Below are 42626 nucleotides of genomic sequence, written 5' to 3' on the forward strand. Positions count from 1 at the left end.
CTGCTCGGGATCAGACACATCCACGCGGCAGGCTTGCGCGAGCCCGCCAATGTCGGCAGCGACCTTCTCTTCGGCGCCGCTGACATCCGCGACGGTCACCGCAGCGCCCTCGCGCGCGAACAATTCGGCCATGGCCTTGCCGATTCCCGATCCCGCGCCGGTAATGATGGCGATCTTTCCAGACAATTGTCCGCTCATATTTCCTCGCAATGTTTGAATGGGTTGAGAAGAGTCAGATTTTGCGGTCCATGCCGGCCCAATAGTGATCCCGGACGGCGCGGCGAAGGGTCTTGCCTGCCGTGCTGCGGGGCAGCTCGGGCCAGATATCGATCTGTTTCGGGGCCTTGATGCTTCCAAGTTTTTCCTTGCACAGTGCGAGGAGTTCCGCCGTGTCGATCGACATGCCATCTTTCACTTCGATCGCGGCGGTGACCATCTCGCCCCATTTTTCATCTGGAATGCCGACGACCACACAATCGAGAACAGCCGGATGACCGAGCACGGCCTGCTCGACTTCGCCGGGGAAGACGTTGAATCCCCCCGAGATGATCATGTCGCGCTTGCGATCGACGATATAGATATACCCGTCCGCGTCGCGGCGGCCGAGGTCGCCGCTAAATTGCCAGCCATTGCGGCGGATGGCCGCGGTTGCGGCCGGATCCTTGTAGAATTCGGTCATCTGCATGGCCGAGCGGAAGGCGATCTCGCCCATCTCGTCATCGGCCGCGACCTCGCCCGCTTCGGTTACGATCTCGGTTCGCGAAAATGGCCCCGATCGTCCGACCGACGCCAGGCGATGCTGAAGCGAGGGATCGGCCAGAATCTCCTCATGATCCTTTGGCGTGAGCACCGTGGTAAATTGAAGGCATTCGGTCTGGCCGTAGCTTTGAATCAGAATCGGCCCGAAGACATCGCAGGCCTCGCGCAGCTTATCGACCGACATCGGCGCGGCGCCATAGAGCAGGTAGCGGAGCGACGAGAGATCGAACTCCTTCAATCTCGGGTGCGCGAGCACCATGTAAATGAGCGTGGGGGGCAGATAGACGACCGAGACCCGGTGCTGCTGGATTGCCTCCAGAACCGCGAGCGGATCGGTCGACGAAAGCAATATCTGGGTGCCGCCACGCGGCAGGAGCGCATAGTGAAAGATAGCCGCGGCGTGGGTCAGCGGCGCGACGATGAGGTGGACCGGCGGCTCATCGAAATGAAACAGGGCATAAACGGAGGCGATAACGGCTTCAATCGACCGGTTCGTATGGATGGCGCCTTTGGGCTCGCCGGTGGTGCCCCCCGTACTCGATATCGCGACGGCGTCTTCCATCTCGCGGATGGGAAAAGCGACCGCCTCGCCCCCTTCCTCGGCGAACCAATCGGACAATGAGGGGAAGCCTTCCACCCTGGCGTCGATGCAAACGCACAGCTTGAGTTCGGACAGCGCTTCGCTGGCGGCAACCGCATGCTCGCGCAGCGAACTGTGAAAGAAGAGAACCCGCGTATCATATTTGCCGAGCTGCGCGAGATTGTCGGTGACCGAGTTGCGATAGTTGATCGGCACCCACAACATGCCCGCCTTGAATATCGCATATTGGCACGCGAGCACCATGCTGTGGTTGGGCGAGAGCAGCGCTACCGAACTGTCGATCGGGACGCCTGACCGCAGCAGCCCTTGGGCGATGCGTGTCATGCGATCTTCCATTTCGGCATAGGTCAACGAGCTGTCACCCTCGACGACCGCGGCCCGATTCCGGAAGCGCGCAGCCCCGCGTTCAAAGTGCTCGATAACCAACATTTTGCCGTTCTCCTCTCCTGCGTGTCCTGCCTCGCAGACGTCCCGCACACATATGCTGTTCCAACTATCTAGTCAATTATCTGACTTTAAATTCACCCTTGCCTATTAGTGTCCGTGCGTCAGAATCGAGGACGTCCCGCGGCCGGCGGCACCGGCCCGAGCCGCTCCGCAAGCGCAAGCTCCATCGGTTCAAGCGGGCTGTGCGGCGCGATGGCAACAGCGGCACTGATCTTCGGCATGGGAACCTCTCTACCTCAATGAGCGATCGCAGGCAGCCGGCGCCAGCCTAAGGGAGGCGCTCTTTCTGCGCCGCCTCATATTCGGCCGAAAATTTCCGGACCAGTTCGGCGAGCGGCGCGCTTTCGGTGACGTCATCCACACCATGTCCGCCGGCCCAGACATCCTTCCAGGCCTTGATCGTGTCGAGTTCGCGAGCGAGATCGAACTTCTGGTGATCGCCGCCGCCCACGAAACCCGACCGGTCGAGACTAAGGCGGAGCATGTTGGATGGAATGCCCGTGACCTCCGAGGTCAGGACGATGTCATCGCCGCCGCTCTCGATCAGTATGTCCCGATAGGCGTCCGGCGCGGCGCTCTCCGTCGCGGCGATGAAGCTCGTGCCGGCGGCAACCATGTCGGCACCCAGAACGCGCGCCGCGGCGAGCGAGCGACCGTTGGAGATGCCTCCCGCAAGAATGATCGGCCCATCGAAGAATTTCCGGACCTCCGACACAAAGGCGAAAGGGTTCAGCCATCCCGTATTGCCGCCCGCGCCCGCCGTCAGCAGGATCAGGCCGTCCACCCCCGCTTCGGCCGCGCGCCGTGCGTGCTTGACGCTCGCGGCATCCGATATGACGATACCGCCATATGCATGGACGCGCTCGATGATATCGACGGGGCTCCCTACCGAGGCGATGATCGCGGGCACCTTTGCATCCACGCAGATGTCGAGATCGTCGCCAAGACGAACATTTGTCTTATGCACGATGAGATTGACCGCCCAGGGCGCGGTCGCCTGCGCGTCGGCAAGCCGGGTCTTGATCTCGGCGACCCAGTCCGCAAAGATCGCCGGCGTCCGGGCGTTCAGCGCCGGGATCGAGCCCATAACCCCTGCCCGGCCCGCCTCGACGACCATGTCGACGGTGGAAACCAGGAACATCGGGGCCACGACGAGCGGCAAGCTGAGCTTTCCGCGCAGGTCGGCCGTCAACTCGCTATTGCCAAAACGCTGCATCGGTTCGATCTCCCTGAAAAATGACTTCATAGTCAGAATTCTATATTAGAGATACAATTTTGCAAGCGCAATTGCGTGATTTGCCGGCCATAGCCCCCCTCCTCGACCGCTCCGCCCCAGACTGACCGACCGACAATCCCTTGCTTATTAGCGGATGTCGCTCCTATAACCGCCATTGCAATCACAGTATCTGACGCTATGTTCGGACCGTAGATCGCGGGCGTCAATCACACACAATCTATAGCTCGCGGTCCCTGCGGGATTTTTCGGCAACTTTGCCGGAAGCGAACTGGAATTTTTGACCGGAACGTTGGTGGATCGTAGTGTTGAGATATCTGAAAGGGAACCTGTCTTGACCAAGTGGCGAAACGCATTCCGAACCAGCGAAGAGCTGCATCGCTTCAAGCGGTACGCGGTACTTCGCGAAGCGACGCGCATCATATCGCGCCGCGGGTTTCACAATACGTCGCTGGACGAAATTGCCGAAGGCCTCGGGATCTCCAAAGGCACTTTGTACAACTATGTGTCCGATAAGCAGGAAATATTGTTCGATTGTCACATGATCGCCCTCGACCTGGGCGATCAAGCGAGCAAGGTGGCCAACGAACTCGACGGGTCCGGCCTGGACAAGCTGCGGCTCCTGCTCCTCTGCTACATCGAGTGGATGTATGGTGAGGCGGGTATCGGCGGCATTACCTCGGACATCAATGCCCTGCGTCCGGATGATCGCGCCACCGTCGTCGTCCGGCGCGATAGAATCGACCAGGCCCTGCTCGACCTGATCGAGCTCGGCGTTCGCGATGGAAGTCTGGTCGCCGACGATCCGCATCTCGCCGTTTTCGTCATCATGGGCGCCGTGAACAGCATTTCATCATGGTATTCGCGAGGCGGCAGGCTGAATATCGAGGAAATCGCCGACGTCATCGTAGGGATGTTGACGCGATCGATAGCCACCGACACCTCGACCGCGAAGGTGCGCGTCGAAGTCCCGCCGCATCCGGAAGCAACCTTGACCTTCGCTCCCATGGCGTCGGCGCGCACCGGACGGACCGCGACGGCGAAAAAGTCCGCCAGTACGAAGGCAAAGCCGGCCGGCGCCTCCAGGAAAAAATCGCTCTAGGCGCAACGGGGGATAACGCCCCGCTTCCACGATGTCCCAATTCGCCCGCTCAGCCCTGCCCGGGCTCGGCGAACATTTGTCGCGTACTGAATACAAAGTCATATTATTGACTTATGAGTTCGACTCGGTTACGGGACGGCCCAACGCAGCAGTGCGTGGCGAAAAGAGCATAGTGGGTACGGCAGCTCGGGTTCACCCTCGCGACCTCGGACGCGAAAACGAGCCAGGCGATGCGCGCGAGCATGACGCGGCCACCTCACCGACTTGACTTCGCTAAACTGGTTTCGGTCGAGTTGTAGGATTCCAAATGGCTGTTAAAATTGCGGTACTGAAAGAAGCCGCGGGCGAAAATCGCGTGTCCGCGACGCCCGAGACAGCGAAGAAATTCGCAGCATTGGGCGCTTTGGTGGCGGTCGAGAACGGGGCCGGCGAAGGCGCCTCCGTTCCGGATTCCGACTATGAAGCGGCCGGCGCCACGGTCGGCGACCGTCAGTCGACCCTCACCGGCGCGGATATCATTCTCGGCGTGCAGGGACCCGATCCCGCCGCGATCGAGGTTGCCAAGCCGGGCGCCTGGATCGTGGCGAGCCTGAGCCCCTTTGCGGAAAGAGCGCGTGTCGACGCTTATGCAGCGCGCGGCTTCGAAGCGCTCGCAATGGAGCTCATGCCCCGCATCACACGGGCGCAGTCGATGGATATATTGTCGTCGCAGTCCAACCTCGCCGGCTATAAAGCCGTCGTGCTGGCCGCGTCCGAATATGGCCGCGCTTTTCCCATGATGATGACGGCCGCGGGCACTGTCTCCGCCGCGCGCGCCTTTGTGATGGGCGTCGGCGTCGCCGGGCTGCAGGCGATCGCCACCGCGCGCCGCTTGGGAGCACAGGTATCGGCGACAGATGTGCGTTCGGCGACAAAAGAACAGATCCAGTCGCTCGGCGCCAAGCCGATCTTCGTCGAGAATGTCGAAGGAATAGAAGGCGAAGGATCGGGCGGTTATGCCACCGAGATGTCCGGGGAATATCAGCGGGCCCAAGCGGAGTTGGTGTCCGGCCACATTGCCAAGCAGGATATCGTGATCACCACCGCGCTGATCCCGGGCCGCGCCGCCCCCCGATTAATTTCGGACGCCCAGCTTGCGACAATGCGCCGAGGGTCCGTGATCGTCGACTTGGCCGCGGAAGCCGGCGGCAATGTCGAGGGCGCAGTCGCGGGCGAGACGGTCGTCCGTCACGGCGTGAAAATCATCGGCGCGAGCAATGTCGCGGGCAGGCTCGCCGCGGACGCCTCGGCGCTCTTCTCGCGCAACCTGTACAATTTCCTGAGCGCCTTCTGGGACAAGGACAGCAACCGGCCGATCCTCGACGAGGAGATCGGCGATGCGATCCGGCTGACCAGGGACGGCAAGGTCGTCCACCCGCGGCTGCTCGGTTGATCACCGAAAAAGGGGGAGAATAACCATGGATTTCATCTCGATCCTCTCGATCTTCGTGCTGGCATGTTTCGTCGGCTATTATGTCGTCTGGTCGGTTACGCCGGCTCTGCACACGCCGTTGATGGCGGTAACGAACGCGATCTCGTCGGTGATCGTGGTGGGGGCACTGATAGCCGGCGCCGCTGGAGGGGATCAGGTTTCCACAGCCTTGGGGCTGGTGGCGGTCGTGCTCGCAAGCGTGAACATCTTCGGCGGCTTTGCGGTCACCGAGCGAATGCTCGCCATGTACAAAAAGAAGGACCGCAAGAACTGATGGCCGACCTGCACGAACTCGCCGCCACGCCCGCCTGGGCTGCGCTCGCCTATCTCGCTTCGGGCGTTTTGTTCATCCTCGCGTTGCGCGGTCTCTCGAGCCCCGGCACGTCGCGCCAAGGCAACCGCCTTGGCATGATCGGCATGTTGGTGGCGGTCGCAACCACATTGGTTCTGCATGGTACGGGGCTGATCCAGATTTCCATTGCGATCGCGATCGGCGGGGGTCTCGGATTCGTGGCCGCGCGCAAAATCGCGATGACCGATATGCCTCAGCTCGTCGCGGCCTTTCACTCACTGGTAGGGCTCGCCGCAGTGCTCGTCGGGGTCGCCGCCTTCCTCAATCCTCAGGCGTTCGGCATCCTCGATACGCAAACCGGCCATATCCACAATGTCAGCCGGATCGAGCTCGGACTGGGCGTCGCGATCGGCGCGATCACCTTCTCGGGGTCGGTCATCGCCTTTCTCAAGCTCAACGGCAATATGTCGGGCGCACCGATCATGCTACCGGCGCGGCATGTGATTAACCTCGGCACGCTCGCCGCGATTATTGGCCTCGTCGCCTATTTTGTCACGGACGACAGCCGCTGGGTCTTTTTCACCATCACCGCGCTCAGCTTCGTCATCGGGTTTTTGCTTATCATCCCGATCGGCGGAGCGGACATGCCCGTCGTCGTCTCGATGTTGAACAGCTATTCGGGCTGGGCGGCCGCGGCGATGGGCTTCACGCTTCACAACACGGCAATGATTATCACCGGCGCGCTGGTGGGCTCGTCGGGCGCCATTCTGAGCTACATCATGTGCAAAGCGATGAACCGCAGCTTCATCTCGGTTATCGCGGGCGGCTTCGGCGGCGAGGCGCCGGCCGCGGATGGCGGCGAGAGGGTCGAGCGCCCGTGGAAGCGCGGCTCGGCCGACGACGCCGCATTTCTGATGAGCCAGGCCGAACAGGTCATAATTGTCCCCGGCTACGGCATGGCGGTCAGTCAGGCACAACACGTACTGCGCGAGATGGGTGACCTGCTCAAGGCCGAAGGGGTGCGCGTCAAATATGCCATTCACCCCGTCGCGGGACGCATGCCCGGCCATATGAACGTGCTGCTTGCCGAGGCGAATGTCTCCTATGATGAGGTTTATGAGCTGGAAGACATAAATTCGGAATTCTCGCAGACCGACATCGCCTTCGTCATCGGCGCAAATGACGTAACCAATCCGGCCGCCAAGACCGACAAGACCTCGCCGATTTACGGTATGCCGATCCTCGACGTGGAAAAGGCGAAGACCGTGCTGTTTCTCAAACGTTCAATGGGTGGCGTGGGCTATGCCGGCGTCGACAATGATGTCTTCTATATGGACAACACCATGATGCTGCTTGGTGACGCAAAGAAGATGGTGGAGGAAATCGTCAAGTCGATGAAGTGATTATGGCGGGAATGGCTCCGGAGGGGCGAGGCACTTAGCGAAAAACCGGAGGACGCCGACGATCATTTGCGTCCCTTTCCGCGCCGAGCATCAAGCTTCGTCAGGGGGCCGGACGGACCCCATCAACAAACTGCCAGGGAAATGCCGCGCCGGCGCGCATCACGCGTCCGGCGTAAGGCGCCGGTAAATGTGGCGTTAGCACGAGCGATTCCGTTTCGGCCGCGCGCTCGACGAACAGGCGGCGGGACGTAGCGGCCTCCTGCCGATGTCCCCGGGGCTGAAACCCTCCACGCGGCTATTGCGCGCTTAAATCCGAGATCCGCCAGATCGAGGCTCTGGGCAAGGCAATCTACGATGCGAACCACCGCGTTTTCGCAACATGATGGTCGACACAGGCTGGCAGCAAAATTGCCTGTTCTCTGTCATGCCGCTTGATAAAGCCACCGATCGTTGCGCCCCCGATAACGTCGTTGCCGTCGATCTGCCTTTCAAACCGGCGTCACACCAGCCGCCGATCCGTTTTGCCGGACGAGTTAATTGACCATGCGCGAAAGCGCCCAGCGCCGGGACATCCGATCATCACGCCGGGTTTCACAAGGCGCCAGTCCGGGCAAAATCATGCTCGCGAGACCCAGCCCCTGAACGAAAATCCCGCGTAGAACAGAGCGACATCGGAAAAACCGGCCTCACGTAGAACAGCCTCCTCCTCGTCGGTCGAAAGGAGCGGCAGGAGTTCGGCCATCCTTGCACCCGACATGCGCGCTTGGGCGAAGTCCGCGCCCGATCCGCTCGCGAAGGCCGCCGATCGCCCCAGCCATGCAGAAGCGTCAGCGCCGCCGGGAAAGCTGTGATGCGCGACGATGAGCGGCGCGCCCGGCTTCAGGCGCCGACGGATTTCGCGCAATGTGCGCAGCCGCTCGTCTTTCGCCAGAAAGTGCAGCGTGAGCAGGCAGCAGGCGCCATCGAACGGCCCCGCCGGAGCGGCATCGATAAATCCCTGAATGAGATCGACGCGAGACTGGAGCGGTCCCAGTACATCGCACGCAAGATCGATCATCTCGGCCGACGGATCGACGCCGATGAAGCGCCAAGACGGCTGCGCCTCGGCAAACGCTTTCAGCTCAAGCCCACCGCCGGCGCCGACGACAAGGATGTCGGCTGTCTCGGGCGCGCATTCGGCCAGCAGGATCATCGCCATGCGATGAATATCGGCGAAGCCCGGCACCCTGCGCGGCGTATCCTCGATATAGCGGGCCACCATTCCCGGGTCCGTGAAAGGCTGCATCCAGTCCATCAGCCAAACACCAGCGCACGGTGGACCGACGTTCCCGCCGTTACTCCATCGGCAACCGCCCAACTCACGCTGTGCGGCGCGCGGGCGATGTCGCCTGCAGCGTACAGGCCCGGCACCGTAGTCATCTTGTCGGCGTCGGTCCGGATGATGGGACCCATCGGTCCGTCGTCGATCGCGGCGCCGAGCTGCGCGGCGATCGGACTGGCGAGGGAGGATTGCGGCGCGACGTACAGCGCCGCCAACGGAATTACGCGGCCATCTTCCAGAGCGAGCGCGGACAAGTCGCTCCCGTCTCCGACCAGGCGCTCGACCTTGCCTGACTCGACCGCCACGCCGTGCTTCGCGAGCAGGTCCGCATCGGTCGGTTCAGGTGTCATCCCATTAAGAAACAGCGTCGTCGGCCCCCATTCGGCGACGAGGCAAGCCTGATGTGCGGACATGGGCGTGCGGGCGAGCACGCCGAGCGGTCGATTGCTAAATTCGAAGCCGTGACAATAGGGACAATGCAGCACCGTCTTTCCCCAGCGTTCGTACAAGCCGGGGATCGGCTCAAGACCGTCGCGCAGCCCGAAGGCGAGAACCAGCTTGCGGGATGCAATCTGCTCGCCGGTCGACAGCGAGACGAGAAAGCCGTCGCCAGAAACGCGCGCTTCGGTCGCTTCCCCTGTCAGCAGGGTCGCGCCGGGATAGGCGTCGAGTTGCCCGCGCGCCCGGGCAAGGATGGATTGCGGATTGCTGCCATCGGACCCCAGAAAGCCATGCGAGGCCTCGGCGAAGCGATTGCGCGGCTGCCCCGCGTCGATGACGCAGACGCGGCGCCGCGCCCGCGCAAGGTAGGTGGCGGCGGCGAGCCCGGCGAAGGCGCCTCCGATGATGATGGCGTCATGCTGCATGGTCAGTCTCCAGTGCGATTGATCCGCCGCGTTTGGAAAGTCGCGCATGAAAGTCGGCGCTCAGCATGGCGAGGGAGATTTCGCCGAAGCGCCGAAGAAGAAGCATCTCAGCTTCGTCAAACGTCTGGCCGAGCGCGGCGTTGACCGCTTGCTCGACAAGGCAGCCCGGCTCATCGGTGCGATTGCCGATGGCCAGCAGTTCGGGTCGGCCTAGCGCTTCATAGATGTCGCGAAGTGTTACCGCGCTGAGATCGCAGGCGATCGTCCAGCCCCCGCCATGGCCTTTTTCGGACTGGACGTACCCCCGGTCGCGAAGACCCGCCATCAGCCGACGGATCACCACGGGATTGGTGTTCATCGCGCGCGCCAGCGTATCCGACGTACTCGGACCGGGCTGCTCCGCCATATGCAAAAGGACGTGGAGCACGCCCGACAATCGGCTATCTCTTCTCATGAAACTTCATATGTTGCGAGATGGCTGACTTATCAACCCCTGAGCTAAGAAGTTTTCGCGCAGCCTGATCCGCCAGTCCCGGCTTGTACCTCCCCGCGGGCCGCACCCGCTTCATTCGAAGTTCACGCACCCGCCGGCCACCGTCCCGCCGTCGATGACCAAGTCATGACCATTGACGTGAGCTGCGTCCGCGCTGGCAAGAAAAGCCGCCGCTTTGGCGACATCCAGGGCATTCCAGCGACGTGGCGGGGCATCTCAGAGGCCAACTTCGCCGTAAGCTTCCGCAACTTGCCCTCGGCATGCGCCGGGTCTAGCTGCGACGCCGCCTGAGAGCCGCCGAAGAAGATCGGCGTCGCAATCGCGCCTGGCGCAATCGAATTGACTGTGACCCCTTGTCGACCAAGCTCGACAGCGGCCAGTCTGGTCGCATGCGCCACGGCCGCCTTGGCGATGTCGTAAAGATATTCGCCCATGTGCGTGTGCGTGCGCAGACCGGCTACGCTCGTCGTGTTGATGACCCGTCCGAAGCGCTGCGAGCGCAATGCTTTAGGGCCCGCGCCAAGCGCAGGATCGGTCGCGTACCGTCCACCGCCCCGCCGCCGCGACACGCGCGTGTGCCTTCGTCGATGTTCGGTGGGCATCGGGCGGGATTCTTTGGTATCCTTTCACCTCCCGCAGCCTAGTGCAGACGATATGCCAATAGCACGGGAAGAACGCATATATAGCGAGGGCTGATGGGTGCTGGCCGGGACGATCCGTCGCAAGGGGCCGGTATATCATCGATACCGGCTCACCGATAACGCTGTCCGATCCCAGCGATACGACGCAGGCGAGCTACAAGCATTGCGATAATGAAGCAATTTGGGCGCGGCTATCGGCGCGCCGGGCTCGATATGGCGATCAATGCCTCGTGCGCTTCCCCAAAATGATCGACCAGCGGCACGGACGGGTCTTGCTTCCACGCCTGCAGGCCATGTGCGGTAACCGCCATCGCCGTGGCAGCGACAAGGTTCGCGGTGCCCGGCTCGATGTCACGACGTTGAAGCGCTTCGGATATTGCCAGCGTGATTGCGGCGGCCTTTGCGAGCTGGCGCTCCTGTAGCGCCGGGGTGCGCGAAATTACGGCATGCGCCGGTTCGGCAAATTTCAGATTCTCCTCGAACATGGGCGCGAGCGACTGGAAGGCCCATATCACTGCTTCGAGCGCGCCGAGATCCGGCGCGGCCTCCGAAATCTTGACGTCCAGTCTCTCCGCCAGTTCGTTTTCATTGAACAAGACTTCCCGCTTGTCGGGGAAATGGCGGAAAAAAGTGCGCTCGGTAACCCCTGCCCGTGCGGCAATCTCGGCAGCCGTGGTGACGTCATAGCCCTTCTCGTAAAACAGCGCGAGCGCCGCCTCCCGCATGCGGCGACGCACATCGCCCCGATCTTTTGGCACAGTCCGACCACTCCTATTGACAGTCACTGACATAAAACGATATGTCAGTTACTGACTCTACCATGTTCTACCGTCCATACAAGACGGCAGCTCCACACGAGGTGACCTTATGACCGATGCAAATATGAAATCGATCCGCTTTCATCAGCATGGCGAACCCGCCGACGTGCTGCGGCTGGAGGATGTAAGTGTTCCGTCGCCAGGTCCTGGGCATGTGGCGGTGCGAGTTCATGCCTGCGGGCTCAATCCGGCCGACTGGGCGATCTGCCGCGGAATGTCATATCGCGGCCTGCCGTGCGGAATAGGGCTCGATGTCTCCGGCGTCGTAACGGCGGTGGGTCACGGCGTCGATGATGTCGCTGTGGGTGACGAGGTGTTCGGGCCAGCAAACTTCATGGATTACCCGACCGCCGGCGCGTCGGAGTACGCGATCCTGTCCCACTGGGACGCGCTCCCCACCGGACTGTCACATGTCGATGCAGCAGCGCTCCCGATGGTGATCGAGACCGCCGCCCGTTACCTCGATTGGACGGGTCTTCGCGCCGGGCAAACCATTCTCGTCAATGGCGCGGGCACCATGGTCGGGTTCGCTGCAGTCCAGATGGCGATTGCCCGCGGCGCGCGCGTCATCGCGACCGCGGGCAAGACTTTCGCCGACGTTCTGCGGTCCTTCGGCGCGGTGGTTACGCCGCATGGCGAAGGGGTGATCGAGCGGGTGCGGGCGCTTGTCAGCGAGACGCCCGACATCGTCCTCGATGCGGCGCCGGCCAATTTGCGGCCCGACTTCGTCAGCGCACTTCCCGATCTTGTCGAGATCGCGGGTGGAGATCCGAACCATGTCATCACCATCGCGGACGCAGAAGGAGCGAAGCGAACGGGCGTGCGAACCGGTGCGGAAAGCATCGCTGCGGAAGGCGGTTTCAAGCTTCGCTGGGACGCTATCGGAACTTATGGGCAGATGGCCGCCGAGGGATCCTTCTCCATCCCGGTAGCGCAGACATTTGCCCTGGCAGACTGGCGCGAAGCGCTCGGGGTGAGCTTGGCCGGCGGCGCCCAAGGCAAGCTCATTCTCCTCCCTCGCGGCTGACAATTACCTCAAAGCTCTTGCCGCGGAGCGCGCCTCATGCGGGTGCGACCGCGCCTTGCGAATAACCGGAAACTCATCGGACCAGACGGGGCGCGTGGTGGCAGCAAAATCTCATAACATGTTGCTCGAAGGACCGATCGGGACCGCGCTGATGCGGCTTACTGTCCCTATTGTCGCCGGAAACCTGTTGCAGACGGGATATCAGCTGACGGACGCTTTCTGGGTTGGACGGCTTGGTGCCTCGTCGGTGGCCGCCGTGACGGTCAGTTTCCCCGTGACTTTTCTCGTCATCGCCCTCGGATCAGGCCTCGCGATGGCAGGGGCGGTATTGATCGCACAATATGCCGGAGCCGGCCGACAAGACATGGTTGACCATGTCGCCGGCCAGACGATGATGATGGTTCTTCTCACCTTCATCCTGCTCGGCGCCGCTGGATATCTGCTCGCGCCGCAAATCCTGACGGCTCTTGATGTCGCCGGGGATGTTCGCGCGGGCGCGCTCGATTTCATGCGGGTCTCTTTTGCCGGCATCGCCTTCATATTCTGCTACACCATGTTCCAGGCGCTTTTGCGCGGGGTCGGCCAAACCGGGCTACCGCTTCTGATCATGCTCGCCACCGTATTGCTGAACTTCATTCTCGACCCACTCTTCATCTTCGGATGGGGACCGATACCGGCCAGCGGGGTTGTCGGTGCCGCCATCGCGACGCTGATTACGCAGGCTCTCGCCTCGGTCGTCGGGATCGCCATCCTTCTCCGGGGGAGACACGGCATTCACCTCAAACTCAGGAATCTGCGCCCCGATATGGCTTATATTCGTAGAGCCTTCCTGCTCGGGTTTCCGGGATCGATCGATCTTTCGACACGCGCGCTCGGTCTCATGGCGATGTCGTTTCTGGTTGTACGCTTCGGAACACTACCGACGGCGGCTTATGGCGTGGGCTCGACGATCATGCAGATCGTAACCATTCCCGCCGCCGGACTGTCGATGGCACTGACCACTCTCGTCGGCCAGAATCTTGGAGCCGGCAACACCGAACGCGCGGACAAGATAGCGCGGCTCGGTATCCTCTACGGCTTCGCGGCGCTCTCGCTATTTGGCATCGTCGCATTCGCAGCTGCCCCGGCGATAATCGCCTTCTTCGTTCCATCCGATCGGCAAGTCATCGGCGGCGGCAGCGACTTTCTTCGGATAATGGCACTGACATGGGGCGGGATTGGCGTTCAATATTGTATCGTCGCGGTGCTTCGCGCTTCGGGACGAATGGGCCACGCGCTCGCCATAGCGCTCGTATCGCAATGGGTGATCCAGTTCCCGCTCGCATATTTCCTGTCAGTCCGGTGGGGCCTGGGCGCCGTGGGCATCTGGTGGTCTTTCCCCGCCAGCAATGTCGCTACCGCCCTGCTCGCCATCGCATGGTATCGGCGCGGAAGCTGGAAGCATGGTCATCTTGTCCTTGACCCACATCCGCAGACTGACGCCGCCGCGCCTACCCGGATCCCGGGGCTTCGAGACTGAGCAGCATGTCAGCGTTCTCAAGACCGAACCGACGCGGACCCAGCCTATGATCCGACCTCGTCGCAATATTTCCGGGACGGTGCGCAGAGCAAACTCAAAAGTCTTGCGGTTTCCCCGCATCCCCAGTGCCTCTGCGTTTTCCAAGAAATCAGCCTACCACTGCATCATGGGCCGGCGATGCGCGAGGTAGCGAGCGGAATTATATACGCCCCGCACGCCCTGCGGCTGGTGCGCCAGCTGCATCTCGATCCAGTCGGGCTCGAACAGGCCGGTTTCGTTCAGCACTGTGGCCTGTTCCCGATTGTATGAAAGCGCCAAAACGGCAGGCTGTATCAGGTGTTAACTCCCAAATCTTGGCAGCGATTGGCCGTTTTCGTCCGGGCGGCAAACCATGGCGCGATCCGACGGATTGCTTCCTCGACAAGATCGGTCGAGACGGCAAAGCTGAACCGCATATAACGTGCTCCGTCCACGGGATCGAAGTCGAGCCCCGGTGCGGTGGCAACGCCTGTATCGGCGAGAAGCTGTTTGCAGAATTCGAGGCTGTTGTCGGTCAGATGCTCGATATTCGCATAGAGGTAGAATGCCCCATCGGGCGGCGCGATCTGGCGGAGGCCCATCTCCGGCAGCGCGCTCATCATGATCTCGCGATTGCGGGCGTAGACGGCGATGTGCCCCTCGAGTTCATCGGCGCAGTCGAACGCCGCGAGGCCGGCATGCTGCGCAAGCGATGGCGGGGTGAGAAACAGATTTCCCATGCGGGCACGAACCGTATCCACCAGGGGTAACGGTGCGATCAGCCAGCCGAGACGCCAGCCAGCCATGCTGAAATATTTGGAGAAGCTGTTGATAATGATGGCGTCGTCGGCGAGTTCGAGGATCGAACCCGTGGCGCTCCCGTAGCTCAGACCATGGTAAATCTCGTCGGAAACGATACGGATGCCATGCTTACGGCACACGTCCACAATCGCCGCGAGTTCGTCAGGCGCGATGATTGTACCCGTGGGATTGGCTGGACTCGCCAGAATGATCCCCGCCGGCGCCGGATCGAGGGCTTCGAGCGCCGCCGCGGTGAGTTGGAAGCGCTCGGTCGGACCGCATCCGATTTCCTGCGCATTGAGGTAGAGGGCCTTCGCAGTGTTGCGATACGCCACATAGCCGGGGCGGGCGAAGGCCACGCGCTCACCGGGCTCGAAGAGCGAGGAAAGCGCGAGGACCAGCGCGGGTGACGCGCCGCAGGTCAGGATCACCTGCTCAGGCACGATCGCGACACCGTATTTTTCGAGATAATGGCGGGCGATCCGCTCCTTGAGCGGCGCGCTTTCCCAATAGCCCATGGCCTCGGAATCGAGCACCTCATGTGCCTTCGCGATGGCAGCCGAGGGCGCACCGGTCGACGGCTGGCCGAATTCCATATGAATGACGGAACGCCCAGCCGCCGCGAGTTCATGCGCCATCTTGCTGATCGCAATGGCGTGAAACGGTTCAATCTGGGCAACCATCGCTTATCCTTCCTATGCCAGGCAGTTCGACCGCCTCCGGCGTTCCTGTTTGCACATGCCGACTGCCGGCAACCCGAGCACTGCGTCCAACCCTGTGACGATGCCGGACGCGGCGGCGGCGACGCGCGCCGCCCGAATGCCGAACGAACATTCGATTGGTGGCGCATGATATATTTCCCGTATATCATTGTCCACTGAACAAATTTATTCGCAAATTTCGGTTTCTTAGCCCAAAAAAACGATGAATAATTCCAAAATTCAGCAAAACCTCCTTGCCCAAAATCATTGAACGTCGTACAATAAATAGTACAGAAAATGGATCAGGTGGAGGATCAGGGAATGAAATCATCTAAACTTGCCGTCCTGCTGGGAGCTAGCTGCGGCGCATCGATCATGGCGGGGCTGGCATCGCCTGCTTATGCTCAGTCAGCGCCCGGCGCCGACGAGTCCGCCGAGATCGTCGTCACGGCGCAGAAACGCGAAGAGCGTCTCCAGGATGTTCCGTCGTCGATCGCCGTGCTGGGAGGCGCCGACCTTCAGTCCCAGAGCGCCGACACGCTCGAGGATTATGTGGCTCGCGTACCGGGCCTGTCGCTGAACGCGCGCGGCCTTGGCCAGCAGCAACTCACCATCCGCGGCATTTCGACCGGTGCGGGCTACGCGTCCACCGTTGCAACCTACATCGACGAGGCGCCCGTGGGCGCCAGCAACGGCGATGGCGCGGGCGGTCTCGTCACGCCCGAAATCGATTCGATCGACCTTTCGCGTGTCGAAATCCTCCGCGGCCCGCAAGGCACGCTTTACGGCGCGAGCAACATCGGCGGCCTGCTGAAATATGTGACGGTTGCTCCGAACCTCTCGCGCGTCGAAGCGGCCGCCTCGCTCGAAGGTTCGACCGTTGCCCACGGCGACGAAGGTTTTGCGGTTCGCGGGCGCGTCAGCGTTCCGCTCGTTACCGACAAGGTCGCGCTTCTGGCGAGCGGCTATATTCGCCGCGATGCAGGATTCGTCGACGACGACGGCCTCGGCCGTAAAGACCTTGATGCCATTCGCACCAAGGGCTGGCGCGTCGCACTGGCGGCAGAACCCGTCGAAGCGCTCCGCATCAGCCTCGCGACGATCGGCACGAACAAGAATGCCAACGGCTTCACCCAGATCGACGCCGATCCCGCCACGCTCGAAAGTCTGTACGGCGACTATGATCAGCGGCGCGCCGCGGGCTCGGAATTCCAGCGCACGCGCGTTCGCCTCCACTATGCCACGATCGCGTATGACCTTGGTTGGGGCGAACTGAGCTCGACGACCAGTTACAACCAGGTACGCACCCGGTCATCGGAGGACCAGACTTCGGCGTTCGCGCCCTTCTTCCCTGACGGCTTCGGTTTCGACGATCTTGGCTATGCCGGTGCATATGCGATTTCGCAAAACAAGCTGACGGAAGAACTTCGCCTCGCCGGCAAGGTGGGCGATATGTTCGACTTTGTCCTCGGCGGCTATTATTCGCGCGAACGCTCGACCACGAACGTGTCCTTCCCGACCTTTGACGCGGTAACGGGCGAGCCGATCAATATCGGCGTCTCGCTTCTCCAGTCGACGGCATATGGCAGGTATCGGGAATATGCCGGCTTCGCCCAGGGAACGGTGCATTTCACACCCGAACTCGAAATCACCGGCGGCATCCGCTATTCGGAGAACCGCCAGCGTTCGCTCACCATTTCCGATGGCCTGTTCGCAGGCGGACCGTCGACCGTCGAAAACCGGGCCAGCGGCTCTGCAACAACCTTCACCGTTGCGCCCAGCTACAAGATCACGCCGGACGTGACCCTTTATGCGCGCGTCGCAACGGGTTACCGCCCGGGCGGCAGCAATGGAACGGCAGCCCCGGTCGAACAATATGATCCCGACCGTGTCACCAACTATGAAGCCGGTATCAAGGGCTCCTTCGATGGCGGACGTGTGACCTTCGAACTTGCCGGCTTCTATGTCGACTGGACAAAGCTGCAGCTTCGCGTCCAATCGCCCGATACGGGGCTCAGCTACACCGACAACGTCGGCAAGGCGAGCAGCCGCGGCGTCGAGGCCAATCTCGCGTACAAGATCTCGCCCGAGTTCAGCATTGGTGCGACCGGCAGCTACGTCGATGCGAAGCTCGATCGCGATATCCCGTCGGGTCAGTTCGGCTTCAAGGGCGATCCCCTCCCCTACGCTCCCAAGTGGAAGATCGCCGCCAATGCCGATTTCGACAAGGAGATCGGCCCAGAGAGCAACTTCTTTGCCGGCGCGAGCCTCTATTACACGAGCGCAGTGAGCGGCGAATTCCGGACCGTCCCCGACGCCGTCCGTTCGCGCCTGCCTGGCTATGTCACCTTCGATGCGCGCACCGGGATCACGAAGGGTCCGTGGACGCTCTCGCTGCTCGCGAAGAACCTCTTCGACAAACGAGGCTTCAACGGCGTCACACAGCGAACGCTGGATGCGGACGGTCCGGTGTCGCTGAACATCATTCAGCCCCGCACATTCTCGGTCGCGCTTCGCTACCAGTATTGAGCCAAATGTCCGCAAGGCCATGTCGCTGTCGCCCGCTCTCTGAAGCGCGCGGCGGCGGCATGGCCTTCGCTTTTTGCGGGGCCTCCGCAACGAGGCGCGCCATCCAACAGGCCGCGCAGCCCTGGCGATGCCAGACCGATCGAAGGTCATTCCGAAATCGCTGCGCTACAATTTCGCAGCTGTGGTTGCAGCGAGCCGAGAGCGCCGGCCGCGTCCCCTGACATCACCGATGTTCATCGCGGGCGCGCGTAGCGGCCCGCGCTGATTACACTTGGCCGTTCGCCAGGATCACTCCGGCCATGGTCATGTTGATCGCCGCCCGGCGGCGGAACGCTGCAAAGGTGCCAACCGGATCGAACAGCCGCTGTGCCGCGTCCAGGTGCGGGCACCTGCGGCGACGGTGCCGGGCTGCCCGAAGCGATGGGGCGCCGCGCCGGCGCCTTATCGTGAGCCCAGAATGACGAGCGGCGTTTCGACGAGATCGCGGAATACTGCCATGAACACCTTGGCAATGGCGGACAGCGACAGCGCCTCCACGCCGCACAAGACCGGCGTTACGAGTCCGTCCTCGATCGCCACCGTCCTCGATACATCTACACGCTTGAAGCGGTGCAGGACGTCTTCGCCCTTTTGCATTCTCCAATCATCTGCGCCGGCACCGTCGGCGCTCGTTTCTATTGCGCCGTTGCTCCCTTGATCTCGTTCGGCAGGTCGTCCACCCACCATGCCTTCGGCTGCTTGCGTCCGCCGTCGGCCATCTCGTCGAGGGTGTTGCCATCGTAAAGCACACCGTTCTTCATCACTTCCACGATGCTGTTGGTGTTGCGGATGTCATCGATCGGGTTCTTCGCCAGCACCACGAGATCGGCGAGTTTGCCTTCCTCGATGCTGCCCAGATCCTGTTCGAGGCCGAGGCCCTCTGCCCCATGCATTGTGGCCGCGCGAAGGACTTCGAGCGGGGTCATGCCGCCGCTCGCAAGCAGCCACAATTCCCAGTGATAGGCGATGCCCTGAAGCTGCCCGTGCGAACCGACCGCCACCCGGGCTCCGGCATCGACCAGCTTCTTGTCCTCGGTCGCCAGTCGTTTGAAGACATATTCATTTTCGCTCGACCAGACCGGCCGTCGGCGCGTCATCGCATCGAGAATATGGTTGGGAACGAAATGCCGCAGTTTCGGGTCGTTCTGGACCTCGGTGGTTTCGTAGAAATAATCCTCGGAGAGCGGGCCGCCATAGGAAACGACCAAAGTCGGGGTGTAGGTGACCTTCGACTGTACCATCGCTTCGACAACGTCCTTGAAGAGCGGCGTTGTCGGCATGCTGTGTTCAAGGCCGGCAAAGCCGTCGAGGATGTGCGTGAGGTCGAGTTCGGTATCGGAATGCCCCTCGGTCGTCGGCATCAGTCCGAGTTCCTTCGAAGCCTGAATGAGCCACTGTCTCTGCTGCCGGTTGCCGGTGAGATAGGCCTTGATGTAGTTCAGCCGATAATTCTTCTTGTATGCGGCAAGATAGTCGCGCGCCTGCTCATAGGACTGAAAATCGGTCGTCCAGAAGACGCCGGGGCCGGTCGAATATGTGCGCGGGCCGACCTCCTGGCCCATGTCCACCAGATCCTGATAGGCCAGCGTATCGAAGGTCAGCGTCTGCACGTCGCGACCGGTCGTTACGCCATAAGCGAGATTGGCGGCGAAGTTCCAGTTGTTCGCCGGGTCCAGGACGCCGCGCCGGATATTGGTCCAGTGCGCGTGCAGGTCGAAGAAGCCCGGGACGATCGTCTTGCCGGCGACGTCGACAATGTGGGCATCCGCGGGCACGTCGAAGGAGCCCGATGGCCCGACCTTGCTGATGCGGTTGTCGCGGACGAGAATATCCGAATCCTCTATAATTTCGTCCCCCCGCATCGTGATCGTTCGCGCGCCGCGCAGCAGGATTGTGCCGCGCGGCGTCGCGCGCGGGAATTCGAGATTCACGGCAATTTCTTCGGGCTTGCCAAGGTCGGACCATGCCGCCGAAACCGGCTGGCGGAAAAAGGTCGCACCGACCGTCCACACGATCGTCGTGCCGTCGCCCGACCAGTCGATCGAGTCCGCGGCAAGTCCGCTGAGCCTGCGGACCGGGATGCTCGTTTTGGACCAGGCTCCGGGTGCGAGATCGACATCGACCGGCTTGCCGCCGAGTGCCGGGGCCGGAAACAGATAGGCGATATTGGCTGATCTTGCCGCGATCCAGCGCCCGTCGGGGCTGATCTGGACCTCGGCACCGCCGGTGTCCTGCATTTTCGGTTCGCCATTGAGAAGGATATTGATGTGCGTACGCTTGTCGGCGCCATCGAGGCGCATGGAGACGAGCCCGGCGGTGGTGGAAACGTAGACGCGGTCCGGCTGACTCGCGACGAAATGCGGCCGCTGGGCGTTCTCCACCGACCCGATCGCTTTCGCCTCCCCGCCCGCCGCCGGCAGCGCGATGAGTTCGAGCAACTCGCGCCCGACGAGGAACTCCGACGGCTTGTCGAGTTGCCACTGGCGAGGTCCGCGCAGGGCCACAATCGTCGCACCGTCGGGAGACCAGGCGAGATCGCGATAATAGGCGGGGACACGGCTGATCTGAACCGGTTTGCCGCCCTCGCTGCGGACCTTCCAGACCTGACCGCCGTTCGTCGACCAGGTCACATAGGCGATCCAGCGCCCGTCGGGTGACCAGATCGGCTGAAACTCGTTGTCGCCCGATGACGTCAGTCGCTTCGGCGTGCCGCCGAGGTCGGCCGTGTAGATATGCGTCGCGGCCGAGAATGCCAGCTTGCCTCCGTCTGGGGCCTGGCTGGCGCCCTGAAACACCCGCCACTTGACCGGCCCCTGCTCCACGCGCGTCGGGAAGGAAAGGAGCGGTCCTATATCCTGCGACACCCGCGCCGCGAAGGGCACCTCGGTTTCCTGACCGCTTGCCACGTCGATGCGATGGATCTTGCCGCCATAGGTCAGGACGACTTCCCTGCTGTCGGGCGTGAACGCATAACCTGGCAGGATATCGCGATTGAACGCGCTCCCATATTCCGACTCCATGTCGTCGGGCTGCACCGGCAGCTTCAGCCAGCGCTCGTCGCGGGTCCGCAAGTCGATCATCTTCAGCCCGGTTTGCGCGCCCTGGCGCGTGCCATAGGCGAGCATAGTTCCGTCGGGCGATATCTGCGGCCGGAAAGCGGCTCCGATCGACTGGGTGATTTGCGCCTCTTCGCCAGTGGTGCGATCGATGCGCATAATCTGCGACTTGGGAATGAAGTCCTGATATTCGGGCGTAAAATCGAAATCGGCGCCGCGCCGGGCGTAATAGATATATTTTCCGTCTGCCGAAGCCGTTGCGCCGATAGCGTTTGCCTCCTCAGTGGAAGGGGCCTTTTTATCCTCCGTGGCCTCTGTCACCTGCACGCCCGACCCGCCGTCGACATTATATTGCCAGAGTTCGAAAGCGCCATCGAGCTTGCGGCGTGACACGAGGACCTGCTTGCCGTCCTCGAGCCAGATCGGCGAGGCGAACTCGGCCTGTCGGTCCTGGCTGATCTGCCGCGCATTCGATCCGTCGGCCGAGGATATCCACACATTCTCGGCGCCGCCGCGATCGCTGATGTAAATGATCTGACGCCCATCGCGCGAAAAGCGGGGCTGGCTGTTAAAGGCCATACCGCTGGTGATCGGCCTGGCTTCGCCGCCTCCGATCGCAACCGTGTAGAGTTGCCCCAGCAGATCGAACACGACCGTCCTGCCGTCGGGTGAGACGTCTAGAGAAATCCACGTACCCTCATCGGTCTGGAACTCGATCTTGCGCTCGGGCTGCAACGGGAGCTGTGCATGCCCCACTGAAGGCAGCATTAGAATGGCGCTGAGAATCGCAGCCAGCGCGCCATGCTTCGATCGATTTTTCAACAAAGCGATACTCCCTTTAACGAACTATATCGGCGGTTCCCGACCTGTCGTCGCGAAACCGGCCCGCCGGCTGGTCCGCTACCGCTTGCAACCGCCAAGGTCGGATTGCGAGCGTGACAACGCCAAGCCGGAATAGGGGCCTGCCGAACCCTAGAATGCGTGCAAAACGCGAACCGTGAAGGAGCGGCCGAGCAGATCGCCGATACGGGTGGGGAAAATCGGCGGCGTGTCGAGCATATGATTCTCCGGGAGGCGGAACTGGGTTTTCTCCGTGGCATCGAACGTGGCGCCGAGGACGCCTTCCTCGGCGGCCTGCTCGGGATCAGCGGCCGACTCTTGGGCATATACAGGCTGGGCAAGACTGGCGATCGCCGTTGTGCCCAACGTCAGTACTTTCAAACTACAGGCAAAGCTGCTCCCGTCGTACTGCTTCAGCAACATCATCTTGCCTCCCCGAAATTCCGTACCGCCCCCATTTCCCCGCGCATGACGGAGACGGATGACTCGCCCGGAACGCGGACAGTCCCGTCCGCGACGCTTTTGTTACATTTTCATTGTACGTAGCACAAGTTATATTATACGTCGTACAAGATAATTGAAATGGCCTCACGTCCCAAGGCACGGATCGTGCGATCGCCGATTAGTCCGTGCCGCCCCATGCCTTCCTAGAAAAATTCCACATATTGTATAGGTTTTTGGTAAGTCTTCTTGAGCGACTATCAAACCAATGCGCTAGCTCGCGCGATGCTGCATTCGGCGCGCGCTGACCATCTTATCGGCTGATCGGAAAAATATGCACAGTGCATTATGATAGATATTTATTGTACGATAAACATCAAATGTCTACGAATCGGCAGATCGGAGCGGAGGTGCAGGACCTGACAGCTGGCATGTTGATATGCGGAGCGAATTCGCGCGCCGCCAATCGGTCCGCCGCATGACAACAAGACAGGATTGGCGACCGGACCGGCACCGACCAGCATCGAGGGGAGATAAAATGAGCGACAATGGCCACCTGTCAAAGGCCCTGTCGGATCGACATATCCAGTTTATCGCGCTCGGCGGCGCGATCGGTGCGAGCCTGTTTGTCGGAAGCGGCCAGGGTATCAGCATGGCCGGGCCGGGAATTCTTCTCGCCTTCCTCATCGCCGGAGCGGCAGTCTACCTGATGTCGCGCGCCATGGGCGAAATGATCCTCGCCAATCCCGACTCCCCGACCTTCGCCGCGCTCGTCGACCGATACGTCGGCCGCTGGGCGGGATTCGTCTCGGGGTGGAGCTATTGGCTCATCTGGGCGCTAGTCGGCGTCCTCGAAGCCACCGCGATCGGACTGGTGTGCAAATATTGGTATCCGGGCCTTCCCCAGTGGATACCCGCACTAACGGCCCTGCTGCTGCTATACGCAATCAACCGCCTCGCCGTGCGCCTCTTCGGCGAATTCGAATTCTGGCTTACCTCGATCAAGATCGTGACCATCGTCATCCTGATCGTGGGGGGCGCGGCGATGGCGGCCCTCCATCTCGGACCGGACGGGCAGGAAGCCGACATCGCCAACCTCTGGAATGACGGGGGCTTCTTTCCGTTCGGCCTTGCGGGCTGCCTTGCTGCCTTGCCGCTTGCAGTCTTTGCCTTCGGCGGCACCGAATTGCTCGGTGTCACTGCGGCGGAAACGGCCGACCCGCGCCGCTCGATCCCGCGCGCCGTCAATGGCGTGATCTTCCGTATCCTTTTCTTCTACATCGGTTCGCTCGCGGTCATCATGATGGTCGCCAACTGGCGCTCCCTGTCGCCCGACATCAGTCCGTTCGTACTTGTTTTCGAGCGCGCCGGATTTGCCTATGCGGCGGCCGTCGTCAACTTCGTCGTCCTCACCGCGATCGTCTCGTCGCTGAACAGCGGCATCTTCGCTACGGGCAGGATGCTCTATTCACTCGCCTTGTTGGGCGACGCACCAGCCCCGCTCGCGTATCTCGACCGACGCCAACTCCCAGCGAATGGCATCAATCTCTCGATGGTCGTGATGCTGGCCGGGGTAAGCTTCAACTATATCTTCCCCGAGCAAGTTTTCGGCTTCCTCGTTTCGGTTGTCGCGGCCCTGCTGCTGCTGACCTGGTCGCTGATCATTTTCGCGCACCTGCGCTTCCGCCGCACCGGCGAAAGCGACGCCGGCTTCGCCATGCCATTCTTCCCCTGGTCGAACCGGCTGGCGCTCGGCTTCTATGCGGGCATCGCGGCGCTGCTATGCCTCGACCCCGGCTCGCGAGCGACCGTTTACAGTTTCGCGGTGTGGGTGACGATCATCTCGCTGGCCTATGTCGTGAGGCATTGGCGCGGAAAAATTCAGGAGTGACAGCGGGCCAACCGCCTCCACGCACGGGTATCGATCTGCTCGACTGTCTGCGGGACGTCGTCAGAGACGATCTCGCAGCCGTTGCGGGTGACAAGGTAAACGTCATCGAATGGCCCGGGCACCGCCGCTGACTGCGATTGCCGCCACGGCACCGACGATAAGGTTCCTGCGCTTCATTCCGCCTTTCCCGTCGACCGACCCTGTCGATAAGCCACGGCCATACCACCTATACATTGTCCAATTAAATCGCCGCAGACTTATGCACCGCAATATTTCGTCGTGCGCGCACCGGAGGCGACGCCAATCCCAGGATTGAGTTTTCTCTGAAATTTCCATGCAACAAGGGAACGGCGCTGCGAATGCCGTTACCTGCCCCGCTGCCGAACATACACTTGCGATAAGGACGAAACTCGTGATATTAATTGTTCAACGTACAATACAACTCGCCACTCAGGGGCGGCAACGGGATGGAGGGAACGATCATGCGTTATGCAACTGCATTTGGGATCGCCGTAACAATGGGGGCGCAGGCCATGCCCGCGCCAGCGCGGGCGAACGATCTGCTGTCGGTGCTGCCGCCGCGCCTCGGCCAATGCGCTGCCACTCCCGCCCCGCCGGCGGCGACCGGCTACACACGTGATGCCATCTATGTCCCGCTTCATGACGGTGTGCGGCTGGCGATCGATATTCTGAAGCCAGCGGGGTCCAACGGCAGGAAGCTCCCGACCATCTTTGTATCGACCCGATATGGTCGCAGCTCGCCGGCTCGGGATGCCAATGCCGAACAGCGCGGTTGGCTTGCTCAGGGTTACGCCGTGGTACTCGCCGACGTGCGCGGGACAGGCGCCTCTTTCGGGACATGGTATATCCCCTATTCGCGCCAGGAAGCGGAGGATGTCGGCGAACTTGCGAAATGGATCGCCGCCCAACCCTGGTCGAACGGCAGCGTCGCGACCACCGGCACCTCCTATCCCGGGACGACGGCGCTGATCGCCCCGGCTTTCGGCAGCCCGGCAGTGAAGGCCAGCGTCCCCCGCTTTTCGGACTTCGATATGTATTCGGACCTGCTTTTTCCCGGCGGCGCGGTGGCGCAGGACCTTATCGTGACCTGGGGCCGCTTCGTTCGTGAAATGGATCTCAACGAGAATGTGCCGGGCGTTCGACCGGTCGATGGCGCCGACGGCAGCAAGCTCCTTGCGCAGGCCGTGGATGAGCATCGCCGCGCCGAGTGGAGCTTCGAACACGCCGCCGAGGATGTAACGTTTCGCGACGAGCCGCTGAAGCGATTCGGCGGCCTGCCGATCGACGAAGCGGGAACCTTCCATCTGCAAGATCGCATCGAGGCCTCGCGCGTGCCGATCTTCGGCTGGGCCAGCTGGCTCGATTCCGGGACGGCGCAGGGCCTCGCCAATCGTTTTTCGAGCTGGTCCAATCCGCAAGTGTCGATCATCGGGGCCTGGTCGCACGGCGCAGGGCACGATTCCGATCCGTTCAAGCCTGCCGATCAGCCGCTGGAGGTCTCGCGAGAATTGCAGGAGCGCCTCTACGGCTGCTTCATCGCGCCCTATATGCAAGGAACTGTTGTCGCGCCCGAGCATATGCTGATCTACTACACGATGGGCGAGGATCGCTGGAAGACGACGACCAGCTGGCCGCTCGCCGAGACCCGTATGCAGAAATTCTTCCTCTCCGCCGGCGCCACCCTTACCGGCAAGCCGCCTGTTGCGAGCGGCAAGGACAGCTACAAGGTCGATTTCACCGCGACGAGCGGCAAGACGTCGCGCTGGGCGACACAGGCGAACGGTGACGATGTTATCTATCCCGACCGAAGCGCGGCCGATCGCCAGCTCCTTGCCTACACCAGCGCGCCGCTCGAAGCCGACATGGAGGTGACAGGCCACGCGATGGTGACGCTGCAACTCGCCAGCTCGCAGTCCGATGGCGTCGTCTTCGCCTATCTTGAAGATGTCGCGCCGGACGGGCGGGTGACCTATGTCACCGAAGGTGAGCTACGGATGCTCCACCGCAAGTTTTCCAAATCTGGGGGCGCGTACAAAACCAGCTATCCGAGCCAGAGCTTCAAGCGTGCCGACGCGGCGCCGATGACGCCGGGCACCCTCGAGACCTTGAGCTTCCAGCTGCTTCCGACGTCGGTCCTGTTCCGCAAGGGCCACCGGATCCGGGTCGCCTTTGCCGGTGCCGACGCCGACAATTTCAAGCGGATGCCGGTATCAGGAGACGGAAGCTGGGCCGTTGCCCGGGGCGGCAAAAGCGCATCCTATATCGAACTCCCCGTCATCCCCCGCAAATAGCCACGGCGCGGCGAGCGGCAGTTGCTGCGCGGTCTATCCGCCCAACTGCTGCTTGAGCGGCATATCCACGTCCGAAAGCTGCTCCGCAGTCGCATGCATGCCAACGGTAACGATCATCCGGCCTGCACATAGGCCTTGGTCACCTTGATGCAATCGATCGCGATGACCTTGCCGACTTCAGATAGACGATCGAAAAGCTGCGTTTCGCGACGTCGCCGCGCAGCACCGGCTGATCATAGCCGGTCGAAAGGCTGGCGGGTCGCCGATGATCGCGATGCTGCCCTCGAACTTCTGCGTGCGCGGCATCACCGTGGCCTGCGCGGCGCCATGCCCGGCGCCGACGATCATGACATCATATTTCAATCGGATTCCCCGGATTACGAATGTTGAAGGCGCGCTCGTCGAGGCGCGCGCACGACACACCTGCGCTGTCGGACCCGCTAGTCGCCAGCCTCCGCGAGATCGAGAGCGACGTCGACGATCATGTCTTCCTGTCCCCCGACCATGCGCCTCCGACCGAGCTCGACGAGAATCTGCCGCGTGTCGACGCCATAATCTTCGCTCGCTTTCTCCGCATGCCGCAGGAAGGAGGAATAGACGCCCGCATATCCCAGGCTCAGCGTTTCGCGATCGACGCGGACCGGGCGATCCTGCAGCGGCCGGACCAGTTCCTCCGCGGCGTCCATGAGCTTGTAGAGATCGCAGCCGTGCTTCCAGCCCTTGCGGTCTGCCGCGGCGATGAAGACCTCGAGCGGCGCGTTGCCCGCCCCCGCCCCCATTCCGGCAAGGCTGGCGTCAATGCGGATCGCGCCAGCCTGCACGCCGACGATCGAGTTCGCAACGCCAAGCGAGAGATTGTGATGCGCGTGGATCCCGCGCTGCGTCTCAGGTTTGAGAAACCGGTCATAGGCCTCGCACCGGGCGCGATAATCATCCATGTCCATCGCGCCGCCGCTATCGGTCACATAGACGCAGTGCGCGCCATAATCTTCCATCAGCTTCGCCTGCGCCGCGAGCGCATCCGGCTCGGACATATGACTCATCATCAGAAAGCCCGAGACGTCCATGCCAAGATTTCGCGCCGCCTCGATGTGCTGTCTGGAGATATCGGCCTCGGTGCAATGCGTCGCCACGCGGACCGAACGGACCCCGAGCGCGAAGGCATGCTTCAGTTCCTCGATTGTCCCGATGCCGGGGATGAGCAGCGTCGTCAGGACGCTGTGCTCGAGGACATCGGCAACCGCTTCAAGCCACTCCCAGTCGGTATGGGCTCCGAAGCCATAGTTGAAGGAGGACCCGTTGAGGCCGTCGCCATGGGCGACTTCGATCGCATCGACTTTCGCTTCATCAAGGGCCCGGGCAATCGCGCGAACATGATCGAGGCCATATTGATGACGGATAGCGTGCATGCCGTCCCGCAGCGTGACATCTTGAATGTAGAGCTTCGTGACCGTCGGATCGAAAGTCATCACGCCGCCTCCTTCGCGAGCCGACGAGCGGCGATTTTCTCGGCCGTCGCCAAAGCGGCCGAGGTCATGATATCGAGATTGCCCGCATAAGCCGGCAGATAATCCGCGGCGCCCTCGACTTCGAGGAAGACGCTGGTCTTGATCCCCTCGAAGCTGCCAAGGCCCGGAATGCGCACCGGATTGTTCGAGCCGAAACGTTCGAACTGGACCTTCTGCTTCAGCCGATATCCGGGAACATAGGCATTGACCTTTGCGACCATCGCCTCGATCGCAGCTTCGATCGCGACTTCGTCCGCCCCCGAGGAGAGGGTGAAGACTGTATCGCGCATCAACATCGGCGGCTCGGCCGGATTGAGGATGATGATCGCCTTGCCCTTGGCGGCTCCGCCGACATCTTTGATTCCCCGCGATGTCGTCTCGGTGAACTCGTCGATGTTTGCGCGCGTACCGGGACCGGCCGAGCGTGAAGAAATCGACGCCACGATCTCGGCATAGTGGACGGTCGCCACCGACGATACCGCGGCGACTATCGGGATCGTCGCCTGGCCGCCGCAGGTGACCATATTGACGTTGGGCGCGTCGAGGTGCGCATCGCCATTGACGACAGGGATAACATAGGGGCCGATCGCGGCGGGCGTCAGGTCGATCATCACCTTGCCTTCACCGATGACCGCTGCGCTGTGAGCCTTGTGTGCGCTCGCAGAAGTGGCGTCGAAAACGATACCGGTTTCGCCCCAGTCGGAAAGCGCCTTCAGCCCGGCTAGGCCTTCGTGCGTCGTGGCGACGCCGAGCCGCCTCGCGCGGTCGAGCCCATCCGATTTCGGGTCGATCCCCACCAGGGCCGCAATCTCCAGCACGTCGGAGTTACGCAATATCTTGATCATCAGATCGGTGCCTATATTACCCGAGCCGATGATCGCCGCCTTCACCTTGCCGCTCATTTCCCGGCTCCTTCATATTCGAATGAGGCCGTACCGAGCCCCCCTATTCTCGCAGTAACGCGATCACCCGGCGTCAGCGCCACCATGGAGCCGAGAGCTCCGGTCAGAACGACGTCACCGGCGCGGAGCGACGCCCCCGTCGCCGCGAGCCTTCGGGCAAGCCAGGCGGCCGCATTCAGAGGGTGCCCAAGGCAGGCAGCTCCGGCGCCGAGCGAAGCGACCGCACCGCCGACCTCCATCACCATTCCGCAGCTATAAAGATCGAGCCCGCCCGGCGACTTACGTTCCTGCCCGAGCACGAAAAATGCTGACGAACCATTGTCGGCAACCGTATCGGCGAACGTGATCTTCCAGTCGGCGATGCGGCTGTCGACGATCTCGATCGCGGCGACAGCGCAGTCCGCCGCGGCGAGGAGCGTTTCGGGGGTGGCGCCCGGATCATCGATATCGCGCGCGAGAATGATCGCGACCTCGGCCTCGGCCTTGGGCTGCAGGACCTGGTTGCGCCGCAGGGTTCCGCCATCGGCGATCTGCATGTCGGCGAACAGGACGCCGAAGTCAGGCTGATCGACGCCGAGTTGGGTCTGAACCGCCTTGGCAGTCAGGCCGACTTTCCGGCCGACGATGCGGCGGCCCTGTTGAACCCAGAAGCGCGTGTTGACCGCCTGAATGCCGTATGCCGCCTCGGCGTCGGTCGGTTCCATGATATCGCGAAGCGGCGCCACCGCGCCGCCCTGATAGGCATCGCGAAGCCTCCGCGCCGCAGCGATATATTGTTCGGACATTACCAATTCTCCTCAGGCCGAGATCGTCAGACCGCCGTCCGAGAGAAGCATCGCGCCGGTGACATAGGCGCTCTCCTCCCGGCTCGCCAGCAGCACGAACAGGCTCGCATGATCGTCGGGGCTCGAAACGCGCCCCATCAGCATATGCTTGTTCATCGCTTCCATGCGGTCGCTGTTCGCATTCATTTCCATCCCGGCCTGGTCGAGCGACGACGGGCCTGAGAGCGCGGTATCGGTTGCGCCGGGCGCGACGCCGTTCACGCGCACGAGCGGCGCGAACTCTTTCGCAAGCTGCATCACGGCGCCGCGGAGGGCGAATTTCGAGGCGGTGTAGAGAACGCCGCCGCCGCCGCCGAGAAAACAGGCGTTCGAACCGGTCACGACGACCGAACCGCGGCTTTCGCGAAGCGCACCCAGCGCGGCATGCGCGCCGTAGACGGCGCCGAGCAGGTTCACGCCGAAGATTTCGTCGAAGGCGCTCCTGATCTGCTCGGGGGTCTGTTTCTCGATCCGCTTGTGAAAGTCCCAGAGCCCAGCGTTCGCCACATAGGCATCGAGCCCGTCGAAACTCCCGACCGCTGCTGCAACAGCGCGCTCGGCGGTATCATACTGGTCGACGCTCCCGACCACCACGATACAACCTTCGGCCTCCAGCGATGCGACATCGGCCTCCTTGCGGACGACGGCCACCACCTTCGCACCCTCGGCCAGATAGCGGCGGACGATGGCGCGCCCGATGCCCGATGCCGAGCCGGTGACGACGGTGCGATATCCTGCAAGCCGTCCCATCAGAAAAATGCCGACAGATTCTTGGTGAGCAGAACCGACTGAGGGAACAGGATCAACCGACCCGCCACCTCGATCCTGTCGCCGACCATGCGCAGGAGGTCGCGCCTCCGGCCGACGAGCTGCGCCTCGTCATGTTCCGAGCGATTGCGATACTGGACGAAGGCACTGTGCACCTCATATTCGCCCGTCGTACCTGTCTCGAAGGCCTCGACATTGGAAATCAGATAGACATGCCGCGTCGGCGGATCCTCGGTCCACACCAGGTTCGAGGCAAGGCGGCCGAGGCGAACAGCGATGTCGGCCTTGGTCTCGTCGAACATCGCCATATTGTCGGCGGACAAGGACGGGCGATTGTCGCGCCGAAACCGGTTTTCGCGCAGCGGCATCCAGTAGAAGAGATCGTCGGCGAGCAAATCGTACCAGCGGTCGTAAAATTCCTCGTCGAGGAGGCGCGCTTCCATCCGGTAGAAGGCTTCGATCCGCGCCAGATCCGCGGCCGATGCGGGCGCGCCGCCCCCCTCCATTGCGAGAAGCGCTGCAGCGGCGGCGCGGCGCGCCTTGCGGTCCAGCGTCGGGTAGGTCGAATAGTCGGGCTTCGCCGATGCCGCGGCCCCACTCATTCCGCCGCCTCCGCGGGTGCTGCGGGCTTCTCAAGCGGAATGTCCTGCCACGTCTCGGCGTTCATCATTTCCGCCCATTTCTTGTAGAAGAGACGCTGGTTGGCGTCGGACAGCTGGCCCAGCGTCACCGTACCCGGAAGGCTGTCATCGTCGAGCTCGCCCTCGGGGGCCATCGCGTAGCACAGCCTCTGATTCCGGGTGACGAAGCCGGCATTGGCGGCGGTCGAATGTTCCCAATTTTCTCCGTCATCCATTTCGAGCAGACCCGATGGCGAGAAGGTGCGCATCGAGCCCCGCCGGAATCGGTCCTTGATGTCGTCGGGCATGTTCTTCGGCACCAGCGTCCAGGCATGGATTTCGGTCTTGGTCGGCCCCTTCGGCTGGAAGGTGCGGAATGTGAAATAGCCCGGAAGGAAGGAAAAATTGGGGAAAATGTTCGCCGAGGCGACGGAGCCCCACATCTTTGCGCGAAACTCGCCGAGCCGCGCGGTGATCGCTTCCTGCCGCGACTTCATATAGCGCAGCATTTCGCGATCCCCCATCGTCGCGGCATTGCCGAGAAAACTGTCGTTGAACTCCCAGCCATGACCGTTCACCGACACCTGCCAGCTCCGCTCATTCTCGACGATCACGCCGCCGTGGCGACCGAGGGTGGGCTCGGAGCCGCCAAGGTGGGTCCACAGCGCGTGATAGATATCGCCCACGAAATTGTCCGCCGGGAACTTCCAGTTGCAGTTCATGACCGAACGGGTCGCTCCGCCGGGCAGGAACTCGGTACCGCCCTCCTCGACGTCGAGCACGGCATCGAGATACCAGCGAAAGTCGCCGAGCCAGTCACCGAGCGACGGCGCTTCCTCGTCGAACGTCGCGAAGACGAGCCCCTTGTAGCTTTCGACACGGGCCCGCTTCAGGCCCCAGTCTTCCATGCGGAAGCCTGGCGTCGCCTTGTATAGGGCCATTTTCGGCATACGCTTCAGCGCGCCATCGAGACCGAAGGCCCAGCCATGGTAATTGCAGGTGAACTGCCTTCCCTGCCCGCTGTCGGCAAAGCAGACCCGGTTGCCGCGATGCGGACAGCTGTTGAGAAAGACTTTGATCGAACGGTCCGACGCGCGCGCGACGATGACATTGTCCTGCGCCATATAGGTCGTCACGAAAGCTCCCGGCTCCTCGATCTGGCTCTCGTGCGCGACGAACAGCCAGCTCCGCGCGAACACGCGTTCCAGTTCCTGTTCGTAGATCGCGGGATCCCAGAAAATGCGACGGTCGATGTGGCCACGTTGCCAGTCGACGAGCCCCGATACGTTGATGCTCATGCTGCATTGTCCTCGAGCTTGTGCGAAAGATCATTCGGCCACTGCGGCGCACTTGCCTCCGCTGCGACGAGCTGCCGATAATCCCGCACCAGTTCATCGACGATCGCGGCGACGGGCTGGACCAAACGGGTCGTACCGACCGCGTGCCCGGCGCCCCAGATATGCTTCCAGGCCTTGGTGTCCTGGAGGTTCGAGAAGTCGATCTTCTTCTTCACCTCGAGCGTTTCGGGCGTGAAGCCGGCGCGGTCGAGGCTTTCGCGCATCCAGTTCGAGGGGATGCCGGTGACGGCCATCGTCGTGACGATATCTTCCATCCCGGTACGCACCAGCATGTCGCGATTGTCATCGGACACCGTCGCTTCGGGCGTGGCGATGAACCGCGTTCCCATATAGGCGAAATCGGCTCCCAACGCCTGCGCCGCGCGAATGCCCCGCGCGCTGCCGATCGCGCCGCCGAGGATCAGCGGCCCATCCCAGAAGCCGCGGACTTCCTCGACCAGCGCGAAGGCGCTGTACTGGCCGGTGTGGCCACCGGCCCCCGTCGCGACGAGGATCAACCCGTCCGCACCCGCGTCGATCGCCTTGCGCGCCTGCTGCGCGCTGATGACGTCGGAGAAGACCGCGCCGCCATAAGCGTGAATCCGGTCCAGCGGCCGCCGCGGGCTTCCCAGCGCGGTGACCACGATGCGCGGCTTATATTCGCAGATCAGGTCGAGTTCGGCGTCGAAACGCGGATAGGTGGGATGGACGATCATGTTGATCGCCCACATGCCCGGCCGGCCGGCCGCTGCGAGTTCGCTCGCGATCTGCGGCAGCCAGGCCGCGAGATCTTCGATCATGCGCGCATTCGGACAGGGGAAGGCACCGATCACGCCCGCCTTCCCGGCCGCAATCACGAGTTCGGGGCCGGAAATGAGAAACATCGGTGCGACGAACAGCGGAAGCCGGAGCTCGCGATTGAGATCGTCGACTAGCGAACGGTTGCTGGGCATCTGAATACTTTCCGGGTCGATAGACGGCGAGGCGACCAGCCGCGCGAGGCTCACGCCGCATCGGCAATGCTCATGCGGGCCGCGGCGGCAGCTGGAACTTGTGGCCCCAGGCCGAGACGGCATTATGGGTGAGGACGTGCCAGCTCTCGTCGTCCACCTCGAGCCCCCCCCAGCCAAATTCGATGTCAAAGCCCGACGGGCTCGACGGGTAGAAGGAGAGCATTTCGTCGTTCGAATGGCGCCCGAGCGTAAAGGACAGATGGATATCCTCCGCGAGGCAGCGGTCGTGGGCGCGACCGACATCGTCGATGGTCGTAGCCTCGACCATCAGATGCACGATCCGCTTGGGACTGCGCACCGGCGCCAGCGCGAGCGAATGATGCCGGCCATTGCACCGCAGGAAGGTGAGCTCCATCGGCCGTCCCGGGATCAGTTCGGCGCGGATATGATCCGAAATCCGGAACTCGAGCACGCCGCAGAAGAAATCGAGCATTGCGGCGACGTCGCGGCAGCGCAGCACGATATGGCCCAGGCCTTGGCGCCCGGTCTTGAACCGGGTCCCCGTAGGGCTGACGAAAGGGACATCGCTGCGTTGCAAGGGACCGTAAAAGACCTCATGGTCATTGCCCTCCGGGTCGCGAAACTGGATCAGACCCTTGACCATCCGGTCGTTGCACAGCGCCTCGTCGGGGTGATTGACCTCGCACCCTGCTCCCAGGAGCCGTGCGGCCACCGCAGCGAGCGCGTTTTCATCCGCCACTTCCCAGCCGATATAGGCGAGGTCGTCCGACGGGCCCTCGTGCAGCCGAATCCGCGAGGCATAATTGTCCATCCGCAGGTCGATGCTGCCGTCGTCGCGGCCAACCGGTTGCAGCCCGAGGATGTTTCCGGCGAAATGCTGCCAGCGCGCCTGCTTTGACACCTCGAGCCCGAGATAACCGAGCGCCTCGATCGAAAGGCCCGTCATGGCCGCCCCGCGAGGTGCCGCCGTGCCAGTGCCACGAAATCGTCGAACCGCTCGGCCTGGACCCAGTGTCCGCACCTGCCGAACATATGGAGCTCGGCATCGGGCATCGCCCGCGCGAGCTTGATACCCATTTCGACCGGGATGACCTTGTCCTCGCGCCCATGAAGTACGAGGGTCGGGTGCGCGATATTCGCGACCACTTGCTCCGGCATACCGGAAAGCGGCGTGTCGCCCTCTTCAGCCGGTTTGGCGAGAAGCTTGCGCAGGCCTTCCTGCGCGCCGGGGATGAGGCTCGCCTGGTAACGATCCTCGACCAGCTCATCGGTGATGAAGGCGGGATCGAAAGGAAAATGCGACATGGCCGCGCGCATGTTTTCGGGACCTGGCGTGTAGTCCCAACCCGCGCGCAGGCCGGGGGTCATGACGAACTTGTCGCAAGGCGTCCCCATCAGGACGAGACGATCGAAGCGGTCGGCATGGCGCGCAGCCGCGGCGAGCGCAAGCGAGCCGCCAAAGCTGTTTCCGACAAGCGACACCTTCTCAAGGCCGAGCGCGTCCAGAATCCCGATCAGGTGTCGCACCCAATATTTGATATCGTAGTGAATCTCGGCGTTCCGCTCGGTATAGCCGAAGCCCGCCATATCTGGAGCAATGACCCGGAACGCGTCGGCGAGCGCAGGCATCACCCGTTTCCAGTTGGTCCACGCCGAAACACCGGGTCCCGACCCATGCAGAAGCACGACCGGCGCTCCGTTTCCAAGGTCGTGATAATTTGTCGCCAGGCCGTTTGCCGCGACCGTCTTGCCGCGCCCCTGCTCGCTGTTCTCAATCATTGCCGATTCCCTATCCTCTCACGCGATCCGGATGCCCTTACGAGACAAAAATGTCAATACGCATGCGTATGGAGTTGACGATTGACCTTTCCCCGACGACAATCGCCCGACGCCATGAGCAACCCCTGTCATTCCGGGAGGGTATCGGGCTGGCCGAAGGGAATATGGAGTGCCGAGGGAGGAAAGTGCCAAGAAGAAGGACAGCGCGCGGCTCGGGGCGCCAGACTGGATCGAGGCGGCGCTCGACGTGCTTTCCGAACATGGGATCGACCGCGTCAGCGTCGAACCGATTGCCAAGCGTCTGGGCGTCACCAAAGGAAGCTTCTATTGGCATTTCAAGGATCGCGACGACTTTCTGGAAGCCATTCTGGGCCACTGGCGCCGACGGGCAACGCTCCAGATCATCGAACGGATCGAACGCGCCGACGAAAGCCCGCGCGAGCGCTTCATCAGGCTCATGCGCCTACCGTTTCGCGGCAGCAGCCGGTCGCGGCGTGGTGCCGAAATCGAACTCTCTATCCGCCTCTGGGGCCGGAGCGATCCGCGCGCAAGGGCCGCGCTGACCGAAGTCGACCAACTGCGGCTAAGCTATATCCGCCAGTTGCTCGTCGCGGCAGGCGTCAGCGAAGTCGACGCACCGGCGAGGGCCATTCAGGCCTATAGTTATATGCGCGTTGCAACCACGCTGATCGCCCCCGGTGACGAGGTACTCATCGCGCGGTGCGAAAGCGATCTCGCCACCCCGCGCGAGATGGCGACGTCCTGAGCCGCCCGGAAACCGTCGCGCTGCCATCCGCATTTTGTCAGTACGCCTGCGTATGTCATCTGTTACCTGGCCCCGGGGTGTCCCCGCTGCAAGTCCGGAAACACGATCTCAGCCCTCGGACTTGCCGCCGATCGCCTCGATCCCCCCAATGATGATGTCGATGAAGATATCATAGCTGTCGGCGAGTGGAGCTTCGGTCCCATTCTGCCAGCGAAGAATGAAGGCCTTGTTAGACAGCAGCCGCAAATTCCCGGCAAGAATGGGGTGGATTTCGGGATCGACGTTGAGCAGGCGCTGCTGCACCGACATCTGCCAGGCGACGGAATCCTCCTTCGGCATCGAGGCGAATTCCTGCGCGACGAACCCGACGAGCGCAGCAACCACGGAATTATAGGCCGCCACGAGCTTCGCCCCGGCAAGGCCGGCGCGCGATAGGGTGGAGAGCAGATGTTCCACGAAATCAAAGCTCATCTCGGTGTTCGAGACGAGCGCCGTGCCGATCAGCGGCGCGGCATTGGGATGCGCTGCCACCGCGGAACGGAAGTTCTGGAAAAGATCGCGCAGGCTATGCTGCCAGGCCCGGCGCCGGCGGTCCACCTGCACCTTGGCAAGAATATGGGTGACGACGAGGGCGAGGAGCTCGTTGCGGTTCGGCACATACCAATAGACGGCGGTCGGATAGACGCCGAGCTTTTGCGCCAGCGTGCGGAGACTGAAGATCTCGAGGCCACTTTCATCGATCAGCTCTAGCGCCGATGCGATGATTACATCGCGGTTGAGATTGGGCGACGCGTCCGCCCCTCGCCGCGACTTGCGCTTGCTCTGCGGCTGCGTGTCCTTCGTCACCCTTGTCCCCTGCCCGTCACGTGTCTTTGCTCCTCATCGCGATTTCGCGCCGCGCTTGCAAGGCGCCCCTTGTGACGAGCCATCGTGGCGCCGGATCCGCTATCGTACAGCGAGCGGCGGTGAGGCGCCAGCGAAACGCCATCCGCCGCCCCATATTCGCCCGCTAACGCGGCGGCACCGCCGCGACGCCGCTCTGGAGATCGTGAACGCCCTCGCCGACGTCGCGCGAGAGCTTCGGCTTCGCGACCCGCTCCGAGGGTGTCATCGGCAATGCCTCGACGAACGCCCAGTAGCGCGGAATCTTGAAGCCGGCGATACGATCCTGCAGAAAATCCGCGAGTTCGGCGGCGCCGACCGTACGGCGAGGCACGATGAACGCCTTCACTTCCTCGTTGCGCAGCGCATCAGGCACGGCGATACAAGCCGCCAGCAGCACGGCAGGGTGTTGCTGCAGGATCGTTTCGACCTCGTTGGCGGCGATATTCTCCCCTCCGCGGCGTATCATGTCCTTTCGGCGTCCGACCAGATAATAGTAACCGTTGGGATCCTGACGTGCCATGTCACCGGTCCGGTACCACCCCTCGTGGAACACCTCGCGGGTCGCCGCATCGTTCCGCCAATAGCCCTTCATCATCGCAGGGCTGCGCACGAGCAGTTCCCCTGCCTCGCCGCGCGGCACTTCCCCGAATGCTTCGTCCACGAGCATCGCCTCGCGCCGGGGCAGTGGCTTTCCGATCGTCCCCATGCCCACGGTTGCAGCGTGGTCCGGCCAACGGACACCCAGATCGGAACCCGTTTCCGTCGAGCCATAGGCCTCGACCCATGGCACGGCGAAGCGTTCTTCCATTTCGCGATGGCGGTCGGCGGGAATCGCCGAGCACATGATCGCGCCGAGACGGTGTTCGCGCTCGGCGGGCGACGGCGGTCGGGACAGGAGCATCAGCGGCATGGCCGCAAGGCAATAGAAGAAGCGCGCGTCGTAGTGCGCGATCTTGCTCCACAACTCGGAAGGCCGGAAGCGGTCGAGAACGACCAGCCGCCCCCCCTTCATCAGCGTAAGAACGAACGCCCATTGCGGATCGAGGTAACTGAACGCCTGGGCGGTGAGCATCGTCTCGCCGGCTGCGAGCGACTTCACTTCCTCGTCGACCGACCGGGCAAGCTCGATCCAATAGGCGTGCGAGAGCATGCATCCTTTGGGCAGGCCGCTGGTTCCCGACGTGAACTGGATATTGGTGATGTCGTCGCGCTCGATGATCGGCGATATGGTTTCCGCGCCGCGTGCGACCAGTTCGGCCAGCGTCTGCCAGCCTTCGACCCCGGCGTCGTCAGGGGTGACGAGAAGGCGAAGCGAGGGCAGCGCACCACGCAACCCGTCGAACAGCGTCACTCGGTCGGCGTCACAGAAAAGCGCCGCGGGTTCCGCATGCTCAAGAATGTGGCGGGCGTCTTCGGCGCGATAGCCGATATTGACCGGTACCATGATCGCCCCGGCCTTGATCGTGGCGAACCAGGCAAGAGGGAAGAGGGAGTGATTGGCCGAGCAGACCGCAACCCGGTCGCCCGGGCCAATGCCTGCAGCGACAAGGCCCGCCGCCATTTCGCCCGATTGCCGGTCGAATTCCGAGAAACTCAAGGCCTCCCCGGTCGCGTCAAAGCGGAGCGCCTCCGCGTCGGGCCATTGCTCGGCGGCCGCCCGCAGAAGGGTTACGAGATTCTCCATTACTCTTTCCGGACGATCGCTGCGCGCATGTTCGCGAGCGTAGCGGGATCCAGCGTCGTTGCGACACACGCCTCGACTTCCTCCCCAAGCGCCGCGCGGAACCCCTCCGCGATGGCGGATGCGAGCGACTGCTTCATTAGCTGAGCAGCCGGGGCGGGCAGCGCCGCGAGTTGCCGGGCAAGAGCGCGCGCAGAGCTCTCTAGATCGGCATCGACGTGAACGCTGTGGGCGAGCGCTACGGCCTGCGGCGAGGACGCGGAGAACCTCGTTCCGGCGAACAGCATGTCCGCCGCAGCTTGCCGCCCGGCAAGCTGCGGAAGGAGGAAGGTCGCGCCGCCGGTCACGAATGTTCCGAACCCCACCTCGGGGAAGAAGGCCTTCGCGCTCTCCCCCCACAACCGGAAATCGCAGTTGAGAACCCAGGAGAAGCCCGCTCCGATGGCCCATCCCTGCACCTCCGAAATAGCAAGCGTGTCTCCCAGTGTCAGAAGCTCCGAAATGCGCTGGAGCGTTGCGAGTTGGGCACGCAGCGCCGCCTCGCCGGACTCGCCAATCGCCGACTGGGCGTTGACGTCATCGCCGGCGCAGAAGGCCCGCCCGCCCCCGCGCAAATGAATGACCTTGATCGCTGGGTCGCCCTGGGCCGACGCAATGGCGGCCTCAAGCGCCTCGATCATCGGCAGATCGATGGCGTTGAGCTGTTCGGGGCGGTTCAATATGATCGTGCGCACGCCCCCGTCGTCGCCGACCAGCACCGGATCGGCCGAACGCGCTTCATCGCTCCCCGGCACACCAGATGTCCCGTTGTTCAACGGACAGGGCAATCGGAACCGGGGAAGCGGCCAGACGTCGCCGGGCCGCGGCGACCCGATGCGGGGGCCGTGCCGACCACCAATGGTCCGATTGTCAGGTAATTTTGCGATTTTTGCGATAGCAACACCATCTGACATCCTCTGCCCTGTAGCCGCTTCTCGGCGATGAAGTGCAGTATTTCCTGTACAGAGGACAATTACAACTGGAAAATATTCTCGCTGGCGCGAATTTTCAGAATTTGGCTTCAACAGCCGGTTACGAGGCGACCATGCCGCTGAAATATGCTCCTGAGACGGTCTGAGGAAGAGCGTGAACAAGAAGATTCGCGTTTCCCGTCATGTCGCTTGAGGCCACCATCTGGTTGATTGTCTAGATCCCCGACAGCCGGGAACATGTCGCCCTCAAGGCGGCGGGTGATGTGGCTGGCATATTTGGGCACCCAAGCCAGCTTGCGCGCCGCCAGCCACTCGCGCGCAATCTCTTCGAAGGTCGTTCCCGCCTCGGGCTTCGCGGTCTCCTTCGCACGTTCGATCGACGGGTCAAGGCCGAGGGCAAGCTGATGCTTCATCTTTTCACGCCATGCACGCGCGACCACAAGTGACGTATCCGGGTAGCCGCCGCCCGACAGCAGCTTCTGCTTTCCGTCATAGCGGCAGACGAAGCGCCAGAGCTTCGAGCCGTTCATTTCGACGAGGATGAAAAGGCCGCCGCCGTCGGGTTTCTTGTAGGGCTTTCCCTCGGGTTTGAGAGCCTTCAGCGTCACGTTGGTGAGCATGATCCTGCCTTCCCCGCGCACCAGGATTCGAACCGGGATCGGCGCGCGAAATCTGTTGGTAGGAGCGATTTTCCTACCAACAAAATGACAAAAACGGCTCTGGGCTGCAAGGGGGGCGGGCGGGACGCGACGGGACGCCACCTATCTGCAACCCGCTGATTTCCTTGTTTTTTTGCGGGACGCTTTGGGTCCCGATGGGTCCCCTTGGGACCCCGGCCTGGCAGGGGCAGTAGGACTCGAACCTACGACCCTCGGTTTTGGAGACCGATGCTCTACCAACTGAGCTATACCCCTAGGCCGGAGTGCGCCCTAGCCCGGCGCGAGGCATCGGGCAAGACCTATACGCGTTCCAAATTGCATAGCTTGCAAAGCATCGCCGGAATGATATGCGCGCTCTCCACATGACCGCCGCACCCGCCTCCGATCCGCCGCAGCACTATCTCGGCGGAATCGCGCTCCGGCTGCTCGCGATGCTCAGCCTTTCGGCCATGTTCGTTGTCGTCAAATATATCTCCGCGGCGGGCATCCATATCGTCGAAAGCCTGTTCTGGCGGCAGGCGGTCGTGCTGCCCCTGCTCATCCTCTGGGCCCTGGCCCATGGCGGGATCGGCCTGTTCGCGACGCACCGCATCGGCGTTCACGCGCGCCGCGCCGTCATGGGGCTGACCGGCATGGCGCTCAATTTCGGCGGCATGATCTTCCTGCCGATGGCCGAGGCGACGACGATCAACCTGTCGGTGCCGATCATCTGCGTCTTCCTCGCCGCGGCGCTGCTCGGCGAACGCGTCGGCATCGCGCGATGGAGCGCGGTGATTATCGGCTTCGTCGGCGTGCTGGTCGTGCTCAACCCGACGACGCTGCTCCTCGACGGGTTTCGCGGCGATCACGGGCTCGGGACGCTGATCGCGCTCGGCGGCGCCGTGATGACGGCGCTGATCACGATCCAGGTTCGCGACCTCGGCCGCACCGAAAGCGCGCTGACGATCGTCTTCTGGTTCAGCCTCATTTCGCTCATCCCGCTCGGCATCGCCCTGCCCTTCGTGATCACGTCGCACAGCGCCGGTGAATGGGCATTGCTCGTCGGGCTCGGGCTGTTCGGTGCGGTGGCACAGCTTTCGCTCACCGGGGCGCTCCGCCTTGCGCCCGTGTCGGTGGTGACCCCGATGGATTATTCGAGCCTCTTGTGGTCGATCGTCTGCGGCTGGTGGTTCTTCGGCACGATGCCCGCCGAAACGACGTGGATCGGCGCCCCCCTGATCGTCGCGAGCGGCCTGTTCATTGCGTGGCGCGAGCATCGCCTGCATATCGAACGGCGAAAGGACATCACGGCATGACCCGGCCACTCCTCTATCATTGCGCCGACGCGCGGTCGCTGCGCTGCCTGTGGGCGGTCGAGGAGGCGGGGATCGACGTCGACCTCCGCCTGCTCAAATTCCCGCCGCGCGCGTTCGAACCCGGCTATCGCGCGGTCAATCCGCTGATGACCGTGCCCGGCTGGGTCGAAGCCTGCCCTGAGCGCCTGCAAGGCAGTCGAAGGGGACGGCTGATGACCGAATCGGCCGCGATCTGCGAACGCATCGCCGAAGGTACGCCGCTTGAAGTCCGCCGCGGCGAGTCCGACTATTGGGACGCGCGCAACTGGCTGCACCGCAGCGATGCGACGCTTACCTTTCCGCTCGCGATCATGATCCGCTACACCCGCGTCGAGCCCGGCGAGCGGCGGCTTCCACAGGCCGTCAACGACTATAAGGCCTTCTTTGGCGGGCGCGCGAAGAGCATCGAGGCCGCGCTTGGCGACGGCCGGGAATGGCTCGTCGCGGGGCGCTTCACCATCGCCGACATCGCAATCGCCTATGCGGCGTTCCTCGCGACGACGCTGGGCGCCGACGACGTGCTGGGCGATGCGACGAAGGCGTGGCTGGAACGTTGCACGGCGCGCGACGGATTCAAACGGGCGCGCGCGAGACAGCAGGATGTTTGACGGCTTTCGGGGCGGCGAGGTGGCAGCCCCTCCGGGCTGACAGAGAGGCCATAGCGCAACGTCGCGCCGCTTCCCGCCCTTTTTCCGTCATCCGCGGAGGAGCCCCGTGGCTCTTCCGCCTTGACCCGGGATCCCGCTTTTTTGAGGGCGCCGGCGGTTTTCGAGGTCAAGCGGGACCCCGGATCAAGCCTGTCCTGAGCCTGTCGAAGGGTCCGGGGTGACGGTGAATGGGGTGGCTGCAATCGGCCGCAAGCTGTCATGAACGAAATAGGACCGCCATCGCCGAATAAGGTCTTTCCTACATTTCACCCATATGGTTCATTATACAGGTTTCACATAACCTGAGGATGACCATCATGGACGACACTGCTCCCGACCCGGCCGACAT

38 protein-coding genes, 1 tRNA gene and 1 pseudogene (1 of these 40 cut by a window edge) are annotated in these 42626 nt (G+C 62.6%); 12 read left to right on the forward strand and 28 right to left on the reverse strand.

All coding sequences use genetic code 11. The annotated features are described in order from the left end of the window. The 3 genes from FHR22_RS11740 to FHR22_RS11750 all read right to left on the reverse strand — a co-directional run. Window positions 1–198 carry the 5' end (the start) of an SDR family NAD(P)-dependent oxidoreductase gene (locus FHR22_RS11740; protein WP_166942368.1) on the reverse strand. The gene continues 546 nt to the left of window position 1, outside the view, so only the first 198 of its 744 coding nucleotides appear in the window; its start codon is at window positions 196–198; its stop codon lies beyond the left edge, outside the window. A gap of 34 nt (window positions 199–232) precedes the next feature. Further along, the gene (locus FHR22_RS11745; RefSeq protein ID WP_208417629.1) at window positions 233–1837 is read right to left on the reverse strand and encodes a class I adenylate-forming enzyme family protein; all 1605 of its coding nucleotides are present in this window, start codon (window positions 1835–1837) and stop codon (window positions 233–235) included. Window positions 1838–2075: 238 nt separating this feature from the next. After that, window positions 2076–3053 carry an NAD(P)H-dependent flavin oxidoreductase gene (locus FHR22_RS11750; RefSeq protein ID WP_243853660.1) on the reverse strand — a complete coding sequence of 326 codons (978 nt, stop codon included), beginning with the start codon at window positions 3051–3053 and terminating at the stop codon, window positions 2076–2078. A gap of 322 nt (window positions 3054–3375) precedes the next feature. On the opposite strand from FHR22_RS11750, the gene FHR22_RS11755 reads away from it, so the two are divergent. The 4 genes from FHR22_RS11755 to FHR22_RS11770 all read left to right on the forward strand — a co-directional run bounded on the left by FHR22_RS11755 (window position 3376) and on the right by FHR22_RS11770 (window position 7309). Further along, the gene (locus tag FHR22_RS11755; protein ID WP_166942374.1) at window positions 3376–4143 is read left to right on the forward strand and encodes a TetR/AcrR family transcriptional regulator; all 768 of its coding nucleotides are present in this window, start codon (window positions 3376–3378) and stop codon (window positions 4141–4143) included. A 307-nt stretch (window positions 4144–4450) separates the two neighbouring features. After that, window positions 4451–5575, forward strand: coding sequence for an NAD(P) transhydrogenase subunit alpha (locus FHR22_RS11760; protein ID WP_166942377.1), 1125 nt, complete (start codon window positions 4451–4453; stop codon window positions 5573–5575). A gap of 25 nt (window positions 5576–5600) precedes the next feature. Further along, window positions 5601–5888 (forward strand): NAD(P) transhydrogenase subunit alpha part 2, encoded by a 288-nt coding sequence (locus FHR22_RS11765; protein ID WP_166942380.1) that lies wholly within the window; start codon window positions 5601–5603, stop codon window positions 5886–5888. Next, a complete protein-coding gene (locus tag FHR22_RS11770) occupies window positions 5888–7309 on the forward strand; it encodes an NAD(P)(+) transhydrogenase (Re/Si-specific) subunit beta (protein WP_425057442.1) in 1422 nt (473 codons plus the stop codon). The genes FHR22_RS11765 and FHR22_RS11770 overlap by 1 nt, the downstream gene beginning before the upstream one ends. 616 nt (window positions 7310–7925) lie before the next feature. Here the strand turns inward: FHR22_RS11770 and FHR22_RS11775 are convergent. From FHR22_RS11775 to FHR22_RS11795, 5 genes are all read right to left on the reverse strand, one after another. Next, entirely contained in the window at window positions 7926–8603 is a 678-nt protein-coding gene (locus FHR22_RS11775; protein ID WP_208417630.1) for a class I SAM-dependent methyltransferase, read from the reverse strand. Beyond that, window positions 8603–9496, reverse strand: coding sequence for an NAD(P)/FAD-dependent oxidoreductase (locus FHR22_RS11780; protein ID WP_166942389.1), 894 nt, complete (start codon window positions 9494–9496; stop codon window positions 8603–8605). The genes FHR22_RS11775 and FHR22_RS11780 overlap by 1 nt, the downstream gene beginning before the upstream one ends. Continuing rightward, window positions 9486–9950, reverse strand: a complete 465-nt coding sequence (locus FHR22_RS11785) for an Rrf2 family transcriptional regulator (protein ID WP_166942392.1) — start codon at window positions 9948–9950, stop codon at window positions 9486–9488. Before FHR22_RS11785 ends, FHR22_RS11780 begins: the two co-directional genes overlap by 11 nt. Window positions 9951–10072: 122 nt before the next feature. Further along, window positions 10073–10591 (reverse strand): SDR family oxidoreductase, encoded by a 519-nt coding sequence (locus FHR22_RS11790; RefSeq protein WP_166942395.1) that lies wholly within the window; start codon window positions 10589–10591, stop codon window positions 10073–10075. Window positions 10592–10821: 230 nt separating this feature from the next. After that, on the reverse strand, window positions 10822–11367 hold the full coding sequence (locus tag FHR22_RS11795; protein ID WP_208417631.1) for a TetR/AcrR family transcriptional regulator: 546 nt from the start codon (window positions 11365–11367) through the stop codon (window positions 10822–10824). A gap of 130 nt (window positions 11368–11497) precedes the next feature. Here FHR22_RS11795 and FHR22_RS11800 point away from each other — a divergent pair, with 130 nt between their 5' ends. Then, a complete protein-coding gene (locus tag FHR22_RS11800; RefSeq protein WP_166942398.1) occupies window positions 11498–12475 on the forward strand; it encodes an NADP-dependent oxidoreductase in 978 nt (325 codons plus the stop codon). Window positions 12476–12572: 97 nt separating this feature from the next. After that, window positions 12573–13994, forward strand: a complete 1422-nt coding sequence (locus FHR22_RS11805; RefSeq protein ID WP_208417632.1) for an MATE family efflux transporter — start codon at window positions 12573–12575, stop codon at window positions 13992–13994. Between the two features lie 153 nt (window positions 13995–14147). On the opposite strand, the gene FHR22_RS22540 is transcribed toward FHR22_RS11805, so the two are convergent. Then, a complete protein-coding gene (locus FHR22_RS22540) occupies window positions 14148–14279 on the reverse strand; it encodes a hypothetical protein (protein WP_279588412.1) in 132 nt (43 codons plus the stop codon). A gap of 47 nt (window positions 14280–14326) precedes the next feature. After that, window positions 14327–15496 (reverse strand): aminotransferase class I/II-fold pyridoxal phosphate-dependent enzyme, encoded by a 1170-nt coding sequence (locus FHR22_RS11815; protein ID WP_166942401.1) that lies wholly within the window; start codon window positions 15494–15496, stop codon window positions 14327–14329. Between the two features lie 339 nt (window positions 15497–15835). On the opposite strand from FHR22_RS11815, the gene FHR22_RS11820 reads away from it, so the two are divergent. Continuing rightward, on the forward strand, window positions 15836–18043 hold the full coding sequence (locus FHR22_RS11820) for a TonB-dependent receptor (RefSeq protein ID WP_166942405.1): 2208 nt from the start codon (window positions 15836–15838) through the stop codon (window positions 18041–18043). Between the two features lie 441 nt (window positions 18044–18484). Here FHR22_RS11820 and FHR22_RS11825 read toward each other — a convergent pair whose 3' ends face one another. From FHR22_RS11825 to FHR22_RS11835, 3 genes are all read right to left on the reverse strand, one after another. After that, window positions 18485–18679: a 2-oxo acid dehydrogenase subunit E2 gene (locus FHR22_RS11825; RefSeq protein ID WP_166942408.1), complete on the reverse strand. Its 195-nt coding sequence runs from the start codon at window positions 18677–18679 to the stop codon at window positions 18485–18487. Window positions 18680–18717: 38 nt separating this feature from the next. Next, window positions 18718–21963, reverse strand: a complete 3246-nt coding sequence (locus tag FHR22_RS11830; RefSeq protein ID WP_166942412.1) for an amidohydrolase family protein — start codon at window positions 21961–21963, stop codon at window positions 18718–18720. Between the two features lie 147 nt (window positions 21964–22110). Further along, window positions 22111–22404: a hypothetical protein gene (locus FHR22_RS11835; protein WP_166942415.1), complete on the reverse strand. Its 294-nt coding sequence runs from the start codon at window positions 22402–22404 to the stop codon at window positions 22111–22113. A gap of 553 nt (window positions 22405–22957) precedes the next feature. On the opposite strand from FHR22_RS11835, the gene FHR22_RS11840 reads away from it, so the two are divergent. Both FHR22_RS11840 and FHR22_RS11845 read left to right on the forward strand, forming a co-directional pair. Continuing rightward, window positions 22958–24310, forward strand: coding sequence for an amino acid permease (locus FHR22_RS11840; protein WP_166942418.1), 1353 nt, complete (start codon window positions 22958–22960; stop codon window positions 24308–24310). A 482-nt stretch (window positions 24311–24792) separates the two neighbouring features. Then, window positions 24793–26622, forward strand: coding sequence for a CocE/NonD family hydrolase (locus FHR22_RS11845; protein WP_166942422.1), 1830 nt, complete (start codon window positions 24793–24795; stop codon window positions 26620–26622). Between the two features lie 177 nt (window positions 26623–26799). Here FHR22_RS11845 and FHR22_RS11850 read toward each other — a convergent pair whose 3' ends face one another. The 10 genes from FHR22_RS11850 to FHR22_RS11895 all read right to left on the reverse strand — a co-directional run bounded on the left by FHR22_RS11850 (window position 26800) and on the right by FHR22_RS11895 (window position 35334). Beyond that, window positions 26800–26970 (reverse strand): hypothetical protein, encoded by a 171-nt coding sequence (locus tag FHR22_RS11850; RefSeq protein WP_166942426.1) that lies wholly within the window; start codon window positions 26968–26970, stop codon window positions 26800–26802. Window positions 26971–27062: 92 nt separating this feature from the next. Continuing rightward, a complete protein-coding gene (dmpG, locus tag FHR22_RS11855; RefSeq protein ID WP_166942429.1) occupies window positions 27063–28091 on the reverse strand; it encodes a 4-hydroxy-2-oxovalerate aldolase in 1029 nt (342 codons plus the stop codon). Next, the gene (locus FHR22_RS11860) at window positions 28091–29032 is read right to left on the reverse strand and encodes an acetaldehyde dehydrogenase (acetylating) (protein ID WP_166942432.1); all 942 of its coding nucleotides are present in this window, start codon (window positions 29030–29032) and stop codon (window positions 28091–28093) included. The genes dmpG and FHR22_RS11860 overlap by 1 nt, the downstream gene beginning before the upstream one ends. Next, entirely contained in the window at window positions 29029–29817 is a 789-nt protein-coding gene (locus FHR22_RS11865) for a 2-keto-4-pentenoate hydratase (protein WP_166942435.1), read from the reverse strand. Before FHR22_RS11865 ends, FHR22_RS11860 begins: the two co-directional genes overlap by 4 nt. 12 nt (window positions 29818–29829) lie before the next feature. Further along, the gene (locus FHR22_RS11870) at window positions 29830–30606 is read right to left on the reverse strand and encodes an SDR family oxidoreductase (RefSeq protein ID WP_166942438.1); all 777 of its coding nucleotides are present in this window, start codon (window positions 30604–30606) and stop codon (window positions 29830–29832) included. Next, window positions 30606–31226 (reverse strand): 3-phenylpropionate/cinnamic acid dioxygenase subunit beta, encoded by a 621-nt coding sequence (locus tag FHR22_RS11875; RefSeq protein WP_166942443.1) that lies wholly within the window; start codon window positions 31224–31226, stop codon window positions 30606–30608. Before FHR22_RS11875 ends, FHR22_RS11870 begins: the two co-directional genes overlap by 1 nt. Next, a complete protein-coding gene (locus tag FHR22_RS11880) occupies window positions 31223–32542 on the reverse strand; it encodes an aromatic ring-hydroxylating dioxygenase subunit alpha (RefSeq protein ID WP_166942446.1) in 1320 nt (439 codons plus the stop codon). Before FHR22_RS11880 ends, FHR22_RS11875 begins: the two co-directional genes overlap by 4 nt. Further along, window positions 32539–33534 (reverse strand): NAD(P)H-dependent flavin oxidoreductase, encoded by a 996-nt coding sequence (locus FHR22_RS11885; RefSeq protein WP_166942449.1) that lies wholly within the window; start codon window positions 33532–33534, stop codon window positions 32539–32541. The genes FHR22_RS11880 and FHR22_RS11885 overlap by 4 nt, the downstream gene beginning before the upstream one ends. A gap of 70 nt (window positions 33535–33604) precedes the next feature. Next, window positions 33605–34501, reverse strand: a complete 897-nt coding sequence (locus FHR22_RS11890) for a VOC family protein (RefSeq protein ID WP_166942452.1) — start codon at window positions 34499–34501, stop codon at window positions 33605–33607. Continuing rightward, window positions 34498–35334, reverse strand: coding sequence for an alpha/beta fold hydrolase (locus tag FHR22_RS11895; RefSeq protein ID WP_166942455.1), 837 nt, complete (start codon window positions 35332–35334; stop codon window positions 34498–34500). Before FHR22_RS11895 ends, FHR22_RS11890 begins: the two co-directional genes overlap by 4 nt. A gap of 169 nt (window positions 35335–35503) precedes the next feature. On the opposite strand from FHR22_RS11895, the gene FHR22_RS11900 reads away from it, so the two are divergent. Next, the gene (locus FHR22_RS11900) at window positions 35504–36100 is read left to right on the forward strand and encodes a TetR family transcriptional regulator (protein ID WP_166942459.1); all 597 of its coding nucleotides are present in this window, start codon (window positions 35504–35506) and stop codon (window positions 36098–36100) included. Between the two features lie 108 nt (window positions 36101–36208). Here FHR22_RS11900 and FHR22_RS11905 read toward each other — a convergent pair whose 3' ends face one another. The 5 genes and pseudogenes from FHR22_RS11905 to FHR22_RS11925 form a co-directional block, all read right to left on the reverse strand. Next, window positions 36209–36946, reverse strand: coding sequence for a TetR/AcrR family transcriptional regulator C-terminal domain-containing protein (locus FHR22_RS11905; protein ID WP_166942462.1), 738 nt, complete (start codon window positions 36944–36946; stop codon window positions 36209–36211). A 163-nt stretch (window positions 36947–37109) separates the two neighbouring features. After that, the gene (locus FHR22_RS11910) at window positions 37110–38738 is read right to left on the reverse strand and encodes a class I adenylate-forming enzyme family protein (RefSeq protein WP_208417633.1); all 1629 of its coding nucleotides are present in this window, start codon (window positions 38736–38738) and stop codon (window positions 37110–37112) included. After that, window positions 38669–39460, reverse strand: a complete 792-nt coding sequence (locus tag FHR22_RS11915) for an enoyl-CoA hydratase-related protein (protein ID WP_166942468.1) — start codon at window positions 39458–39460, stop codon at window positions 38669–38671. Before FHR22_RS11915 ends, FHR22_RS11910 begins: the two co-directional genes overlap by 70 nt. A gap of 404 nt (window positions 39461–39864) precedes the next feature. Continuing rightward, window positions 39865–40257, reverse strand: a pseudogene (locus FHR22_RS11920) (tyrosine-type recombinase/integrase); the annotation flags it as partial. 218 nt (window positions 40258–40475) lie between these two features. After that, window positions 40476–40551, reverse strand: a tRNA-Trp gene (locus FHR22_RS11925). Window positions 40552–40643: 92 nt separating this feature from the next. On the opposite strand from FHR22_RS11925, the gene FHR22_RS11930 reads away from it, so the two are divergent. Both FHR22_RS11930 and FHR22_RS11935 read left to right on the forward strand, forming a co-directional pair. After that, window positions 40644–41591: a DMT family transporter gene (locus FHR22_RS11930; RefSeq protein WP_341786611.1), complete on the forward strand. Its 948-nt coding sequence runs from the start codon at window positions 40644–40646 to the stop codon at window positions 41589–41591. After that, the gene (locus tag FHR22_RS11935; protein WP_166942474.1) at window positions 41588–42238 is read left to right on the forward strand and encodes a glutathione S-transferase; all 651 of its coding nucleotides are present in this window, start codon (window positions 41588–41590) and stop codon (window positions 42236–42238) included. The genes FHR22_RS11930 and FHR22_RS11935 overlap by 4 nt, the downstream gene beginning before the upstream one ends. Window positions 42239–42626 lie beyond the last annotated feature (388 nt).

Source organism: Sphingopyxis panaciterrae (genome assembly GCF_011762125.1).
Lineage (GTDB): Bacteria > Pseudomonadota > Alphaproteobacteria > Sphingomonadales > Sphingomonadaceae > Sphingopyxis > Sphingopyxis panaciterrae.

What these genes read in the sequence shown, in the direction of transcription:
- FHR22_RS11750 (WP_243853660.1), bottom strand. Translation starts at nt 3,053, where the DNA reads ATGAAGTCATTTTTCAGGGAGATCGAACCGATGCAGCGTTTTGGCAAT.
- FHR22_RS11760 (WP_166942377.1), top strand. Translation starts at nt 4,451, where the DNA reads ATGGCTGTTAAAATTGCGGTACTGAAAGAAGCCGCGGGCGAAAATCGC.
- FHR22_RS11765 (WP_166942380.1), top strand. Translation starts at nt 5,601, where the DNA reads ATGGATTTCATCTCGATCCTCTCGATCTTCGTGCTGGCATGTTTCGTC.
- FHR22_RS11770 (WP_425057442.1), top strand. Translation starts at nt 5,888, where the DNA reads ATGGCCGACCTGCACGAACTCGCCGCCACGCCCGCCTGGGCTGCGCTC.
- FHR22_RS11775 (WP_208417630.1), bottom strand. Translation starts at nt 8,603, where the DNA reads ATGGACTGGATGCAGCCTTTCACGGACCCGGGAATGGTGGCCCGCTAT.
- FHR22_RS11780 (WP_166942389.1), bottom strand. Translation starts at nt 9,496, where the DNA reads ATGCAGCATGACGCCATCATCATCGGAGGCGCCTTCGCCGGGCTCGCC.
- FHR22_RS11785 (WP_166942392.1), bottom strand. Translation starts at nt 9,950, where the DNA reads ATGAGAAGAGATAGCCGATTGTCGGGCGTGCTCCACGTCCTTTTGCAT.
- FHR22_RS11790 (WP_166942395.1), bottom strand. Translation starts at nt 10,591, where the DNA reads ATGCCCACCGAACATCGACGAAGGCACACGCGCGTGTCGCGGCGGCGG.
- FHR22_RS11800 (WP_166942398.1), top strand. Translation starts at nt 11,498, where the DNA reads ATGACCGATGCAAATATGAAATCGATCCGCTTTCATCAGCATGGCGAA.
- FHR22_RS11815 (WP_166942401.1), bottom strand. Translation starts at nt 15,496, where the DNA reads ATGGTTGCCCAGATTGAACCGTTTCACGCCATTGCGATCAGCAAGATG.
- FHR22_RS11820 (WP_166942405.1), top strand. Translation starts at nt 15,836, where the DNA reads ATGAAATCATCTAAACTTGCCGTCCTGCTGGGAGCTAGCTGCGGCGCA.
- FHR22_RS11825 (WP_166942408.1), bottom strand. Translation starts at nt 18,679, where the DNA reads ATGCAAAAGGGCGAAGACGTCCTGCACCGCTTCAAGCGTGTAGATGTA.
- FHR22_RS11835 (WP_166942415.1), bottom strand. Translation starts at nt 22,404, where the DNA reads ATGATGTTGCTGAAGCAGTACGACGGGAGCAGCTTTGCCTGTAGTTTG.
- FHR22_RS11840 (WP_166942418.1), top strand. Translation starts at nt 22,958, where the DNA reads ATGAGCGACAATGGCCACCTGTCAAAGGCCCTGTCGGATCGACATATC.
- FHR22_RS11845 (WP_166942422.1), top strand. Translation starts at nt 24,793, where the DNA reads ATGCGTTATGCAACTGCATTTGGGATCGCCGTAACAATGGGGGCGCAG.
- FHR22_RS11850 (WP_166942426.1), bottom strand. Translation starts at nt 26,970, where the DNA reads ATGATCGTCGGCGCCGGGCATGGCGCCGCGCAGGCCACGGTGATGCCG.
- dmpG (WP_166942429.1), bottom strand. Translation starts at nt 28,091, where the DNA reads ATGACTTTCGATCCGACGGTCACGAAGCTCTACATTCAAGATGTCACG.
- FHR22_RS11860 (WP_166942432.1), bottom strand. Translation starts at nt 29,032, where the DNA reads ATGAGCGGCAAGGTGAAGGCGGCGATCATCGGCTCGGGTAATATAGGC.
- FHR22_RS11865 (WP_166942435.1), bottom strand. Translation starts at nt 29,817, where the DNA reads ATGTCCGAACAATATATCGCTGCGGCGCGGAGGCTTCGCGATGCCTAT.
- FHR22_RS11870 (WP_166942438.1), bottom strand. Translation starts at nt 30,606, where the DNA reads ATGGGACGGCTTGCAGGATATCGCACCGTCGTCACCGGCTCGGCATCG.
- FHR22_RS11875 (WP_166942443.1), bottom strand. Translation starts at nt 31,226, where the DNA reads ATGAGTGGGGCCGCGGCATCGGCGAAGCCCGACTATTCGACCTACCCG.
- FHR22_RS11880 (WP_166942446.1), bottom strand. Translation starts at nt 32,542, where the DNA reads ATGAGCATCAACGTATCGGGGCTCGTCGACTGGCAACGTGGCCACATC.
- FHR22_RS11885 (WP_166942449.1), bottom strand. Translation starts at nt 33,534, where the DNA reads ATGCCCAGCAACCGTTCGCTAGTCGACGATCTCAATCGCGAGCTCCGG.
- FHR22_RS11890 (WP_166942452.1), bottom strand. Translation starts at nt 34,501, where the DNA reads ATGACGGGCCTTTCGATCGAGGCGCTCGGTTATCTCGGGCTCGAGGTG.
- FHR22_RS11895 (WP_166942455.1), bottom strand. Translation starts at nt 35,334, where the DNA reads ATGATTGAGAACAGCGAGCAGGGGCGCGGCAAGACGGTCGCGGCAAAC.
- FHR22_RS11930 (WP_341786611.1), top strand. Translation starts at nt 40,644, where the DNA reads ATGCGCGCTCTCCACATGACCGCCGCACCCGCCTCCGATCCGCCGCAG.
- FHR22_RS11935 (WP_166942474.1), top strand. Translation starts at nt 41,588, where the DNA reads ATGACCCGGCCACTCCTCTATCATTGCGCCGACGCGCGGTCGCTGCGC.